This window comes from Roseateles sp. FW305-36 (genome assembly GCF_058787015.1).
In genome coordinates this window covers 1-55,643 of the sequence record NZ_JBYSZK010000002.1, presented here as the reverse complement: position 1 = coordinate 55,643, position 55,643 = coordinate 1, and the positions used below count along the sequence as shown (strand labels likewise).

Genomic DNA, 55,643 nt, shown 5'->3' with positions numbered 1-55,643 from the left:
CGCCGCGGCGAGCTGGACGAGCGCAGCGTGCTCGAAGTGATTGCCGCCGAGCCCGCATGAAAGATAGCGTCCTGACCATGCCCACGCCTCGTGCGCCCGCCGCGCCCCTCTGGCGCCACCCGCTCGCGCGGCCCCTCGCCGCGCTGGCGCTGCTGCTCGCCGTCGCAGCCGTCTTCGTGCCCGGCTTCCTGCACCTCGAGATCAAGGACGGCCATCTCTACGGCAGCCTCGTCGACATCCTGCACCGCGCTGCGCCGCTGATGCTGGCGGCACTGGGCATGACCCTGGTCATCGCTACGCGCGGCATCGACGTGTCGGTCGGCGCCGTCGTCGCCATCGCCGGCACCGTGGCCTGCGTGCTCGTCAGCTCCCACGGCCTGGTCATCGCCTTTGCGGCGGCCCTCGGCGCCGCGCTGCTCTGCGGCCTGTGGAATGGCCTGCTGGTGTCGGCCCTGGGCCTGCAGCCCATCATCGCCACGCTGATCCTGATGGTCGCCGGCCGCGGCCTCGCCCAGCTGCTGACTGACGGCCAGATCATCACCGTCTACGAGCCGGCCAGCTTCTTCTGGCTCGGTGCCGGTCATCTGCTCGGCCTGCCGGTGTCCCTCTTCGTCGTCGCCCTCGTCGCCGGACTCACGGCCCTGCTGATGAGCCGCACGGCCCTGGGCCTCTTCATCCAGTCCGTCGGCATCAACCCGGTCGCGGCGCGGCTGGCCGGGGTGCGCACGGCGGCCATCGTCTTCTTCGTCTACGTCTACTGCAGCCTCGGCGCCGGCCTGGCCGGGCTGATGATCTCGTCCAACATCAAGAGCGCAGACGCCAACAACGCCGGCCTGCTGCTGGAGCTGGACGCCATCCTGGCCGTGACCCTCGGCGGCGGCCAATTGAGCGGCGGCAAGTTCAGCCTGGCCGGCAGCCTGATCGGCGCGCTGATCATCCAGACGCTGACGTCCACCATCTACGCCCTGGGCGTGCCGCCGCAGGTGACCATGGTCGTCAAGGCCGTCGTCGTCTTCGCGGTCTGCATTTCGCAGTCGTCGTTCTGGTCGCGGAGGTCGGCATGAAGCGTCTCCTCGGCGCGCCCTCGTTCACGGCCTGGGTCAGCGTCGCGCTGATGGTGCTGCTGTTCGTCGCCGGCGCCAGCAGTTACACCGGCTTCGGCTCCACGCAGGTCGTGCTCAACCTGCTTGTCGACAACGCCTTCTTGCTCGTCATCGCCGTCGGCATGAGCTTCGTCATCCTGTCCGGTGGCATCGACCTGTCGGTGGGCTCGGTGCTGGCGCTGACGACCATGGTGGCCGCGTGGCTGCTGCAGGTCGCGCAGTGGCCAGCCGAACTGGTCATCGCCGTCGTGCTGCTGGGCGGCGCGGTGTTCGGCGCGCTGCAGGGCGTGGTCATCCACGTCTTCAGGTTGCAGCCCTTCATCGTGACCCTTGCCGGCATGTTCCTGGCGCGCGGCCTTTGCTTCCTGATCAGCGTGGACAGCATCACCATCGATGCGCCCCTCTTCGTCACGCTGTCGCAGACGCAGATCCCACTGTTCGCCGGCGCCTTCCTGTCGCCCGGCGCGCTGATCGCTCTCGCCGTGCTCGGTGCCGGCCTGTGGATCGCCCACTGCACCGCCTTCGGCCGCACCGTCTATGCGATCGGCGGCGGCGAGTCCTCGGCGTTGATGATGGGCCTGGCCGTCGGCCGCACCAAGATCGCCGTCTACGGCCTGAGCGGATTCTGCGCGTCCCTGGCCGGCCTGCTGTTCGCCTTCTACATGCTCAGCGGCTACGGTCAGCATGCCCAGGGCGTGGAGCTGGACGCCATCGCCGCCGTCGTCATCGGTGGCACCGTGCTGACGGGCGGTTATGGCTATGTAGCCGGCGCGCTGTCGGGCGTCCTCGTCCTCGGCCTCATCCAGACCCTGATCGCCTTTGACGGCACCCTGAGTTCCTGGTGGACCAAGATCGTCATCGGCGCCCTGCTCTTCGTCTTCTGCGCTGTGCAGCGGCTGCTGTCCCTCAAGAAGGCTGTCGCCTGATGGTTAACAAGATCCTCTCGACCGCCCTGCTGGCCATCGCTGGCGTCGCTCAGGCCGCCAACCCGCTCTTCCCCCAGCTCTACACGGCCGACCCCGCCGTCCTCGTTGACAGTGGCCGCGTCTACCTCTACACCGGCCGCGACGAAGCGCCGGTGGGCGGCAAGGATTTCGTCATGAACGAGTGGCGCGTCTTCTCCAGCTGCGACATGGTGCATTGGCGCGACGACGGTGCACCCGTCAACGTGAAGACCTTCGCCTGGGCCAAGGCCCGCGCCTGGGCATCGGACATCACCAAGCGCAACGGCAAATACTGGTTCTATTCGACGGTGGAGCACGCCACGGTGCCCGGCTTCTCCGTCGGCGTGGCCGTGTCCGATTCGCCGACGGGACCGTTCAAGGATGCGCGCGGCTCGGCCCTCGTCACCAACGACATGACGACGCAGACCGACATCGCCTGGGACGACATCGACCCGGCGGTGTTCGTCGACGACGACGGCCAGGCCTGGCTGTACTGGGGCAACACGGTGCTGAAGTACGCCAAGCTCAAGGCCAACATGACCGAGCTGGACGGGCCCATCCAGGTGCAGCCGGTGAAGGATTTCGTTGAGGCGCCCTATCTGCACAAGCACGGCGGCACCTACTACCTGAGCTACTCGGAGTTCTTCCCCGAGCAGACCGCCTACATGACCGGACCGTCGCCCACGGGCCCCTGGACGCCGCGCGGCGTCATCATGGCCAAGAACCTGAAGACGCCGACCATCCACCAGGCCATCTTCGACTTCAACGGCAAGAGCTACATCGTCTATCACAACGCCGAGCTGCCCGGCGGCGGCGAATACCGCCGCTCGGTGGCGATCGAGGAGCTGCACTACCGGCCCGACGGCACCATCGAAGCGCCCATCGCGCAGACGACCGCCGGCCCGGCTGCCAACCCGTCGCCAGGCTGCAAGCCCTGATCGTCATGCTGCGCCGCGCGCTGCTGCTCTGGCTGGTACTCAGCGGCGCAGCGATGGCCGACCCGGCTTCGCTGGGCGAGCGCGGCCGGCTGATCTTCAGCGACGACTTCACGGACGCCAGGAACTGGGTCGCCGAGATCGAAGCCAAGCCCGGCTCGACGGTCAGCGTGCGTGACGGCCGTCTGGTGCTGGACACGGCCGGCGGCGTCACCGTCTGGTTGAACCGGCGCTTGAGCGGCAACCTCCTCATCGAATACCGCCGCCGCATCGTCGTGCAGGGCGGCGCCAACGACAGGCTCAGCGATCTCAACCAGTTCTGGATGGCGACCGGTCCGGATGGCGCGTCGCCGCTGGGCCGCAACGGCGTGTTCGACTCCTACGACAGCTTGAGCCTCTACTACTTCGGCATCGGCGGCAACAGCAACACCAGCACGCGGTTGCGCAAATACGCTGGCGGTCAACGAGCGCTGCTGCAGGAGAGGCTGGACGCCGAGCATTTGCTCCAACCCAACCACGACTACCTGGTCCAGACCCTGGTCAAGGATGGCGGATCTTCTGTCTACGTCGACGGCCAGCTCTTCTTCGAGCACCGCGACGCCAGTCCGCTGCGCGAAGGCTGGTTCGGCCTGCGCAGCACCTGGTCACGCCAGGAAGTGAGCGCGCTGCGCATCTACGCGCTGGACTGATCTCGCGTCAGGCGCGGCGCTGCCGCGAAACTCGACTGACCCTCCATCCAGCCGGGCAGCGCCGCGAGCAGCGGCGTCAGCTGTCGCGCCACGGCCTCGACTAGCGGCTCGATCGCCGCCAAGTCGACGTCGCCGCTGCATGCTGTCTCCAGGGCGGCCGCCGCCTGCTGCAGGGCGGGCATTCCCAGCGTGCCGGCGACGCTCTTCAGGTCATGGGCGCGGCGCAGCGCGGCATCAGCGTCGCCGCGTGCGCAGGCGTCACGCACACTCGCCGCGAAGTTCACCTCGCGCTCACGGAACATGCTCAGCAACCGCCGATACAGCGCCTCGTTGCCATCGACCGCCTCCAGGCCGGCGTTGACATCCAGGCCCTGCGGCAGCGACGTGTCCGGGCTGGAGCGCTGCGCCGCTGCCGGACGCACCCAGCGCGCCAGCGTGGCGAACAGGTCTTCCACCCTGAAGGGCTTGGCCACGTGGTCGTTCATGCCCGCCGCCAGCACCTTGTCGCGATCGCCGGCCATCGCGTTGGCGGTCATCGCAATGATGGGCAGCTCCTTGAGTTCGGGGCGCAGCCGCAGCGCGCGAGTCGCCTCATAGCCGTCCATCACCGGCATCTGGCAGTCCATCAACACCGCGTCGAAACACTCCCCATCCACTGCGGCGAGTGCTTCGCGCCCGTTGACGGCGATGCTGACGGCAATGCCCGCCCTCTCAAGCAGCCCGCAGGCCAGCTCCTGGTTGATGGGGTTGTCCTCGACGAGCAGGATGCGGGCGCCAGCCAGGCGAGCCTGGTGCGCCTGCAGCTTCTCCTGTTGCTGTTCGCTGCGGCTCGGCAAGGCCACCTTGAGGCCGAGGGCGGTGACGCAGGCGTCAAGCAGCGCCGAGGGTGTGACGGGTTTGGGCAGCAGGGCCGCCACCTGCAGCCCGCGCGCCTGCAGCTGGTGTTCGGCCTGGTCCCGGCTGAAGGCGGTGACCATGAGCACCGTCGGTGCCTTGTGGCGGACCCCCAGACAGGACAGACGCGCCAGGCATTCGACGCCGTCCATGCCGGGCATGCGCCAATCCAGCAGCACCAGCCGGTATGGCCGGTCCGTCGCGTCGGCGCAGGCCACCGCGACCAGGGCGGCCTCGCCGTCGGCCGCGACCTCGGGCTGCAGGCCCAGCGATGCCACCAGGGAACGCAGCAGCTCGCGCGCCGCGGGATGGTCGTCGACGATGAGCAGCCGCGCGCCGCGCAGCTCGGGCGTCTGCGGTAGCGTCTGCACGCCCGGTTGCAGGCCGAAGGGCAGGCTGAATTGGAAGCGGCTGCCGCGCTGCAGCTCGCTGCTGACACCGATCTCGCCACCCATGCGTTCGACGAGATGACGGCAGATGGCCAGCCCCAGGCCGGTGCCGCCGAAGCGCCGGCTGGTCGACGCGTCGGCCTGCATGAAGGGCTGGAACAGGCGCTCGCAGGCGTCGGCGCTCAGGCCGATGCCCGTGTCGCGCACCTCGAAGCGCAGCGTCACGCGGTCCGCGCTGCGCTCGTCGAGCGACACGGCGACCGTCACCTCGCCGCGCTCGGTGAACTTGATGCCGTTGTTGACGAGGTTGAGCAGGATCTGGCCGAGCCGCGAGGGATCGCCCACCAGCGCGGTGGGCAGCTCGGGCGGCAGCACAAACAGCAGCTCGAGGCCCTTCTCCTCGGCGGGCATGCCCACCATATTGGCCAGCCGGTCGAACACGTCACCGAGCTGGAAGGGAATGGACTCGATCTCCAGCTTGCCGGCCTCGATCTTCGAGAAGTCGAGGATGTCGTTGATGATGCCCAGCAGCGACTCCGCCGAACGGTGCACCTTCTCGACGTAGTTGCGCTGCTTGGTATCCAGCCCGCTCTGCAGCGCCAGATAGGACATGCCGAGGATGGCATTCATCGGTGTGCGGATCTCGTGGCTCATGTTCGCCAGGAATTCGCTCTTGGCCTGGGTGGCGGACTCGGCGGCATGCTGGGCGCGTTCCAGCTGGTCGGTGCGCTCGAGCACGCGCTGCTCCAGCGTATCGGCCAGGCGGCGCACCTCGGCGCGCGAGCGGCGCAGCCGCAGCAGGAAGAACACGGCGCCGCTCAGCGCCAGCAGGCTTCCGGCCAACACCGTCCACAGCCAGCGCTGCTGCAGCCCGCGCGCATGCAGCTCGGCCGCCTGCTGCTGGCCCCGGCGCTGCAGCTCGATCAACTCCCGCCGCCGCGCCTCATCGCGGCGGTGCTGTGCCGCCTGCAGCAGGCGGTCGGCGCTGCGCTCGGTGGTGGCCTGGACTTGCAGGTCGGCCGATTCGACGGCCAGCCGGTAGGCGCGCTTCTCGTCCCCGGAGGCCGCCGCCAACTCCGCCAACCGGCGCTTCGCGAAGGCCTGGTGCAGCGGCTGCCCGAGCGCCTGCGCGCGCCGGTAGGCGTCCTCAGCCTCGGTCAAGGCTGCGGCCGGGTGGCCCAGCCGTTGCTCGATCTGGCTGCGTTGCAGGGCAGAGAAGAACTGGCCGGCGGGCAGCTGGGTGATCTTGAGGATCTCGCGCCCCCACACGTTGGCGGCCAGCGCGTCCTGCAGCCGGCCTTCCTTCAGCGCGTACTCCGCACGCGTGTTCACGGCGATGCCCAGCCCGGTCGGCGACCCGATGACCTTGAAGATGTCGATGGCTTCGTCGAGATAGGGGTAGGCCTCGGCGTGCTTGCCCTGCTGGTAGGTGGCTTCGAACAGCGCCACCAATGCGTAGGCGTTCTGCAGCTTCGAGCCCGCGGCCTTGGCCTGCCGCAGCATCTCCTCGAGCTGCGATATCGCTTCGGCCAGGCGCCCGCTCTGCATGTACGAGATCGCCAAACCATGCCGGGCATACGCCAGCACCAGCGGGTCTGCGGCGTGCTGTGCCGCGTCCAGCGACTGCAGCGCCATCGTCACCGCCTCTTCGAGCCGGCCGACGCGGCGGTACACCAGCGCGCCGCGGAACAAGGCCTCGGCCAGCAGGTCCGGACGGTCGACGCCTTCTAGCGCCGCCATCGTCTGCGAGGTCACTTCCACCAGGCGGCCGACGTCGTTCCTGTTCACCGCCGCCAACCCGATGTTCATGTTGGACTCGGCCTGGGCCGCCTGGTCACCGGCGGCGCTCGCCTCGCGCAGCGCCTGCTCCGCATGGGCCATGGCCTCGGTCGTGCGGGCCAGGTGGACCTCGATGCGCGCCAGCAGGTTGAGCGCGCGAATGTGGTCGGCGGCCGGCGCATCGGCCGGCAGCTCGTCCTGCAGGCGCTGGGCCTGTGCGTAGGCCGCGTTGGCGTCGTTGTCGGCCAGCTTGCGCACGGCAGCGGCCCGCTGCCGCCAGTCGTCGATGGGGGCGGCCACTGCGGCGCCCAGCAGGAGCAGACCCGCCGCAAGCGCCGCCCGGCATCTAGAACCGGTTGCGGTCATATCTTCAAGCTCAGGCTGGTCCCGACCTGGCGGTCGTTGACCCATGCATTCTGCGGGCGCGTCTCGACGCCGAAGTCGGTGCGGCGCAAGGTGCCCAGCAGGTTGCCACCGTCCAGCGACCAGGTCAGTCTCTCGGAGAAGCGCCAGCGCAGCGACGCGTCCAGCCAGCCATAGGCCTTCGTGGTGGTCTGCTGGGCGCCGAGGCCGACCACGTCGACCGCGCCGCTCGGGAAGCCGCTGCGCCAGTTCCATGCCAGCCGGGCAGACCAACTGCCGTGCTCGTAGAGGCCGACGAGGTTGGCGCTGCGGCGCGACAGGTTCTGCATCGGCACATTGGCGCGCAGCGTGCGGTCGTAGGTGCTGCTGTCGACGAAGGTGGCATTGGCCTGCAGGCCCAGGCCGCGCCACGCACTCGGCAGTGAGTCGAAGAAGCGCTGGTAGGACAGCTCCGCGCCGCGGATGTGGCCGGCATCGGCGTTGTAGGGGCGGCGCACCTGGTAGACCTGGCCGTCGTGCGTCTCGGCCTGGCTGAGCGTGGCGACGAAGCCGTCCACGCGCTTCCAGAACAGCGTCAGCGCGGCGACGTGGCCAGCGCCGAAGTGGCCTTCCGCGGCCAGGTCGGCATTGGTGGCGCGCAGCGGCCGCAGCGTCGGGTTGCCAGCCGTGCCCTGGTTGAGCTGAGGGTTGATGCTGTTGGGCGTCAGCGTGATGGACGGCGAGAGCAGGTTGAAGTCCGGCCGTGTGAGGGTGCGCGCGGCCGCGGCGCGCAACTGCCAGGGCCCACCGACGCGCCAGCGCAGGCTGGCATTGGGCAGCCAGTCTGTCGTCGTCGTGTCTATGTCCAGCGGCGCGATGCTGCCGCCGGAAGGCACGCTCTGGTTGCCGGACAGTGTGGAGCGCGTGTGCACCAGGCGCAGGCCGGCCTGGCCATCGAGCGCCAATGCCGGCAGCTTCCAGCCCGCTTCGGCATAGGCCGCGTCCGTGGTCTCGCGTATGCGCCACACGCCCAGTGCGCCGCCTGCGGTCGGCAGCGGTGTTGTGATGCCAAAGGCCAGGCGCGACGCGACCGGGTCGCGCGCGTCGGCCAGGGTATCCGTGAGATAGCCGTCGATGCTGGGCGCTCGTGCATCGAGGAAGGGTGCGTAGGCATAGACGGCCGTGCGGCCCGGCTGGGTCGTGGCCGGCACGCCGGGCACCGGGACGTCGCCAAAGATCAGGTTCGGCGCGTTGTCGGCGTCGCGGCGCGAATGCCGCCAGCCGACGGCCACGCGCTCCAGCACGCCGCTTTCCCATTGCCACTCGGCGTCGGCCCGGCCGGCGAGCAGGCTGCCGCGGAGGGGCCTGACCCGGTAGGCCAGGGATACATAGCGCAGGTTTGCCGGGTCGGCGAGGTCCGTGCCCGTGATCGCCGTGGTCGGCACCGCGCCGCCGAGGTCCTGGGTGAAACGCGCCGCCGTGCCGGCTAGCGTGGGGCCGGAGAAGAACAGGCGGTTGAAGCTGCGCGTGTGGCTGAGGTCGGCGCTCAGCCGCAGCTCGCCCGCCGACCAGGCGCCGCCGGCGGCGAACTGGCGCGTGCGGTCGATGGTGTCGCGTGCAAAGCCCAGGATGGAGACTGGCGCTTGGGTCCAGGTGATGCGCTGCACGTCGTGGCTGCCGGCAAAGAGGGCGACGCTGGCGGGATCAAAACCGCTGCCCGCTGCGAAGTTGGGGCCGACATTGATCTGCTGCGTGTCCTGCCGGGTGCTCAGCTCGGCGAAATGGGCTTCGGCGTAGAGATCCAGGGCTGCCTGCGGCCGCCAGCCCAGCATCACCGTGGCCGCGCTGCGGCGACGGCGGCCGAAGCTGGTGCTTTCGCTGCTGCCGCCGGGGACGACGGTGTCCTCGCCCGGCACCAGGTCGAGGCGGCAGCCCGCGGACGCCCGCGCGCTGCAGAGCAATGGCGTGCTGCTGCCCTTCAGGTCTTCGCGAAACGCGCGGTCCTGCAGAACCAGGTTCAGCAGCATGGCCGCCTCGCCCGCGGCGATGCTGCCGCCGCCACCATAGAGCAGCGAGAACTGGCCGGCGCCCCGGTCGACGAGGTCGCCGTGCAGGTAGCGAGCCGACAGCGCCAGCGTGGGCGTGCGGAAGTCGAACGGATGGCGGGTGCGCAGGTCCACCGTGCCGCCGAGGCCGCCCTCGACGCGCGAGGCCGCCGCGGTCTTGTAGACGTCGATGCCCGCCAGCATGTCGCTGGGCAGGTCGGCGTAATCCAGAGCGCGGCCGAACCCGGCGGTGAACAACTCCCGGCCATTCAGTGTGGTCTCGATCTGCACCAGGCCGCGCACCGAAACGACCGAGGCCTCACCGCGGTCGCGGGTCATCTGCACGCCGGTGATGCGCTGCACCGCGTCCGCCACGCTGAGGTCGGGGAGGCGGTTGATGTCATCGGCCAGGATGACATCGACGATGTCATCGCTGCGGCGTTTGCGGTCCGCCGAGGATTCGACGCTGGCGCGAACACCCGTGACGAGCACGGGTTCCAGCCTCTGCGCCGACACGGTTGCAGGCAGCAGCAAAGCGCCGCTGGCAGCCGAAATGACCCAGCCGAGCTGCTTCATGAGACCTCCGCCATTCGATGGGCTCGCGCGAATTGCGAGGCTCGGCCCGAGCAATAGTCCTGGCGGGACGAGCTCGAGGATGACCGAAGGAACGCTTGAGTCGCCTTTTATCCCGAATTCACGCAACTTGACAGTGCCTGGCCGGCCGTTTCGCAGGCATGCCCGCAGGGAGATCGTTTGCAGGCGTGACACTTGCGCCGTGCGACACCTCAGCTTCGATATCACCGACGGCTCCGACGGCATCCTCACGCTGGAAGCCATGGCCTCGACGCGCGCCGCCGAACACGCAGCCGTGATGGCCGAGGTGGAGGAGGTGCTGGCCTGGGCGCAGGCCGGGTTCGGTGGCCGGCAGGGGCCGGTGGAGGATGGCCATGCCTGGGATCAGGAGCTGCTGGTGCAGCATGAGACCGGCGGCTGGGTGACGGTGACGCTGAGCTTCAGCGCCTCGCAGGAGTTCGCCGAGGCCTTCCTGGCGGTGTACGGCGAAGTCGAGGGCTGACGGCCCTCAGCCTTTGAGCGTCTGCTCCAGCACGTGGAGCTGCTGGTTCAGCTCGGTGTTCTTCTGGCGCTCGCCGCCTATCTTGCGCACCGCGTGCAGCACGGTCGTGTGGTCGCGGCCGCCGAAGAGTTCGCCGATCTCGGGCAGGCTCTTCTGGGTCAGCTCCTTGGCCAGGTACATAGCGATCTGGCGCGGCCGGGCGATGCTGGCCGGGCGCTTCTTGGAGTACATGTCGGCGACCTTGATCTTGTAGAAGTCGGCCACCGTCTTCTGGATGTTCTCCACGCCGATCTGGCGGTTCTGGATGGACAGCAGGTCCTTCAGCGCCTCACGGGCCAGCGTGATGCTGATTTCCTTGTGCGAGAACTTGGCGTAGGCCAGCACCTTGCGCAGGGCGCCTTCCAGCTCGCGCACATTGGCGCGCACGTTCTTGGCGACGAAGAATGCCACGTCCTCGGGCATGGGCTGGCCCTCGGCCTCCGCCTTCTTGATCAGGATGGCGACGCGCATCTCCAGCTCGGGCGGCTCGATGGCCACCGTCAGGCCGGCGTCGAAGCGGCTGGTCAGGCGCTCGTCGATGTCCACCAGCCCCTTGGGGTAGGTGTCCGACGTCATGATGATGTGGGCCTTCTTGGCCAGAAGGGCCTCGAAGGCGTTGAAGAACTCTTCCTGGGTGCGGTCCTTGCCAGCGAAGAACTGCACATCGTCGATGAGCAGCAGGTCCAGCGAGTGGTACTTGGCCTTCAGCTCGTCGAAGGTCTTGCGCTGGTAGTTTTTGACGACGTCGGAGATGAACTGCTCGGCGTGAAGGTAGAGCACGCGGGCGTCCGGGCGGTCCTTCAGCAGCGCGTTGCCGACAGCATGGATGAGGTGGGTCTTGCCCAGACCGACGCCGCCGTAGATGAACAGCGGGTTGTAGGTGATGCCGGGCGCGCCGGCGACATGCAGGGCGGCCGTGCGGGCCATCTGGTTGGCGCGGCCGGGCACCAGCGTGTCGAAGGTCAGCTGGGGGTTGATGCGGTGCTTGCTGGCGGCCGGGGCCTGCGAGGGCAGCATCACGGTGGTAGCGGGCGCCGGGGCGACGGGCCGCAGGGCGGCGCTGGCTTCCATCGCCTGGGCGGCCGGTTGCTGGGGAGCTGGGCCGGCCGGCACGGCGATGGCGGCGGCCGACGGCTCGCGGGCGACCAGGGCCAGCTCCAGCCGCGTCGGGCGGCCGGCCAGTTCGGTCAGGATGGCTTCGATGCGGGCGGCGTACTGGCGGCGAATCCAGTCGCGCTTGAAATGGTTGGGGACTTTCAGCGTGGCGACCAGGGCCGCGTCTTCACCGGCTACCGTGGCTGGCGGCAAGGGCCGGATCCAGGTGTTGAACTGCTGCTCGGGCAGCTCGGTGGCCAGGCGCTCACAGCCGCGCCGCCACAGGTCCGATGCCCAATCCGCCGAATTCATGCCCGCTGTCACCTGCACCCCGTCCGCCCCGTTCTGTTCTTCTAGGCTCATTGTGGAAAACTTGTTCTCGAGCGGCCGGATTGTACGGATCCAGGGCCGGCCGAAACGTGGGTTATCCACAGAATTTCGGAAGGGGTCAATCCCTGGCAAACCCGGCTTGAGAGGGGCGACTTATTGACCGCGCCGGCCGCTTCTGCTGTAATCACGGGTTTTCGCGCATTGCGACCTGTTCGCCATGCGCTTTTTTAGCCGGGGTCCCTAGGGGAAACCGGCAAGCCTAGCCGGGTGCCAACCGCTGCGCCCAGCCTGAACAAACCCTCAAAAGAGGTCTCCCATGAAGCGTACTTACCAAGCCTCCAAGACCCGCCGCGCCCGTACCCACGGCTTCCTCGTGCGCATGAAGACGCGTGGCGGCCGTGCCGTCATCGCCGCTCGCCGCGCCAAGGGCCGCAAGCGCCTGGCCGTCTAAGCCGCGCCGTTGATCGAGGACGGCGCCTTTTCGCGTCGTCAGCCCCCGGGCACCCGATGATCATCGGCAAGCTGCAACGCCCGGTCGACTTCGAGCGTGTGCTCGGCCGCCAGAGCCGGGCTCGCAGCGCGCATTTCGCGTTGCACCACCTTTCGGCCAATCCGGCGCCCAGCGCCTGGCACGCCGCCAGGTTACGCACAGCCCCAGCCGAGTTATCAACAGGCGAATCACAGCCTGTTCACAACCCTGTGGAACATGACCCGCCCGCTGCGCCGCAAGGCTGCTGGGTGGGCATCGTCGTTCCCAAGCGGCATGCCAAGCGTTCGGTGACGCGCCAGCTCTTGAAGCGCCAGATCCGCGCCGCATTTGCGGAGGCGATCGGCATGCCGCCGGGTTTGTGGGTCGTCCGCTTGCGCTCACCGTTTGATCGCCAGAAGTTCCCCAGTGCCGCGTCCGACGCCCTGCGCCAGGCGGCCCGGGCCGAGTTGGCTCAGTTGCTGGACAAAGCCATGGCACCCAAGCGGGACGGCAAGGCATGAAGCCCAGCTGGCCTGCCCGCCTGCTGATGGCTGTCGTGCGCGGCTATCGCCTGATGCTCAGCCCCTGGCTGGGCAATGCCTGCCGCTTCGAGCCGACCTGCTCGCGCTATTCGCTGGCGGCCCTGGAAAAGCATGGGGCCCTGGCCGGCAGCTATCTGACCGTGCACCGCCTTCTGCGCTGCCATCCGTTCTGCGATGGCGGCCACGATCCGGTACCTGACAATGCGCCGCGGCTTTTTTCCCGCCTGATCTCCCCGCCCGTCGCGCGTTGCGCGGCGTCCTCCTCGTCCGAGACTCTCCATGACTGATATTCGCCGCACCGTGCTGTGGGTGGTGTTCACCATGTCCCTCGTCCTGCTTTGGGACGGCTGGCAAAAGCACAACGGGCATCCCTCGATGTTCAGCCCGACGCCCAAGACCGTGTCGTCGGCACCGGGCGCGCCCGCCTCGAGCGGCGTGCCCGCGGCGACCGGCGCGGCGGCTCAGGCACCGGCCACGACGACCGCTGCCCCGGTGGCGGCCGCCCCGTCCGAGAAGATCACCATCCGCACCGACGTGCTGACGGTCACCGTGGACACGCTCGGCGGCGACATCGTCCGTGCCGAGCTGCCCAAATACCTGACGTCCTACGACCCGACGGTGACCGACCAGCTGCTGCAGATGGTGCACCTGCAGAAGAAGCCCGAGTTCACGCCTCAGCCGGTGGTGCTGTTCAACGAAGGCCAGCACTACCGCGCCCAGACCGGCCTGGTCAGCGCCAATGGCCCGCTGCCCGCCCACACCACGCCGATGACGGCCGTGGCCGGTGACCGCGAGCTCAAGGCCGGTCAGGACGAGGTCAAGCTGCGCCTGGAGTCGGCCGAGGTCGGTGGCGTCAAGCTCATCAAGACCTTCACCTTCAAGCGTGGCGTCTACACGGTCGGCGTCACGCATGAAGTCGTCAACCACGGCGCCGCCCCGGTCACACCCCAGGTCTATCTGCAACTGGTGCGCGACGGCAGTACCGTCACCGGCGGCGCGGCCTTTACGCCCAGCTTCACCGGTCCGGCGGTCTACAACGACAAGACCAAGTTCAAGACCCTGAAGTTCGAGGACATCGACAAGGGCAAGGTCGACATCGAGAAGCAGGCCAACGACGGCTGGGTCTCGATGGTGCAGCACTATTTCGCCAGCGCCTGGCTCGTCAACGAAGCGGGCAACCGCGAGTTCTTCGTGCGCAAGCTGCCCGGCCAGGCCGGCGTGCGCGGCGATGCCTACGCGACCGGCATGGTCTTCACGCTGCCCACGCTGGCCCCCGACACCAGCGTGACCCAGCAGGCCACCCTCTTCGCCGGCCCCCAGGAAGAGAACAACCTCTCCAAGCTGGCGCCGGGCCTTGAGCGGGTCAAGGACTACGGCATGCTGACCATCCTGGCCGAGCCGCTGTTCTGGCTGCTGGACAAGCTGCATGGCTTCATCGGCAACTGGGGCTGGACCATCGTCACCCTGGTGCTGCTGCTGAAGATCGCCCTCTACAGCCTGAACGCCAGCGCCTACAAGTCCATGGCCCGCATGAAGGCCGTCGCTCCGCGCATCAACGAGATGAAGGAGCGCCTGAAGGACAAGCCGCAGGAAATGCAGCAGGAGATGATGAAGATCTACCGCGAGGAGAAGATCAACCCCATCGGCGGCTGCCTGCCCATCTTCCTGCAGATGCCCATCTTCATGGCCCTGTACTGGGTGCTGCTGTCCACCGTCGAGATGCGCCAGGCGCCCTGGATGCTGTGGATCACCGACCTGTCGGTGCGCGACCCCTTCTTCATCCTGCCCCTGCTGATGATGGCCTCCAGCCTGTTCCAGGTCTGGCTCAACCCGCCGGCGGCCGATCCCATGCAGCAGAAGATGATGTGGATCATGCCCGTGGCCTTCGGCGTCATGTTCTTCGTCTTCCCGTCCGGCCTGGTGCTGTACTGGCTGACGAACAACATCCTGTCCATCGCCCAGCAGTGGCTCATCAACAAAAGGTTGGGCGTGAACTGATTCACACCCCCTGAATGAGCCCCCGCACGCGGGGGCTTTTTTCTTGGCGCCGCCCGCAGTTCAATAGCTCCGCGGGGCAGAGAACACCGGCCCGGACGGGTCTCACGAGAGCACTCGAACCGAGCCTCCCCCGCGCCAATTCCGGAAACAGCCGCTCATCGAGCGGCTGTTTTCCATTGGGCCGGACAATCGCTGCATGCTTTCCCGCCACGCCGACCCCATCGCCGCCATCGCCACCGCCCCGGGGCGGGGCGCCGTCGGCATCGTGCGCGTGTCGTCGCCGCAAGACCTGTCACCGCTGATCGAGACCGTCTGCGGCCGGGCACTGAAGGCGCGCGAGGCGACCTATCTGCCCTTCCGTGATGCGAGCGGGTCGGCCATCGACCAGGGCCTGGCCCTGCACTTTCCCGCGCCGCACTCCTACACCGGCGAGCATGTGCTGGAGCTGCAGGCCCATGGCGGCGCCGTCGTCATGCAGCTGCTGCTGGCGCGCGTCATCGAAGCCGGTGCCAATGTCCGCCTTGCCGAACCCGGCGAGTTCACCCAGCGCGCCTTCCTGAACGGCAAGCTCGACCTGGCGCAAGCCGAGGCTGTGGCCGACCTCATCGACGCCAGCACCGAGGCTGCCGCGCGCAGCGCCAGCCGGGCGCTGGGGGGTGCGCTGTCACACGAGGTGGGGGTGCTGCGCGACCAGCTCATCCAACTGCGCATGCTGGTCGAGGCGACGCTGGACTTCCCCGAGGAAGAGATCGACTTCCTCGAGAAGGCCGATGCCTTCGGTCGCCTGGATCGCCTGACCGCGCAACTGCAGGCCGTGCAGGCCCGCACCCGCCAGGGCGCGCTGCTGCGCGACGGCCTCAAGGTAGTGCTGGCCGGTCAGCCCAATGTCGGCAAGAGTTCGCTGTTGAACGCGCTGGCCGGCGCCGAGCTGGCCATCGTCACGCCCATCCCCGGCACGACGCGCGACAAGGTCAGCCAGACCATCCAGATCGAAGGCGTACCCCTGCACATCACCGACACGGCCGGCCTGCGCGACGCGACGGCCGACGAGGTCGAGCGCATCGGCGTGTCGCGCAGCTGGGATGCCATCGCCGATGCCGACGTCGTGCTCTTCCTGCACGACCTGGGCCGCGTCGGCCAGGCCGACTACGAGGCCGAGGACGAGCGCATCCGCGCGCGGCTCGCGGGCGTCGACGCCAGCCGCATCGTGCAGGTCTTCAACAAGGCAGACCTCGCTGCCGCGCCTGCAGGAGAGATCGCGCTGAGCCTGAAGACCGGCGAAGGCCTGGAAGCCTTGCGTCAACGTCTGCTGAAGACTGCGGGCTGGCAGGCCGTGCCCGAGGGCCTCTTCATCGCCCGTGAGCGCCATGTGCAGGCCCTGGCCCGCACGGCCGAGCACCTGGAGCAGGCCCGCGTCATCGCCGGACAGCGCGATGCGGCCCTGGACCTGTTGGCCGAAGAGCTGCGCCTGGCCCATGACGCCCTGGGAGAAATTACCGGTGCCTTCTCCGCTGATGAGCTGCTGGGCGTCATCTTCAGCAGTTTTTGCATCGGCAAGTAGTCCGCCGCGCATCCTTATGCGTTCTTGACGCGCCACTGCTTACGGTGGTGCTGTCTCGATGCAAGAGGAGGTCGCATGCGACGCCTTCAACACTTCAGCTTCACGGCCACCGCCACGGAGCCCCGCCAGCCGGCATCACAGAGCCGGCCCGCCGTGCCCGCCAGCGCGCGGCCCAGCGACGAAATGTGGCGCTCGCGCCGCGTGCTGTCCGGCTCGGACTGGATGGACGCCTGGGTGCTGAAGCCTACGCGTCGTTGAACAGCGCATCGGGCAGGTACAGGCCCGGCTCGATAGACATGCCGAACAGGCTGCCCGACAGCGGGCGGGCCATCAAGTCGGCGGTACTCAGGCCCTCGCGGGCCGTCGTGACGAGGATCTGGTCGCCGTTCGGACCACCCATGGCCGGGCAGGTCACATTGCTGACCGGCACGCTAGAGCGTCCCAGCAGGCGACCGTCCGGTGCGTAGCGGGCCACCGCTGCATTGCCCCACTCGGCATTCCACAGACAACCCTTGGCGTCGATGATGGAGCCGTCGGGCCAGCAGTTGTCGTCGAACTCCTTGGTCACGAAGACGCGCGGCTCGCTGACGTGGGCGCTGTCGGCGTCGTAGTCGCAGACCATGATTCGGGTCGTCGTCGTGTCGGCGTAGTACATGCGCCGGCCATCGGGGCTGAAGCAGATGCTGTTGGAGATGCCGACACCATCCAGCGCCAGGCGGCGCAGGCCGCGGGCCAGGGAGTATTGGTAGAAGCTGCCGATGCGCTGGCGCGGGTTGGCTTCATCCAGCGTGCCGAAGACGAAGTTGCCGCTGCGGTCGCAGCGCCCGTCGTTGGCGCGCGTGGTGGGCAAGTTGGCTTCCAGCGGCAGGATTTCTTCGGGTTGGCCGTCGATGCTGCCGGTGGCTTGCAGATCGGGCAGCGTCAGGCGCGCGAGGCGCTTGGCCATGGCCAGGATGATGGAACCCGACTTGCCATGCACGAAGCAGCCGACGCGCTCGGGCAGGCGCACCTGCAAGGTGGTGGCGGCGCCGGGTGTCCAGGCGTAGATGCAGGCGCCTTCGATGTCGGTCCACCACCAGCGGCCGGAAGGGGCGTGCCACTGCACGCCTTCGCCGAGCTTGTTCGCCTGGGCGAGAGAGAGGGCGAAGGGATATTCAGGATTGCTCATCGGGTCGGGCTTCAAGGGCCGCGCGGGCCTGCTTGCGGGCGACGGCCGCGGCGTGGCGGCGGCGCTCGTCGGGAGTGAAGGGACGCAGCGGCGCCACGGGCACGGGCTTGTTGTCGTCGCCCACGGCCACCATCGTGAAGTAGCAGCTATTGACGTGCCGCGTCTCCTGGGTGCGGATGTTCTCGGCCACGACCTTGATGCCGACCTCCATCGACGAGGTGCCCGTCATGTTGATGCTGGCCAGGAAGGTGACCAGCTCGCCGACGTGGATGGCCTGGCGAAAGATCACCCGGTCCACCGACAGCGTGACAACGTAGCGGCCGGCATAGCGGCTGGCGCAGGCATAGGCGACCTGGTCGAGCAGCTTGAGGATGTTGCCGCCGTGGACGTTGCCGGAGAAGTTGGCGGTGTCCGGCGTCATCAGCACCGTCATCGTCAGTTGGTGGGCGGGCAGGTCCATGGCGTCCTCGGCGGCAATCAGCTGAAGCGATGGATTGTGGTGCTGCGCCACACCTCGCCGGGCCTCAGCACCGTGGAAGGCCAGTCGGCGCTGGCTTCGTGATGCGGTGAGTCGGGGTTGTGCTGGGTCTCCAGGCAAAGGCCGTCGCCCTGGCGGTAGATGCGGCCGTTCGGTCCCGCCAGGCTGCCGTCGAGGAAGTTGCCGGAATAGAACTGGAGTGCCGGCTCACTCGTGAGGATGTCCATGCGACGACCGGAGTGCGGGTCCTCCAGCGTGGCGGCGGGACGCAGGCCGTCGGCGTCCGGCTCACCGTCGAGCAGCCAGTTGTGGTCATAGCCCTTGGCCAGCAGCAGCTGCGGATGGGCTTTGCGGATGCGGGCGACGATGGAGCTCGGCTGGCGGAAGTCGAAGGGCGTGCCTTCCACCGAAGCGTGGCGCTGCGGGATCAGGTGTTCGTCCACCTCGCTGTAGCGCGACGCGGGGATGGTCAGCCGATGGCGCAGCGCGCTGCCATCGCCGGCGAGGTTGAAGTAGTCGTGGTGGGTCAGGTTGACGACGGTGGCGCGGTCGGTCGTCGCTTCGTAGTCGATGCGCCAGCTGTTGTCGGTGGCGCTCAGCGAATAGCGGACGTAGGCCCTCAGCTCGCCCGGGAAGCCCTGCTCACCATGCGGGCTGGTGTAGCTGAGGCGCAGAGCCGCAGCTTCACCTGCGCGCGGCTCGGCGGGCGCCGCCTGCCAGAGGCGATGGCCGAAGCCCTCGGTGCCGCCATGCAGGCAGTTCAGGCCGTCGTTGCAGCCCAGCAGATGCAGCTCGCCATCCAGCTCGAAACGGGCGCCGGCGATGCGATTGCCGTAGCGGCCGACGATGATGCCGAAGGACGGATTGCGATGGACGTAATCGTCGAGGTTGTCGAAACCCAGCACGACATTGCCGCTCTGGCCCTTGGCATCGGGCGCCCACAGGCCGGTGACGATGCCGCCCAGCGTGATGGCGGTCAGCTTCAGGCCGAGGCCGTTCTCCAGCGTGTACTCATGCACCACCCGGCCATCCGGCAGGCGGCCGTATTCGCGGCATTCCATGCTCACACCCAACCGCCGTCGACGATGAAATCCTGGGCCGTGCACATGGCGCTGTCGTCGGCGGCCAGGAACAACGCCATGCGGGCGATGTGATCCGGCATCAACGGCTGGTTGATGCACTGGCCCTTGGCGATCTCCTGCTTGGTTTCTTCGGTGACCCAGAGCTTCAACTGCTTCTCGGTCATCACCCAGCCCGGCACCAGGGTGTTGACGCGGATCTTGTGCGGTCCGAAGTCGCGCGCCAGGCAACGCGTCAGCCCTTGCGCTGCGGCCTTGCTGGCGGTGTAGGCCGGCATGCCACCCTGCTTGAGCATCCAGCTGATGGAGCCGAAATTGATGATGCTGCCGCCGCCGGCCGCCTTCATGTCGTCCAGCACGGCCTGGGCGGTGAAGAACTGGTGCTTGATGTTGACGGCCACGCTTGCGTCCCAGAACTCGGGCGTCGTCTCCTCGACGGCGTGGCGCTTGTCGTTGGCGGCGTTGTTGAGCAGCACGGTGAACGGCCCGATGCGCTCGCGCAGGGCCACGATGGCCTCGCGCAGCGTGTCGACCTTGCTCAAATCCGCCGTCATGAACTGAGGCGCGTGGCGCGAAGTCGCAGCCAGCCGGGCCGCCAAAGCTTCACCTTCGGTTGCGGCCAGGTCGATGAAGGCCACCTTGGCGCCCTGTTCGGCGAAGGCCTCCACCAGCGTCTCGCCGATGCCGGTGGCCCCGCCGGTGATCAGGACGCCCCGGTCCTGCAGGCTGGGATAGCGGGCGTAGGAACTCATGCGGCGGTCTCCGTTTTCAAATGCTGGCCGGCTTCTTTGGCCGGGCGATGGTTGGATTATTAGTCATACTTTTTTGTTTGCAAAGTCGACAATTTCCGGGTTAACCCCAATGATCTTGCTTAAATAGTCATACTTTAATGATGACCATGCCGGCGGCAACAGCTGGCCGTGCCCAACTTCCCACCGAGACAAGGGACCGCATCATGAGCGCCTCCACGACCCGCCCTACTCGTCCGTACCGCGGCGTCTTCCCCGTTGTGCCGACCATCTTCCACGCCGACGGCACGCTGGACCTCCCCGGCCAGCTGCGCTGCGTCGACTTCATGATCGACGCCGGCTCCACCGGCTTGTGCATCCTCGCCAACTTCTCCGAGCAGTTCGTGCTGTCTGACGCCGAGCGCGAGACCCTGACGCGGGCCATCCTCGAGCACGTGGCCAGCCGCGTGCCCGTCATCGTCACGACGACGCATTACTCGACGCAGATCTGCATCGAGCGCAGCCAACTGGCTCAATCGCTCGGCGCGGCCATGGTCATGGTCATGCCGCCCTATCACGGCGCCACCTTCCGCGTGTCCGAAGGCCAGATCGAGAGCTTCTACCAGCGCCTGTCCGACGCGATCTCCATTCCCATCATGATCCAGGACGCCCCGGTGGCCGGCACGCCGCTGTCGGTGCCCTTTCTGGCGCGCATGGCTTCAACAATAGCCAACGTGAAGTACTTCAAGCTGGAGATGCCTCAAGCCGCCAGCAAGATGCGCGAGCTGATCCGTGTCGGCGGCGCCGCCATCGAAGGCCCCTGGGACGGCGAGGAAGCCATCACGCTGCTGGCTGACCTGGACGCTGGCGCCACCGGCGCGATGACGGGCGGCGGCTTCCCCGACGGCATCCGCAAGATCTTCGACGCCTTCCACGCCGGTGACCGCGAAGAGGCCGTGGTGCAGTACGGCCGCTGGCTGCCGCTGATCAACTACGAAAACCGCCAGGGCGGCATCCTGACCGCCAAGGCGCTGATGAAGGAAGGCGGCGTCATCAAGAGCGATGCGCCCCGCCACCCCTTCCCCGAGATGAGCCCCGAGACGCGTGCCGGTTTGCTGGACGCGGCCCGCCGCCTCGACCCCCTGGTCCTGCGCTGGGGCAAGTGATGCGCTGGCTGGCGGCGCTGCTGGCGCTGTGCCTGAGCTGCGCTCCCGCGCTCGCCCTGGAAGTGCAGGGCGACACGGGCGCCCACGACCCGACGCTGCTGATCCAGCCCGACCGCTGGTTCGTCTTCACGACCGGCAAGGGCCTGCAGCGCCTGGAGTCCGCAGACGCCGGCAAGACCTGGCGCCGCCTCGCCCCCGTGTTCAGCGAGCCGCCCGCCTGGTGGGCCGAGGCCGTGCCCGAGCACAAGGGCCTGGACGTCTGGGCGCCCAAGCTCTTCGTGCACCGCGGCCGCACTTGGGCGCTGTACTCGATCTCGACCTTTGGCAAGAACCACTCGGCCATCGGCCTGGCCAGCAGCGACCGGCCCGACGGCGACTGGCGCGACGAAGGCCTGGTGGTGCAGAGCGTCGCCAGCGACAACTTCAACGCCATCGATCCCGACCTCTTCGCCGACACCGATGGCAGGCTGTGGCTCAGCTATGGCTCCTTCTGGGGCGGCCTGCGCCTGACTGAGCTGGACGCGAAAACGCTGCACCCCATCGGCGAAACCCGCTTCATCGCCAGGCGCAAGGCGGGCCTGGAGGCGCCGACGATCGTTCGTCGCGGCGACTGGGTCTATCTGTTCGCCTCCTTTGATCTCTGCTGCCGCGGTGCGGCCAGTACCTACAACATCAATGTCGGCCGCGCCCGCAGCGTCGAGGGCCCCTACCTCGACCGCGACGGGAAGGCGCTGATGGAAGGCGGCGGCACCCCGCTGCTGGTGGGCGGCACCCGCTGGAAGGGCCCTGGCCACCAGGACGTCGTCGGCGACTGGCTGGTGCACCACGCCTACGACAGCGAGCGCGGCGGCAAGCCGCATCTGCGCATCAAGCGCCTGGACTGGTCGGCCGACGGCTGGCCCGTGGTCGCACCACAAGAAGAATGAATCGGAGACACCCACCGTGGCTGGCCTGAAACTGGAGAACGTCTGCAAGCGCTACGGCGCGGTGCAGGTCATCGAGAACCTGTCGCTGGACGTCGCCCAGGGCGAGTTTGTCGTCTTCCTCGGCCCCTCGGGCTGCGGCAAGACCAGCCTGCTGCGCATGGTGGCGGGCCTGGAGGAAGTGACCGGCGGCCGCATCCTCATCGGCGACCGTGACGTGACCCACGCCGCCCCGGGACTGCGCAACCTGGCGATGGTGTTCCAGCACTACGCGCTGTATCCGCACATGACGGTGCGCGACAACCTCGCCTTCGGCCTGAAGAACATCGGCATCCCGGCGGACGAGATCGCCAAGCGCATCACCGAGTCGGCCCGCATGCTGGAGCTGGACACCCTGCTGGACCGCAAGCCCGGCCAGCTCTCCGGTGGCCAGCGCCAGCGCGTGGCCATCGGCCGCGCCGTGGTCAAGGAGCCGGGCATCTTCCTGTTCGACGAACCGCTGTCGAATCTCGATGCGGCTCTGCGTGGACGCACACGGCTGGAACTGGCGCAACTGCACCAGCGCCTGGGCGCCACCATGGTCTTCGTCACCCACGACCAGATCGAGGCCATGACCCTGGCCACGCGCATCGTCGTCATGAAGGGCGGCGCCATCGAGCAGGTGGCCACGCCCGCCGAGCTGTATCGCCGGCCGGCGACGCGCTTTGTCGCCAGCTTCATCGGCACGCCGGGCATGGGCTTCGTGCCGGTTCAGCGCGCGCCCGACGACCGCGGCCGCGCCGTCGTTACGGTGCCGGGCGGCCAATGGGTGACAACGCGCGTCGCCACCGAAGGCCTGTCCTCGCAAGGTCTGGTGCTGGGCGTGCGGCCCGAGAACCTGCGTGTGGCCGAGCAAGGCCCGCTGCGCGGCCGCGTCGAGCTGGTCGAGTTCCTCGGCGAGCGCACATTGGCGCATCTGAAGCTCGAAGGCGGCAGCCCGCTGATCGTCACGGTGCCGGCCGGTACCTCGCCCAAGCTGGGCAGCTATGTCGCCGTCAGCGTGGACGTGGCCGAGGCCCATCTCTTCGACGAAAGCGGTCGCGCCCACCATGCGCAGGAGTCGCTTGCATGAGCGCGCCCACCGTCGGGCTGCGCGCCTCGCGCCCGGCCTACGCCCTCTTCGTGCTGCCCTTTGTGGCGCTTTATGTGCTGCTGCTGCTGTGGCCATTGGCCAAGGGCGTGTGGATCAGCTTCCACGACCACGACCTGCTGTCCGACGACAGCCTGTGGGTGGGGCTCGCGAACTACCAGGAGCTGTGGGGCGACGAGGTCTTCCACCAGGTCGTCTGGAACACGATTCGCTTCGTGCTGATCAGCACGCCCATCTTCGTCGTGCTGTCGCTGACGCTGGCGCTAGCGCTCAATCGCCAAGGCAAGCTCGCCACCTTTTTGCGCGCCACCTTCTTCTGCGCCTCGGTGTTCTCGGTCACGCTGATCACGCTGGTGTGGAAGCTGGCCCTGATGCCCGAGCGCGGCCTCATCGCGCAGTTCTTCGCGGCCCTGGGACTGCCCGAACTGCCGCTGCTGACCAGCGACAACCTCGCGCTGCTGACCGTGGCCCTCGTCACCGTGTGGTGGATCATCGGCCTGCCGATGATCATGTTCCTGTCGGCGCTGCAGCAGATCCCGTCGGACATCTATGAGGCCGCCGCGCTCGACAATACGCCGCGCTGGCGCGTGCTGACCCACATCACACTGCCCAGCCTCAAGCGCGCCATCGTCCTCGTCGCGCTGATCGAGGTGATCCGCCAGTTCCAGGTCTTCCCGCAGATCATGCTGATGACCAACGGCGGGCCCAACAACACGACGCGCTCCGTCGTGCAGTTCATCTACGAGCAAGCCTTCATGCAGCTCTCGCTGGGCTACGCCACCGCCGCCTCGCAAGTGCTGCTGGCCATCATGCTGGTGGGCGTCTCCACGCAGCTCTGGCTTGAAAGAGACAAGGGAGGCCAGCGATGAACCCGTTGCTAAGACGCGGTTGGTTCGACCGTTTCGTCATGGTGGCGCTGACCCTGCTGGCCCTGGCCTGGATGGCGCCACTGCTGTGGGTGCTGGCTCTGTCCTTCAAGCCCAACGAATTCCTGCTGACGCGCACTGACGTCTTCCTGGCGCCGCCCTACACGCTGGCCAACTACCTCGACATCCTGCAGACCTCGCAGGTGTTCCGTTGGCTCGGCAACAGCGCCCTCGTCGCCCTGCTGCAGACGGTCGGTGTCCTGGTGCTGTCGTCGCTGGCCGGCTACGGCTTCGCGCGCTGTGAGTTCCCGGGACGCAAATGGCTGTTCGCCCTCGTCATGTTCGGCTTGGCCGTGCCGGCGCAGTCGGTCTTCATCCCGCTGCACCGCCTGTTCTCGGACTGGAATCTGCAGAACACGATTGCCGGCCTCACGCTGCCGGGCCTGGCCGCGCCCTTTGGCGTCTATCTGATGACGCAGTACTTCAAGGCCATCCCGACCGAACTGGAAGAGGCCGCGCTGCTGGACAACGCCTCGCGCTTCAAGACCTTCGTGCGCATCATCCTGCCGCTGAGCCTGCCCGCGCAGGCCACGCTGGGCATCTTCACCTTCCTGGGCTGCTGGAACGACTATCTCTGGCCGTTGGTCATCGCGACCCAGCCGGACATGTACACGCTGACCCGCGGCCTGGCGTCCACGCAGACCAACTTCGCACAGTCCGAGGGCCTGGGCTTCCTGATGGCCCAGGCCGTATTCGCTGGCATGCCGGCCCTGATGCTGTATCTCTTCTTCCAACGCCACCTCGTCACCGCGGTTGCAGGGACGGGCAAGTCATGAAGCGGCTGGCTGCCCTCTTCTGCACGCTCCTGCTCGCCGCCTGCGGCGCCAGCAAGGACAACGCAGGCAAGACCGAGATCACGCTGATGCGCTTCTTCGGCAGCTGCGAGGCGCAATACGGCCAGGTCGTGAAGGCGTCCGAAGGCGTCGGCGAATGCGGCATCGTCACGGCCCTGGTCAACGAGTTCAACGCGACCCATCCCGACATCGTCGTGAAGACGCAGATCGGCGAGTGGGGTCCCTACTACGACCAGCTCACCGCGCGGCTGGTGGCCAAGGACATCCCGACCGTCGCCGTCATGCACGAGTCCGCCCTGGGCGACTATGTGCGCCGCAAGTTGATCCTGCCGCTCGACGAGGACTTCCAGCGCATCGGCATCCCGGTGGACGACTTCACCGAACACGCCCGCCGCGGCACCAGTTTCAACGGCCAGACCTATGCGCTGCCCTTCGACACCTGGGCCTGGCTCTGGCATATCAACACCGGCCTGATGAAGAAAGCCGGGCTCGGCGAGCTGCCGCGCTCGCCCGAGGAACTGCTGGCGCAGGCGCGCCAGTTCAAGCAGCGCACCGGCAAGCCCTATTTCGCCTGGGCCGTGGCCAACGAGACGGCGGCTAACGACCGCACCTTCCTGACCCTGGTCGCGCAGCAGAACGCCAAGCTGTTCTCCGACGACGGCAAGACCATCAACATGCATCAGCCCGCCGTCGTCAACGCGCTGACGCTGATGCAGACGCTGTACCGCGAAGGCCATGTGCGCCCCAACCTCGACTACGCCGCCGCCAACCAGGCCTTCCTGAATGGCGAGGCGGGCGTCGTCGTGGTCGGCACCTGGACCATCGACCAGTTCCTGCGCGAGTCGCAAAAGCCCGAGTCCAAGCTGCAGGGGGCGTACGTGGTGAAGCCCTTCCCGCAGCTCTACGAGAAGCCCGCCGTGTTCGCCGACGGCCATTCCTGGGCGCTGTTCAAGGGCGGCGCCAAGGATGCCAAGGCGCATGAGGCCAGCGTCAAGTTCCTGAAGTTCGTCTGGGACCACTCGGCCGAGTGGTCGCGCACCGGCCATCTGCCCGTCAGCAAGACCGTGGCCGAGAGCGCCGCCTTCCGCGCCCTGCCCATGCGTGAGGCCCTGACCGAGATCACGCAGACCGGCGTCGGCATGCCCGGCAATGTGCCGACCCAGCGCGCCATCGAGCTGCTGATCGGCGAGGACGTGGCAAACGTGATGATCTCCGGCAAGCCCGTGGACGAGGTGCAGGCCAGCGTCGAGAAACGCGTCAACAAAGCTCTGAAGAAAGCCCGCCGATGACTTTCGAAGCCTCGCTCACCGTCGACCGCGACTTCCCCCTTGCGCCACTGGACCGCCGCCTCTTCGGCGTCTTCGTCGAGCACCTGGGCCGCTGCGTCTACAACGGCATTCACGAGCCAACGCACCCCACCGCCGACGAGCGCGGCTTTCGTGGTGACGTGGCCGAGCTGACGAAGGAGCTGGGCGCCACCATCGTTCGCTACCCCGGCGGCAACTTCATGTCGGGCTACAACTGGGAAGACGGCGTCGGCCCCAAGGACCAGCGCCCCCGGCGCCTGGACCTGGCCTGGTTCTCGACCGAGACCAACCAGGTCGGCACTCACGAGTTCATGCACTGGTGCAAGAAGGTGGGCATCGAACCCATGTTCGGCGTCAACCTTGGCACCCGCGGGCCGGACGAGGCCCGCCACTACCTCGAATACTGCAACCACCCCAGCGGCACGGCGCTGTCGGACCTGCGCCGCTCGCACGGCGCCGAGGAGCCGCTGGACATCAAGTTCTGGTGCCTGGGCAACGAGATGGACGGCCCCTGGCAGATCTGCCAGAAGACGCCCGACGAGTACGGCCGCATCGCCAAGGAGACCGCCAAGCTGATGCGCTGGGTGGACCCGAGCATCGAGCTGGCCGCCTGCGGCTCGTCGGCCTACGACATGCCGACCTACGGTGTCTGGGAAGACCGTGTGCTTGAGCACTGCTTCGAGTTCGTCGACTACCTGTCCCTGCACAGCTACTTCGTCAAGCCGCCTATCGGTCAAGGTTCAGACACCAGCACCGAGAGTTTCCTTGCGCAGATCGAGACCAATGCGCGCTACATCGAAGACACGGTGGCGATTGCCGATGCGGTTGCCACGCGCAAGCGTTCGACGAAGCGATTGAAGCTGTCTTTTGATGAATGGAACGTCTGGTACCGCGCACGCCATGGCGAGCATCTGAAGCAAGCAGGGTGGCCTGAGGCGCCGCGGCTGCTTGAAGAGGTCTACACGGCCGAGGACGCGCTGCTCATCGGCGGCATGCTGACCATGATGATGAACCACGCCGACCGCTTGAAGGTCGCGTGCATGGCCCAGCTTTGCAATGTCATTGCCCCCATCATGACCGAGCCCGGCGGCGCGGCCTGGCGGCAGACGATCTTTCATCCCTTCGCGCAGGCAGCGCGCTGGGCCCATGGCGAGGTGCTGCGCCCCGTCGTCGAGTCGCCCGGCTATGCGAACGCCAGACATGGCGAATTGCCCTATCTGTGCGCCAGCGTCGTCGATGACGCGGACACGGGCCAGACGGCGGTCTTTGTGCTGAACCGCAGCCTGACCGACGAGATGGATCTGTCCATCACGTTGCGCGGCCTGGGTGCGGATCGCGAGCTGGTGAAAGCCGAGCAACTGCACTCGGCCGACCTCAACGCCAGCAACACCGCCGATGCGCCCGACCGCGTCGCGCCCCAAGCCTTGGAAGGCGTCTGCATCGACGGCGAGCAACTGCGCGTCAAGTTGAAGCCGGCCTCCTGGAACGTCATCGTCACGAAAGCGCAGCGCGCATGAACAGCTGGACCAATCCCATCGTCGAGCAGCGCGCCGACCCGCATCTGAGCCTTGTCGACGGCCGCTACTGGTTCACCGCCTCGGTGCCCAGCTACGACGCCATCGAGATCCGCAGCGCCGACAGCATTGCCGGCCTCGCCACTGCGTCGACGAAAGTAGTCTGGCGCAAGCACGACAGCGGCCCCATGAGCTTTCACGTCTGGGCACCGGAGCTGCACCGCATCGACGGTCGCTGGTACGTCTACTTCGCGGCCTCGGAGCGTGACGACATCTGGAGGCTGCGCATGTATGTCCTCGAATGCGAAGGCGACGACCCGCTGCGCGACGCCTGGGTGGAGCGCGGACAGATCGTGACGCCCGAGGAAGGCTTCTCGCTGGACGCCACACCCTTCGAGCACCAGGGCAAGCGCTATCTTTGCTGGGCGCAGAAGAGTCCGCCGACGCAGAGCAATCTCTACATCGCCGAGATGGCGAACCCGTGGACGCTGAAGACCGAGCCCGTCGTCATCACGCGCCCCGACCTGGCCTGGGAGCGCATCGGCTTCTGCGTCAACGAGGGTCCGGCCCTGCTGAAGCGCAACGGCCGCGTTTTCATCGCCTACTCGGCCGCCGCAACCGACGCCAACTACTGCATGGGCCTGCTGTGGGCCGACGAGAACGCCGACCTGCTCGACCCGAAGAGCTGGCAGAAGTCGCGCAAGCCGGTGTTCAAGACGGACGAGGCCGTCGGCCAGTTCGGTCCCGGCCACAACAGCTTCACGACGACGCCTGACGGCAAGACCGATCTGCTGGTCTATCACGCCCGCAACTACCGCGACATCGTTGGCGATCCGCTCAACGACCCCAACCGCCATGCGCGCGTGCAGACCTTCGGCTGGCGCGCAGATGGTTTCCCCGACTTCGGCATGCCGGTCGCTGACGGCCCCTACTCGATCTGACGCCATGAAACTCATCGCCTCGCTCCTGCTCGCCATCCCCGCTCTCGCTCAAGCGCTGAGCAGCCCCGACGGCCAGCTCCAGGTCGACGTGTCGGTCAACGATCGGCAGCAGCTCGTTTACAGCGTGCAGCGCACCGGTCAGCCCGTGCTGCTGGCCTCGCGCCTGGGCCTGGTGCTGGAGCAGGGCGACTACGCCAACGGCCTCAAGCTCGTCGCCGCGTCCAAGATCACGCCCCACCGCGAGCAGTACGCGCTGGTCGCCGGCAAGAAGAGCAAGGTGGACTACCGAGCCAACGAGCAGCGCTTCACCGTCGCCAATGCCGCTGGCCAGCAGCTCGTGCTGACCCTGCGCGCCTCCAACGACGGCCTGGCCCTGCGCTACACGGTCGACGGCGCGGGCCGGAAGACCTTCAAGGATGAGCTGACCAGCTTCGCCTTTCCCACCGACGCGCGCGCTTGGCTGCAGCCCATGTCCGTCGCCAAGACGGGCTGGAAGCGCACCAATCCGTCCTACGAAGAGCATTACCAGACCAACATCCCCGTCGGCACCGCGGCGCCATCGCATGCCGGTTGGGTCTTCCCCGCACTGTTCCGCTTGGGCGCCAACTGGGTGGCGCTGACCGAGGCCGGCATGGATGGGCGCTTCCACGCGTCGCGACTGGCCAGCGATTCGACGGGCGGCGTCTATCGCATCGGCCTGCCAGAGGCGAGCGAGGTCTTCACCGGCGGGCATCTGCTGGCCGATGTCGACGGCATGCTCACGACACCGTGGCGCGTGCTCGCCATTGGCCCGCTGAGGACGGTCATGGAGTCGACTCTGGGCACCGACCTCGCGGCACCCGCTGCTGTCCTCGACAAGGCCAATCTGCAGCCAGGACCGGCCTCCTGGAGCTGGGCCATCCTGAAGGACGAGGGCACGGTCTACGACGTGCAGAAGCGCTTCATTGACTACGCCGCAGACATGCACTGGCCCTACACGCTGGTCGACGCCGATTGGGACCGAAAGATCGGCGACGCCAGGATGAAGGAGCTGGCCGACTATGCGAAGACCAAGAATGTCGGCCTGCTCGCTTGGTACAACTCCTCGGGCGCCTGGAACGACACCGAGTACAGCCCCAAGAGCGCGCTGCTGACCAAGGAAGCGCGCGCCAAGGAATTCGCCCGCGTGAAGGCCATTGGCATCAAAGGCCTCAAGGTGGACTTCTTCGGTGGCGACGGCGCTTCCATGCAGGCCTATTACGTCGACCTGCTGAAGGAGACGGCGGCCGCCGGCCTGCTGCTGAACTTCCACGGCGCGACGCTGCCGCGCGGCTGGAGCCGCACCTATCCCAACCTGATGACGACCGAGGCCGTGAAGGGCTTCGAGTTCGCCACCTTCACCCAGGAAGACCAGGACAAGGTCGTGCGCCACGCGGCCACGCTGCCCTTCGCGCGCAACCTCTTCGACCCCATGGACTTCACGCCCATGGTGTTCGCCGACATCCCCAACATCAAGCGCGCCACGCGCAACGGCTTCGAGCTGGCCGAGGGCGTCGTCTTCCTGTCCGGCATCCAGCACTACGCCGAGACACCCGAAGGCATGGCCACGGTGCCGGCTTATGTGAAAACGCTGCTGCGCGAGCTGCCGCGGCACTGGGACGAGGTGCGCTTCCTGGACGGCGAGCCCGGGCGATTCGTCGTGCTGGCCCGCCGCGCCGGCAAGCAATGGTTCGTCGCCGGCCTGAATGCAGACGACACGCCGCGTGAAGTGAAGCTCGACCTCGCCTGGCTGGGCAAGCGCCAGGGCCAGCTCATCACCGATGGCGTCGGCGAGCGCGAATTCGCTGAAAGCCAGCTCGCCGCACCGACCGCCGCTGTGACCTTGGCGCCTCACGGCGGCTTTGTCGCGCGCTTTCGATGAAAGCTTTTGGTAGCCTGCCGCCCATGCGAACCCGAGCGGACCATTCCACCTACAGCGCCCAACCCGAGGGCAAGAGCCAGCACGGCCGCATCGTCAGCGAGCTGGGCCTGGCCATCGTCGGCGGCGAGCTGCAACCGGGCGACAAGCTGCCGCCCGAGGCCCAGCTGCTGGAGCGCTACGAGATCAGCCGGCCCGTGCTGCGCGAAGCCGTGCGCGTGCTCGTCGCCAAGGGCCTGGTGGTGTCGCGCCAGCGCGCCGGTGCCATCGTGAGGCCGCGCAACGAGTGGCATCTGCTGGACCCCGACGTGCTGTACTGGTTGATCCAGTCCCGCCCCCAGCGCGACTTCGTGCAGACGCTGCTGGAAGTGCGCCGCATCTTCGAACCCGCCGCCGCCGCCCTGGCCGCCCGTGCCGCGACAGACGAGCAGCTGGTGTCCATTGCCGCCGCCTACGAGGGCATGGCCGCAGCCAAGACGACGGCCGAGCTGCTGGAGCCCGACCTGGCCTTCCACCGCCGCATTGCCGAGGCGACTGGCAACGACCTGCTGGCCTATATCGGCAACATGCTGTCGCTGGCCCTGCGCGAATCCATCATCCTGTCCAGTCAGCTGCCCAACACGCACGATCTCTCGCTGCCGCGCCACAAGGCCATCCTGACGGCCCTGCAGGCCCGCGACGCCGTCAGTGCCCGCCAGGCCACGCTGGTGCAGCTGGAAGAAACCGGCGACGACATCAACACCGTGCTGGCCGCCGACGGCCGCGTGAATCTGGCTTGATATGGCACGCGACGACGACGACACCAACGGCACGTCGCTGACCGACGCCAGCCCCAACCCCAACTGGTTTTTGCGCGCGCGCCTGAAGACGCGCCAGCTGCTGCTGCTGATCGCGCTGGACGACGAGCGCAACATCCACCGCGCTGCCGAAGTCCTCTGTATGACCCAGCCGGCCGCCTCCAAGCAGCTCAAGGACCTGGAGGACATGCTGGATGTGAAGCTCTTCGAACGCCACCCGCGCGGCATGGAGCCCACGCTGTATGGCGAGACCATGATCCGCCACGCCCGCATGGCGCTGACGTCGCTGTCCGCGGCCCACGACGACATCGTGTCGCTGAAGAACGGCCTGGCCGGCCAGGTCGAGGTCGGCGTCATCATGACCCCGGCCATGGGCCTGCTGCCGCGCGCCATCTCGCGCATCAAGCTGCAGGCGCCCAAGCTGCGCATCGGCGTGCACATGGAGAGCAGCAAGCAGTTGCTGGACATGCTGCAACGGGGCAAGCTCGACTTCATGATCGGCCGCATCGTCGAAGAGGAGAACGCCGCTGGCCTGCACTACGAGGAACTGACCGTCGAGCCCGCCTGCGCCGTCGCGCGCGTCGGCCATCCGCTGCTCAAGGAAGACAACCTCAAGCTCGCCGACCTGGCCGACCAGCCCTGGATCCTGCCGCCTACTGGCAGCGTGCTACGCCACCGCTGGGAGCTGATGTTCCGCCGCGCCGCGCTGGAGCCGCCGTCCAACAACGTCGACACCACGGCGCTGCTGCTCATCACCGCGCTGCTGCAGCAGACGGATTCACTGCACGTGATGCCGGTGGAAGTGGCGCGCTACTACGCGTCGCTGAACGTGCTGGCCATCCTGCCCATCGATCTGCCCTGCCATATGGACGCCTTCGGCATCATCACCCGCGAGGGGCATCTGATGTCACCGGGCGCGCGGCAGTTGCTGCATGAGGTGAGGTCGGCGGCGCGGGATCTGTACTGAAGGCGATCAGGTACTCACGGCGTTGGTGAACGTCAGCCGGTTGCCGAAGGGATCGGTCACCGACACATCGCGCGAACCCCAGGGCGTGTCCGTGATACCGGGACGTGCATGGCCGTAGTTCCTGGCGCTGAGTTCGGCGTGGAAGGCGTCGATGTCGCTGACCCGGATGCGCATGCCGGCGCCAGGGCAGCAGTCGCCATGGTGTTCGGTCAGGTGCAGCACGCAGCCGTTGCGTGACACCTGCATGTACAGCGGCAGGCCCGGCGCGAAGCGATGCTCCCAGTCGATGGTGAAGCCGAGGAAGCCCACATAGAACTCGCGCGCCTTGGCGGCGTCGAAGCTGCGCAGGATGGGGGTGATCTGGTCAAAGAGCATGAGGGGCAGTGTGGTGGTTCGGCCGGTGCGCGCGCAAGGCCTCAGGATGGGGATGCTCCGCTAGAACCGCCGCAACGCCTTACAGCCACTCACCTCGCTGCGGCGCCAGCGAACCCAGGGCTCGTTGCGGTCCAGCGTGGCATAGAAGGAGCGCACGAGCGACCCCGCCTGTCCGCCGAAGGAGAACTGGCCCTGCTGATTCATATACGGGCCCAGCCTGTCGACATCGGCAAGCTTCCACTCGCCTTTTTCGAGGCGAAGACGGAGGCGGTCGCGCCAGCTGAAGTTTTCGGCAGCCGTGAAATTCACAAGGACCGTGGCCGTCGTCTCATGCACGCGGAGAACCTCGATCTCGATCTTCTCGGGAGGCTCGTACACCGAGCTGAGATACAGATTGCCCTCGGTGTAGGGCGGCTTCTCGTCCGGGAATTTCGTTCTGTAGACGTTGTAATAGCGGGCCGTGGCTTTCAGCAGGCAGAGCAGCTCGTCGCTGACCAGGCTGGCCAGCTGCGCCTGCTCCTTCTCCAGCGGTGCGCCACTGGGGTGGGTCTGGGCGATCCAGTCCAGAAAAGCCGAGGCGGCACCGTGGGGGAGTCCGCCGCCGTGGCCGTCGACTGGAGGCCGACGGTCAGGGCGGCAAGGAGGAGCAGGCGCCTCACTTCTTGTCCACCACCGTGATCTCCCCTTCCGCCTTGCCGATGCCCCTCACCTCCGGTCGGTACATGTCCTCGGCAAACGTCGCCGGCACCACATAGCGCCCCGGCGTCACCGCCCGCACCAGGTAGAACAGCTCCAGCGGCTGACCGAGCGACGCGGCGACCACGTAGCGGTCGTCGCGGTACTCGGCGTGCACGATGCGCTCGTTGGCATTGGCCTGGGCGATGTTGACGCCGTCCACCGTGAACTCGCCGGCCTTGGGGCCCTGGCTGAGATTGAGGTTCTCGATCTCGAAGCCGGCCGGGATGCGGTCCACCACGAGACCGTCCTTGATGTTTTGGCTTGCCTTGACGCGCAGGCGCACGATGAACATCTCGCCGGTCGTGAACTGTCGGGCCGTCACCGGTTTGCCCTCGGTGGTGAACATAGCGCGTTCCACCGCGATGCGGTCGGTGGCGGCGGGCAGGGGCTTGATCGGGTAGCCCTGGGCCGACACGTCGAGGTAGACCGGCGCGCCGCCCTCGTTCTTCAGCGTGATGCCGGACTTGAGCCGCGCCGGCTCGAAGCTCTGCTGGCCCGTGCCGCTGCCGGTCCAGGCGTCGGCCTTGCCGGCAATGCTCAGTGTGGTCTTCCAGGCGTCGTCCTTGGCGGCGCCGTTGGTGGCGGCCTGCACGGCCAGGAACAACGCCAGGCGCTCCTGCGTCGAGTAGTAGTTGCGGCGGCTGAAGTCGTCGGACAGGTCGAACAGCAGGTTCTCGCGCTTGTCGTGGGCGACCTTGTGGCGCAGCAGCAGCGCATAGGCCAGGGCGCGGTCACGCACGCGCGAGCCGTAGTCGCCGAGCCAGTGACCCCACCAGTAGTTGTTGGGGTCTTCGGGCTGGAAGCCATAGCCGCGCAGCATGGCGTCGTTCAGCGCCACCTTGGCGCGGGCCTCGTCGCCCATCAGCTTCAGGGCCAGGCTCAGGTGCACCAGGGGCAGCGGCGACAGCGCATGGCTGCGGTACTCGTCGTGCAGGGTCTTGAGCGTGGCCAGCGGCGCCTTCTGCTCGCGGGCCAGGATGTAGCCGGCATGGGCGGCCTCGGCGAAGCGCTGATGGCTCAGTCGCAGCATCTCGCCTTCGCGCCAGTCGACCACGCGGCCCTTGTCGTCGCGGCGGATGTCCTTGGGCGCTGTGACCTGCTGGCCGGGGCTGCGCTGGAACTGCTCGAGCAGGTTGTCCAGCGAGCGCTTCAGCATGGCGTCGGGCACGTTGAAGCCGGCGTCGCGGGCGTCCTGCAGGAAGCCGGTCACATAGGACGACAGCCAGGCCTCGTAGGGGCTGTTGGCCTCCCACAAGCCATAGCCACCCTTGGGCTGCTGCATGCCGGCCAGGCGGGCGAAGGCGCCTTCCAGCCGCTTGGCGCGTTCCTCACGCGGCACGGGCGTCATGCCCCAGCGCTTGGCGGCCTCGTCGTCGATGAACACCAGCGGGTAGGCGCTGGACGTCGTCTGCTCCAGGCAGCCATAGGGGTACATCAGCAGGCCCTTGACCTGGTCCTTGATGTCGATGGGCGGCGAGTTGGACACGCTCAGCGAGACGCTGGACGAGCCGGCCCAGTAGGCATCGAGCAGGGCTTTGTCCAGCACTTGCGTGGCACCGGGCTCGAGGCGGATGCGGCGGCTGTCGCGCGTCAGCGGCGTGACGGGCTGCACCTGCAGCGCCGCCTCGCGCGTCAGGCTGAGGCCCGCGCCCTGGCCCGCCGTCACCTTGACCTGGATGGGTGCCAGGCCCCAGGCGTCCAGGGCCTCGGCCTGGAATTTCAGGATCTGGCGCTGCTTGTCGTTGAGCTTGATGGGCTCGACATTGCCAGTGATCTTCAGCGGACCGCTGGCCGTCACGGTGACCTTGACCTGCTGCGGCGAGCCGCTGAGGTTGGTCACGTCCAGCGCAATGGTGGCCTTGTCGCCGGGCGACACGAAGCGCGGCATGTTGAGCTCGGCCACCAGCGGCGCGGCGACGATGGTCTCGGCCTGGGCCGAGGCATAGCTGTCGGCACTCGACACCACGGCCATCACGCGCAGCGTGCCGTTGAAGTCGGGCAACTGCAGCGGCACCGTGGCCTCGCCCTTGGCGTCCAGCTGCACGGGGCCGCTGAACAGGTCCACCAGCAGCACCTTGCGCGGCATGCTCTGCGTGTCGCGCTTGCTGGCGTCGCCGCCGAAGCGCTGCTTGGCCGCATTGCCCTCCATCTTCTCGATGATGCGGCCGTAGAGGTCCAGCATGTCGGCGCCGTAGCGGTGCTTGCCGAAGAAGTAGTCCTGCGGGTCGGGCGTCTTGAAGCCGGTGATGTTGAGGATGCCGACGTCGACGGCCGACACGGTCACGATGGCCGCCTTGCCGGCCAGCTGCGGCACCTTGACGTTGACGGGCAGGGTGGTGGACGGCTGCATCTTGGCCGGCACGCTCAGGGCCAGCTTGGGCTTGCGGTCCTCGCGGTTCAGCGGCAGGTGCACCAGGCCCAGGGCACGCGCCGGCGTCACCTTGTCGCCCAGGTTGCCGGGGCGGAAGGCGGCCACGGTCACATAGAGATCGTGGCGAGCCCAGTTGGCATCGGCCGAGATCGGGATCTCCACGTCGGTGCCGCTGGCCTTCACGCTGACGCGCTTGGTCCACAGCACGCGATCGCCTTCGACGGTGACGATGGCCTCCCCGTCATGCGGCGACTTGATGGCCAGCTTGGCCACGTCGCCCGGCTTGAAGGGCGCGCCCTGCAGCTTGAGCTGCACGCGGTCGGGGCGGTTGCCGATGTCGTCGGCGTCCTGGGCGCCGTAGCCGGCATAGAAGGCATAGCGCAGCGTCTGCTGGGTCTCGGGGTCTTCGATCTCCAGGCGGTAGCGGCCCCAGCGCACCGGCAGGTTGAGGGTGGTCTTGGCGGCCAGCTTCAGGGTGCGGGCCTCGACGAGTTCGTCGCTGCTGTTGAAGCCGGAATGCCAGCCGCGGCCGTCGTCGTAGCGCCAGTACCAGCGGCGCTCCTCGTAGGTCAGCGTCACCTTCAAGTCCTTGGCGGGCTTGAAATTGCCGGCCGCGTCCACGCGCACCACGTCGAAGCCGGCCAGGCCGCCCTCGGCTGCCACATTGCGGTCGAACAGCGGCCGCACGCCGACCAGGGCCGGCGCGGGCCACCAGGTGCGTTCCAGGCTGCGCACCACCGGGCGGCCGCCGGACTCCAGCAGGCTGAAGGAGCCGCGCACCCGCATCGGCGAACTGCGCGCCGCCAGATTGGCTGTCAGCGCGACCTCTGCCTTGCCTTCGGCATCCAGCTCCACGTCGGCGACGTCCTGGCGCGAACGCTCCTTGTCGTCGTCGAAGTCGCCGAAGATGAAGCCGGGCAGCTTCTGGCCCAGCGGGTTGGTCAGCCTCTCGGTCGCGACCGTGGCCTGCAGGCGGTTGCCGGCGGCCGGTGCGCCATAAAGATAGTCGCCCTGCACCTGCACGGGCAGGTTGACCTCGCCCAGCAGGGTGTCCTCGGCCGCCGTCAGCTTGAGCTTCATGCGCTCGGGCAGGAACTCCTCGACCTTGAAGCTCCATTGCGCGTCGGGGTTCTTGGCCGCGGGGTCGATGCGGGCCTGCACCGTCCAGCCGCCGGTGGGCGCGTCGGCCGGCAGGCTGACGGCCTGCTGGTAATAGCCGGTACCGATCTTGCCCGGCTGCACCAGCTGCTCGGCCAGCTTGCTGCCGTCGGGCTTCTTGATGGTCAGCGTGACGGGCAGGGGTTTGGGCAGCGGCTTGCCATCGGCATCGCGGGCCAGCACCGAGACCTGGAAGTTCTCGCCCGGCCGATACAGGTCGCGGCCGGCGTAGACGAAGAGCTTGTTGCTGCGCGAGGGATGGCCGGTGGCGTCGAACTCGCTCAGGTCCAGGGCCGCGTCGCGCAGCGACAGCACCGACATCTCCTTGCCGCCGCCGCGGCGCGCCAGCACCGCGCGGGCCTTCTCGTTGTTGCCGGTGAAGACGGCATGGCCCTCGCCGTCGGTCTGCACCTGGGCCAGGGCCTTGCCGGCCTCATCGACGAGGCTGAGCTCCACGCCCGACAGCGCCGTGCCGCTCTTCAGCGAGGTCGCGAACACGTCCAGCTGGGCCGCGTGGCGGCGCAGATGCAGGCCGATGTCGGTGACGTAGTAGTGCGTGACCTGGTAGTCCCAGCCGAAGCGGCCGGGCTGGTTCATGATGGCCACGTAGATGCCGGGCTCCTGCAGCTCCTTGATGCCTTCCACCGGCAGATAGCTGACGTTGCGGCGGTTGGGTCGCGCGTCGGTGGTGAAGCGGCTGACGTAGACGCTGTCGCTCATGGCGCGCAGCTGGTCCAGCACCCAGCCGCCCACGGTGCCCTTGAGGCGGCGCTGGTTGTCGCCATAGCCGTCGTAGTAGTAGCCGCCTTCCTCGTCCTCGTAGTTGGGCGTGCTGCTGCGCTCGCGCCGGCCGCCCACCTGCTCCAGGAAGGCCGACAGCGAGGCCGGTTTGATGCGCAGGAACTGCACATCCACCTCGGGCGTGTTGACCGTGACGATGGGCAGGCCGCCGTTCTGGCCGGCCGGCAGCACCAGGCCCTTGCTGGCGAAGTAATAGGCGTCGGGCATGGCCTCGCTGGCCTCGAAGCAGTTATGCGGCACGGCCAGCTTGGCCCCGGATTGCGCCGCCAGCTCCGCCTTCATTGCGATCCGGTAGCTGCGGTCCGGCTTGACGTAGGGCAGGTAGAGCACCCGGGGGTTGTCGCCCAGCACCCAGCGCGCATCGACGGGCTTGAGCGAGTCCTCGCGCGGGAAGGTCTTGGTGTCGCCCTTGACCGTGGGTGGGTTGCCCTCCTGGGCCGTCAGCAGCTTGTCGAAGTCCTGCTTGCGGTCCAGGGCCTGGGTGAACATGACGGCGATGGCCGGCGAGCCGTCGAAGAGCCGCGCCTTGCAGTCGCTGAAGGCAAAAGCCGCTTCCTCGGCGCCGATCTCAGCGCTGCTGGGCAGGCTGGGCCCGAACAGAGACGACGAGGGCGACGACGATGACCCGGGTTGCTGCTTTTGCGAAACCCACCAGCCGCCACCGACGACGGCAGCCGCACCCACCAAGGCCAGGGCGGCCTTCTTCCACGTGACCATGCAGATCCTCCCTGCGATTTGCCAGGGAGTTTAGGCAGGGTTCAGCGCATGTCCACGGAAGGTTTCTTCTCGCCGCGGGCGCTGATCGAACCCATGCCCGACACCGAGCGCTGCACCGAGGGGTTGCCGAAATAGTCCACCGAGCCGATGCCGGAGATGTGGGCCGCCAGGTCGTCGGTCACCCACAGCACGACATTGCCGATGCCGCTGACGTTGACGCGGGCGCGCTGCGACTGCAGGCGCTCGGCGATGACCTTGCCCTTGCCGGAGATCTGCAGGGCCAGGTCGTCGACCCGGCCGCCGAGCTGGCCGTCGCCGGCGCCCGAGATGGTGAAGACGAGCTGCTTGGCCTGCAGCTGGTCCAGCCTCACATTGCCGGCGCCGCTGATGCTGAGCTTGAGCTGGTCGGCGTGCAGCGGACCGGGCGCCTGTACATCGCTGGCGCCGGAAACCGAGAGCTGGCGCAGTTCGCGCATCTCCACCTGCACAAAGATCTTGCTGCTGCGCCAGATCTTCCAGCCGCCGGTCGAGCGGATGACGAGCTGGCGGTCGGCCAGCTCGACCTCGACGCCCTTTTGCACGTCGTCGTCGCCGGCGATGAAGGCCTGGTCGCGGTCGCCCTGCACGACGATGACGCGGGCGGCGCCGGCCAGCTCCAGCTTGTCGAAGGCGCCGGGGGCGTAGACGCGGCCCGGTTCGGGCGGCAGCGGCGGCACCGGGCGGACCATGGGCGCCGGATGCGGCATGGGCCGGGGCATGGCCTGGGGCGTCGGGGCCGGGGGGGCCGGTGGTGCGGGTTGGGCCGGCGGCGGCGTCTGGGCGCCGGCCACGCCGGCGGCCAGCAGCAGTGCCACGGTCAGGAGGCGGAACTTGGTTTTCACAGCGACTGCTCCCTCAACATCTTGGAGACCTCGCGGTTGGCCGTGATGCGCGTGCCGTCACGCAACTGCACGACGAGCTGGGAGTTCTCGTCCGGGGTCATGCTCTCGACGAAATCCAGGTTCACGATGCAGCCGCGCTGCACGCGCAGGAAGCGGGCCGGATCCAGCCGCGTCTCGAAGTCGGCGATGGGCAGGCGCACCAGGAAGCTGCGGCCCTTGCTGGTGATGGCGGTGTATTTGTTGTCGGAGCGCAGGCACTCGATGGCGTCCACCTGCAGCGGGAAGATCTTGCCCTGGTCGCGCACCAAGAGGCGTGTCAGCGGCGCGTCGGCCGGCGCGCCCAAAGCCTGGGCCACGTCGGCCGGGCTGGGCGAGCCGTCGCGCAGCACATGGTTGATGGCCTCGTCGAAGCGCTCGCGCGAGAAGGGCTTGAGCAGATAGTCCACCGCATGCAGCTCGAAGGCCGTCAGCGCATGCTGGTCATAGGCCGTCGTGAAGATGATGCGCGGCTGGTGGGCCTCACCCTGCAGGGCCTGCACCACCTGCAGGCCGGTCAGGCCGGGCATCTGGATGTCGGTCAGCACCAGGGCGGGCTTCAAGGCGCGGATCTGGGCCAGCGCGTCGTCGCCGTCTTCGCAGACCGCCACCAGCTGCAGGCCCGGCGTGGCCTTGACCCAGTCGGCCAAGGCTTCGGCGGCCAGGTGTTCGTCTTCGGCGATGAGAACGGTGGTCATGTTCATACCTGGGGAATGAAGAGGTCGACGCGGAAGCCGGCGCCGGGCGCGGTGTGGATGCGCAGGCGGGCCTTGCCGTCGTAGTCCAGGGCGAAGCGCTTCTTCAGCGCCGCCAGGCCCACGCCGCGGCGCTGGCCGGGCTTGGGTTCCAGAGCCTCGGGCTCGCAGCCTGGGCCGTCGTCGGCCACGGCCAGGTCCAGGCCGTGGTTGAGCGCATTGCGGCGGGCGGTGATGGTCACCTTGCCGCCGCCCTTGCGGTTGGCTACGGCATGCAGGATGGAGTTCTCGACGAGGGGCTGCAGGGTCAGCGGCGGCAGCTCGTCGGCCATCACGCGCTCCTCCAGCTCCCAGTCCACGCGCAGGCGCGGGCCCAGGCGCAGGGCCTCCAGGGCCAGGTAGTCGCGCAGGAAGTCGATCTCGTCGGACAGCATGACGCGGTCCTCGGCGCCGCGCTTGGTGTCCAGCACATAGCGCAGCATGGAAGCGAATTTCAGCAGGGCGGCTTCAGCCCCGGCCGGGTCCTTGCGGGTCAGGGCGATCAGCGAGTTCAGCGTGTTGAACAGGAAATGCGGGTTCAGCTTGCCGCTGATGGCCGACAGCTCGGCCTTGGCCAGGGCGCTCTCGGCCTGGGCGGCGTGCACGGCCGCCGAGCGCGCCGCGCGCGACTGCAGCACGGCCGTGAAGGCGGTGGCGATGGCCGCGTAGACCACCAGGCCCCACACCGAGCGCCACAGGATGCCGGCCAGCAGCACGGCGCCGGCATGGTCGGTGCCGAACAGGGCGGCGTTGACGGCGAACTCGCCGGCCTGCCACAGCGCCGAAAAGGACAGGGCGGCCATCGCATGAGCCAGGCTGGTCGCGGCCGGGCCGGCTTCGTTGGCGTGCAAGCGGCGGGCCACCGGCCAGACGGCGATGCCCAGCAGCATGGGCGCCCACAGCATGGTGGTGGCCTGGTAGACGGCCAGCCAGAACGGGTCCAGGCCGCGGTCGAACTCGCTGCCGGCCAGCACGAACAGGCACCAAGCCAGGGCGCAGGCACCGGCATACGCCAGCCACAACCGCGCATTCGGGCGGCGGTTGCTGGGGCGGCGGACTGAGGCTTGCATGGCTTCATCTTAGGGAGGCCCGCGGGGCCCCGTCCGGTTGGGGAGACGAAGTGCGGGCCCCGGGGTGCGGGATGCGGTCTCCGGGGTGTTGCTGACAGGGCCGGGAGCCCCCGCCGGCATAATTCGCACCCTTCCCCATCGAATTCAGGCGAGCGTCATGGCCAGCGTCAACAAAGTCATCATCATCGGCAACGTCGGCAAAGACCCCGAAGTTCGCTACAACCCGAGCGGCGGCGCCTGGGTCACCCTCAGCCTGGCCACCACCCGCAACTGGAAGAACCGCGAGACCGGCGAGCGCCAGGAAGAGACCGAATGGCATCGTGTCGTCTTCAACGACCGTTTGGCCGAGATCGTCGGCGAATACGTCAAGAAGGGCCGCCCCCTCTATGTCGAAGGCCGCCTGAAGACCCGCAAGTGGCAGGACAAGGAAGGCCGCGACACCTACACGACCGAAATCATCGCCAGCGAAATGCAGCTGCTGGGCGGCCGTGAAGGCGGCGGCGGCGACGAAGGTGGCGGTGGCGGCTACAGCCGTGGTGCTGGCGGCGGCGGCGCTTATGGCCGCGGTGGCGACGACATGGAAGGCGGCGGCGCCCGTCCGGCGGCCCGTCCGGCCGCAGCCCAGCGCCCGCCCGCACCGCGCGCACCGGCCGCGGCGCCCAAGGCGTCGACGGGGTTTGACGATATGGATGACGACATCCCGTTCTAGGATCGACCTCCACTAAGTTTGTAAACATCTGGCCCGCAGCCTTTTGGCTGTGGGCCTTTTTGTTTGTTTACGGTGTTCGGAAGACGAACGCCAGATGCTGGCTATCGTCCATCTTTGAAATGCGTAAACAAGCAAATCCGTTTCAGGTTCGGTAGGTCGTCTTAGCGTCGGGCGAACGGCTCCCCTTGCTCAAAGACCGTGGGACTGGCGAGCCTTTTTATGAGCCGACGCTGTACGCCTTGACGCAGCTCCGCGCCCAAAATCTAGCGACCATTAAATTTCTCTGCGCTGAAGAAAGTTTGATTGAGGAGGGCGTCACGATCAGCGCAGATCCTGCGCCAGTCTTTCGGCCACCGAGCTCTTGCCGGCAGTCGCCAACTGGTCGCAGACCCAGGAGAGCACTTGTTCGCGGCCTTTCGCGGCATACCCCAATCGAGGGTCCGGATCGAAGGCCGTCTCCAGGAGTTCCACGTCGGCTCCTAGCGATGCCTGATGCACACCATCTCGGATGCGAAGGATCAGCCGATCTTGCTCACAACGTCACCCCCACGCCAGAGGGCCGTGAGACCACGCATACTTCTTGCTCAACCCCGTTACAGATCATCGCCCAGGCACAGACACTGGCTGTCCAACTTCTGGGGTCAGTTCAGAACGACTCGACCCGCGCGATGGTCAGGACGTCCAGCCGCCACACGCACCGAATTCAGTGCAGTAGTCGCACGTCTCTGCCCGCAGGAACGCACTCGGTCGCCGGGTATTCCGATGTGTAGAACCACCCCGGCAACGCCTCCGCAATGACCTTCGCCCTTAGAGGATCAGCTTCAACAAACAACTTGTCGCTCATTGCGGTCACGATCTTTCCACCATGAGCAGCCACCCTGGCGGTGATGGCCTGAATGTCTTCAGACTCGGCCGATCTCAACGAAAAGAAGACGTAGCGCTCCATCGCGTTCGCTCCTGCTTGCGATCTATCTCGGTACGACCCTGCCCCACACGACCGTGGTGATTTGTCGTTGGCGCTCTCAGAGCCGCAGCATTTTTGCCAGCCGCACAGCGGTTTCAAGGGGTACACCGCCTCGCCCCCTAAGATTTGGGGTGGCTAGATGGTGTCGTGAGATACGGTCACAAGACTCAGGATAGCCCCGCCGGTGAAGTAGAAGCTCGTCAACGTCGCAGGCCCGCGGCGTCGCTGGCGCCGGCTGGCCTCTTCACCGCGGTAGCCTGGGCGTTTTTGGGGCAAGTCGGCAAGGCGGCAACCGAGCTGCAGAGAAGCTCTTGAAAAGCTTTTGGCGGTTCCTACTTCAGCCCTGACCGATCGCATGGCCGCGGCCGGGGAACACCACTGAACTTAGATCAAGCCATGTTCTGTTCACTGCTGAACCATGCGACCGGTTCGTTCGCGTGCCAGGTCGAGCCGTGCGAGCGCAGGACGATTCGCGGCACGGCTTGCCGAGGGCTCCAGACCGCTTGAAATCCGGAGCGGTCTTCGCAAAAATTTTGCTGTTCGCTATCGCACCCTTGTCAGCCATGATCTTGGAAGTCATTCGAGAGCAGGTTGAGACCTTGCGCAGGCCCCTGGCGGCCGTGTCCCTGACAACGCTTCCGCGGAAGTCTTCTCCGCTGCTCTTGCTTCTGCATTGGCACGGCTTCTTGCCCCAGGGACGGGCGCGGGACACGTCCAGTCCGCCGAGCCATCGGCAGGCACCGCTGCCGAGTTCCGCCGTGCAGTTGACCCAGCCTTGGAACGGCTTGCACCAGGTCGACTCGCAGATGCTTGCCGTCGCCTGGCGCATGGGTGCCTGGGACATGACGCGAGAGCACAGGCGCGGATGCAGCGTAGTTGGTGCGTCCATGCGCGAAGAGGTCGAGTGTCGGCAGGCGTTCGGCGACAACCCGCTCGCCCCTGACGATGAAACCCATCTCGTCGCTGAGGCGCCGGACCGCATCGAGATGCGAGACCTCGCGTCGAGACTGGGATACATACGATGGCTCTTCCGCCCGGTCGCCGAAGGGCTGTGGCGCGGCGCGGGTGAAGATGACAGCCTATTGCCTGACGGCAGTCGCGAACTACCCTGCCCGATCGAGCCCCACCGGGGCAGCATCGGCACCGACTCACGCCATCGGTATCAGCTCGGGCGCGTCGACCACATCTTGCTGCTTTAGCGGCTCTGGATGAAATGGGATCGCGGGCCTCTTGAAAGCTGGGCACGCGTTCCTATTTCGCTGTCGGCCAGGGCAGGTACCCATCCTGATCGGGTTCCTTGCACTGACCACCTTTTGTCAATCTTTCTGTCATCCATAGGAGACCTACGATGCAAATCCGTCCCCTGTACGACCGGATCATTGTCAAGCGGATCGATCCGCTGCGCCAAACGGCATCCGGAATCGTCATCCCCGACACCGCCTCAGAGAAGCCCGAGCAGGGCGAGGTCCTGGCAGTGGGCAATGGGCGCCTGCTTCAGGACGGTTCGGTACGGCCGCTGCAATTGCAGCCAGGCCAACGAGTTCTGTTCGGCAAGTACGCCGGCCAGACCGTCAAGCTCGACGGGCAGGAACTGCTCGTGCTTCGCGAAGAGGACGTGCTTGGCGTCATCGAAGAAGCCGCCCCTGCGGCGACCCTCAAGGTTGCCTGACGGCGTTCATCCCAACATCAACAAGGAGTAGTGAGAAGGAGTTCAGCCATGGCTGCGAAAGAAGTTCATTTCCGTGACGAAGCTCGTGCCCGGATCGTCAAGGGCGTCAACATCCTGGCCGAGGCCGTCAAGGTCACCCTCGGTCCGAAAGGCCGCAACGTGGTTCTCGAGCGCAGCTTCGGTGCGCCGGTGATTACCAAGGACGGCGTGTCCGTCGCCAAGGAGATCGAGCTGCGCGACAAGCTCGAGAACATGGGTGCACAGATGATCAAGCAGGTCGCCTCCAAGACGGGCGATGTGGCCGGCGACGGCACCACGACGGCAACGGTGCTCGCGCAGGCGATCGTTCAGGACGGCATGAAGCATGTGGCTGCCGGCATGAATCCCATGGATCTCAAGCGCGGCATCGACAAGGCCTGCGAAGCCGTCGTCGCCGAGCTGAAGACGTTGTCCAAGCCATGCACCACCAGCATGGAGATCGCGCAGGTGGGCGCGCTGTCGGCAAACTCCGACCAGGCTGTCGGGGATCTCATCGCCGAAGCGATGGCCAAGGTTGGCCAGCACGGCGTGATCACGGTCGAGGACGGCAAGTCGCTCCACAGCGAGCTCGACGTGGTCGAAGGCATGCAGTTCGACCGCGGCTATCTGTCGCCGTACTTCATCAACAACCCCGAGAAGCAAACCGCGGTGCTGGACGACGCGGCCATCCTTCTGTGCGACAAGAAGATCTCCAACATCCGTGAGCTGCTGCCGGTGCTGGAGGACGTCGCCAAGGCGGGCCGGCCGCTCCTGATCGTCGCGGAGGAAGTCGAGGGCGAGGCGCTTGCCACGCTGGTGGTCAACAGCATGCGCGGCGTGCTCAAGGTGGCAGCAGTCAAGGCACCTGGCTTCGGTGACCGTCGCAAGGCCATGCTGCAAGACATCGCCGTGCTGACCGGTGGCACCGTGATTTCGGAAGAGACAGGCAAGCAGCTCGAGAAGGCCACCCTGGCTGACCTGGGCCGCGCTCGCCGTGTCGACATCCACAAGGACGTCACCACCATCATCGACGGCGCAGGGCAGGCCGAGCTCATCGAAGCTCGTCGCAAGACGATCAGCGCTGAAATCGACAACGCCACGTCGGACTATGACCGCGAGAAGCTTCAGGAGCGCCTCGCCAAGCTCTCCGGCGGCGTCGCCGTGATCCGCGTCGGCGCGGCGACCGAAGTCGAGATGAAGGAGAAGAAGGACCGCGTAGACGACGCGCTCCACGCAACGCGTGCGGCCGTGGAAGAAGGCATCGTGCCTGGCGGTGGCGTGGCGCTGCTGCGTGCCCGCCGCGCTCTCGATGGTCTTCGCGGTGCGAACTCGGACCAGGATGCCGGCATCGGCATCGTGCGCCGCGCATTGGAGGCTCCGCTGCGTGCGATCAGCAGCAACGCGGGCGACGAGCCCTCGGTCGTCGTGGACAAGGTCGTGAAGGGCAAAGGCAGCTACGGCTACAACGCCGCGACGAGCACGTACGGCGACTTGCTGGCCGTGGGCGTCATCGACCCGACCAAGGTCACGCGCACCGCGCTGCAGAACGCCGTGTCCGTCGCGGGCCTGATCCTGACCACGGACGCCACCGTTGCCGAATTGCCCAAGGAGACGCGGGCGCCCAGCCCGGCGGACGCCGAGTTCTGACAGGGAAGCCCCCTCTCACTCGCGGGCAGCCCACCCGCGTCTGCAGCGGGGGCCGCTGGAGCCCGCCCCGGCATGGGGCCCGCCAAGTTCTCGGGGCGGGCTCCGGCCTATGGGCAAAACACCCCGGTGCGCCGCGAGGAACTCGCAGCCCTCATGCCGATGGCCTTGCTGCAGCATTAACGCAGGCGGTGCCGTTCTTGACCGGGGGATGACCGATTCGCTGGCGGCGCGCCCGCTGCGCCATGCCAGGCAGTCCGTGCGTTCTGCAGGCCTGCGAGCGCGGTGTCTTGCCAAGCTGTTAGAACACCGCGGTCCTTACCTATATCCCCCATGTCATCCCACAAGACCACCGTATCCCTCGTCCTCGGCAGCGGCGGTGCACGCGGGCTGGCCCACATCGGCGTCATCCAATGGCTGACCGAAAACGGCTACGAGATCCGATCCATATCAGGCACGTCCATGGGTGCCCTGGTCGGCGGGATCTACGCCACCAGCAAGCTCGAGGTGTACGCGGAATGGGTGCTCGCGCTCGAACGCTTGCACGTCCTGCGTTTGCTGGACCCCACCGTCGGTCGCCCCGGCATCTTCAAGGGCGAGCGCATCATCAGCGTGCTGCGAGACCTCATCGGTGACCACGATATCGAGGCTCTGCCGATCTCGTTCACCGCCGTGGCGACGGACCTCGATTCCGGTCAGGAGGTCTGGTTGCGCAGCGGAAAATTGTTCGATGCGATCCGCGCCTCCATGGCCACGCCGATGGTCTTCACGCCCGTCCAACATGGCAACCGGACCTTGATCGATGGTGCGGTGGTCAACCCCGTACCCGTCGCGCCGACCGTGGACGACGCCACCGATCTGACGATCGCGGTGGACCTGAGCGGGCCGGCTGAGCTGCGCTCGATGCCAACAGCCAGTCCCTCGCTGATCGGTGACAACAGCTATCGCAGGCGAATCCTGAAATTCGTCGAATCAGTGCGGCCAGCACGCGGGTCCGGGCAACCCTCCCGTGGGCTGCTCGACGTTGCATTCACCGCCATGCAGGCGATGCAGGACACGATCGCAGACCTCAAGCTGTCGGCGTATTCACCGGATGTGATCGTTGAAGTTCCAAGAAACGCCTGCGGCTTCTTCGAGTTCTGGCGCGCAGAGGAACTGATCGCCCTCGGACGGGAGCGCGTAGAACAGGCGTTCTTCACGGCCGGCCGTTATTAGGCAACGGGTACCTCATCTTCATGCTGTGAGCTGTCTTTCTCTCCAAGCTGGTTGGTGCTGCTCCGATGGCGGCGCGGCATGCTTGCCGCCAGACTCGAGCTCGACTTGGGCCACGGCAGACTGCGGTTTGCCACCGTGAGGAGAGGCGAAGATGAAACCAGTCAGCCGATCTCTGCGTCTTGAGCGCAGCAGCGTGAGACTTGGCGCTGTCGCGGTCGTTGGCTTGGTTGCGGGGGTCGTCGCAATTGCGCAGTCAAACTATGCAGACCGTTGGTGGCGGCCGGAGTTGGACGCGACCGCGGCGGCGCCCCAGCATCACAAGGTTCTTTTTGAGAACGACGAGGTGCGGGTACTGGAAGTGACGGTGGCGCCGGGCGAGCGGGAGCCGCTGCACGTGCACCGCTACCCGGCCGTGATGATCATCGACACTTCGCCGCCCGTGGTGGAGCACCTTCAGGACGGCAGCACTCGAGACCTTGGGGTGCGCCCACCAGGCACGCGGTGGTTTCCCGTCACGCAGGGACATGCAATGGAAGACGTGGGTAACGTGCCGCTGCATGCCATCCACGTGGAGCTGAAGAAGGCTCAGGGCGGCTGAACGTGCTTTCCACCTCTGTTGTCTGTGGCTATGGCTTGAGTTTTCTCTATCGCTGCAGAGCGGCTGTCGGCTTCAGGCTGAGACTGTGTGAGGACGCGTCAACGAGGCGCTGACGAGCGTGTGCCTCGCTGGTTGAACCCGCTCCGACCGCAGGTGATCGCATCGTCCCGAGCGGCGGGCAGCCGGGCGAGATCGAAATGTTCCTGCAGATGCGCCAGTTCAACGGCGAGGCCGACAGCCCGCGGAGCATGCGCTTTGCGTGGCCGCAGTGAGCCGGGGCGACCCGTTTGCTTCACGCAGGAGTCACCACATGCCCAACTCGCGACGCCCCAGCTCATCCCTGACCACAGGCGCCGCCTGTTCGGGCTGGCTGCAAGCCTGGCCCCGGTGCCGGCGCGTGCCGGCCTCGTGCCCTCACGCTCACATTGCACGCCGACACGATCCGCCCCGACCTGCCAGTCTTGGCGTACAGCCACTTGCCCAGCACGCCCTTCATCGGCAGCTCACCGTCGATGAAACCGGTCTGACGGCCAATAGCTATGTCAGCGTCCAGGTCACCGACCTGGACCTGCACATCGGCACTCAGCAGTTCAACGCCTTCAGCTTCATCGATGTGCACTTCACGACCGACGGGTCTGGCGCAATCGACCTCAGTGCGCCCTTGCTGCTGGAGCAGCAACTGTCGCTCGACACCAGCCCGCCGGGCGGCGGTGATCGCACGTTGCTGCTGAGCCAGGGCACCTCGCTGGCCATCGGCTGGATGGCCACCTAGAACAACTGCGGCATCGACACCGGCCCGCCCTACAGCGGCATCCAGGGCGGCCACTGCCCCGGTGGCAGGCCGGGCACCGTGACGCTGGCGCGCACCTAAGCCCAGCAGCTCTCGGAGCCCAGCTCGCTGCCCCTGGCCGCACTTGCCCTCCGCCCCTTCCCGCGCGGCCAGCCTGGCTCATCCGGGTAACGCACCGCCGCTGCACGACCACCGCGCCGAGCCCAGTGCTCGGCGTGCGCCTTTCTGAACTCAGCAAATCGTTAGCAAGAGCGCCTTTCCCTGCGCTCAACAAATGAAACGCAAAAGCCCGCACTTGAAGTCATCCGGAAGCACCAGCGGCCGACCATGCCTGCATGGCAAGCCCGGGTGTACGGCCTGCCACCGGGCACCCGCCCTCCCTCTTCACGAAATGACAGGACTTCTCATGAAACTCACCCTCCCCCGCGCGCTGCTGCTGTGCAGCGCCCTAGCTGGCGCTGCGGCCCAGGCGCAGACCACCATCGATCAGAACAAGGCGCTGGCTGGTGGCATCACGCCCGGCGATGCGCCGGGCTTTCCCATCACCCTCAGTGTGCCGGGCAGCTACAAGTTGATGAGCAACTTGATCGTGCCGGCCGGCCAGGGCCAGGGCGGCATCGTCATCACGGTCAGCGGCGTTTCGCTGGATCTGAACGGCTTTGGCATCTACGGCCAAACCAATGCGGGCAATTGCAGCGGTGCCGGCAGCACCCTGAAGTGCAAGGTCACGGGCGGTACGGATCACGGCATAGAGGCCACTGCCGGTGTCACGGACACGAGGGTGCAAAACGGCATCGTGTCGGGATTTGGCGGCTCGGGAATCAAGCTCAATGAGCGCGCGATGCTCACGCGCGTGCGCACCCATAGCGTCGGTGGCAACGGCATCAGCGTGGGAGATGACAGCCTGCTCGCCGAGGTCTCGGCCTACCGCTCAATGGGGACCGGCATCAGCAGCCTCGCCGGCGCGTTGATCGTCGACTCGCAGGCCGATGGCAATGCCAAGAACGGCATCACGTTGGGCCTGGGAACCTCTGGCGGCCTCGTCGTCAGCTCGCGCGCTGGCGGCAATGGCACGGGCGGCATGCGGAGCTTTAGCCTCTTCACCAACTTCGCGGACAACATCGCCGACGGCGCTGGCGCTGGCGCCACCATCGCCGGTGGTGTCCATACCACGGGCAACTACTGCAACAGCAGCCCCTGCTGAATAAACGGTCCCCCCATCTTCTGGAGCCTCGATCATGAAATTCCCTCGCCTCTTCACGTTGTCTGTCGCCGCACTGCTCGGCACCGTCGCGCCACTAGCGATGGCAGCCGACGTCATCCTCATCGACCAAAACCGCGCCCTGAGCGGCGGCGTCAGTGCGCAAGACACGCCCGGCTTCCCTGTCACATTGCTGGCTGGCAACTACAAGCTCATGAGTAACCTCGTCGTGCCTCCCGGCGTCGAGGGCGTGGTGATGTACGACAACGTCACCCTCGACCTCAACGGTTTCTCAATCATTGGCCCGGTCACGTGCTACGGCAACGGCGCCGGCCGGAAATGCCCAGGTGCGGGGGCGTCCATCGGTGTCCAAATTGGTGGCTGGGGATCAGCCGTTCGCAACGGCACGGTACGCGGCTTTGCGGGACATGGCATCTACGCCGGAGGAACGTTTGGCAACACGATCGAATCGGTGACCGTGAGGGACAACGGCGGCGCGGGCATTTTTGTGTGGGGTGCCGATGCAACCCTCACCCGCAATATCGTTTCAGGCAATGGGGCACAGGGCGTCAGCCTGCTCCGGGCCCCGGCGCTGCTGGCGGACATGATGGTGATCAACAACCACGACGCGGGCATCCAGACTTCCTACGGTGCCAGCGCGGACGATCCGATCGGTGGGGGTCAATTCCGCCGCGTCCTGCTGGCACGCAATGGCAGTTGGGGGTTTTTGAGTGGACCGGCGCTCGAGACGTCCGCTGTATCGATGAGCAACTCGCTCGGCAATACCCACGACACCTTCCTCTCGAACGGCACGACGCAAGTGCGCGGCAACCTCTGCGGCGGCGGGGCTTGCTAAGCCTCAGTAGCCTCATCGCGTGGGGCCTTCTGATCGTGCCCCGGGGATGGACCACCGCCGCGTGGCTGTGGCTGCTGGGCTTAGCTGTAGTCGCCCAGCAGCCTCACCCTAAGCGCCAGAGCGGGCACATAGCCAATCCGTTCTGGGTGCGGTCCGTCTTGGCGTGCAGATCACGCCGATCGACTTGCAACGGCGCAGCCTGCTGACCGCACTACGCCACCACCTCTGGAGATACCGCATGAAACGCTTACTCGCCCCCTTGCTGCTCTGCGTCGCCGCTTCGGCCCAGGCGGGCCTCATCAGCTATCACTTCAAGGGTCACATGACTTCTCAGACTGGATCGCCGGTGCTGTTTGAAGGCGACGTCACCTACAGCAGTGCCATGACGGACACCGAACCCCGCACCGACTGGGGCAGATACGACGGCACCGGCGACTTCGCACAGGGCATGTCCGTCAGCCTCACGGATGGCAGCGCCTATTCGTTCTTTGGCACGAATTGGGTGAACGTGGGAGACAACTATTTGGGCAGCAACTACGACGACTTCTTCTTCAACACGGCAACGCCCGGGCTGGGCGGCAACCTCTCGCTGGAGCTGGACGGCCCAGGCTCCATGCTGTCCAACGATGCCCTGCCCGATGGCCACTGGACCGAGGCCGATTTCACGTCGACTGAGTTTCGGCTCATGCGGCCCGGCGTCTATTACGGTGACAACGTGCACGCCGAGACAGGCAAGGTGGACTACTTCCGCTGCACCGCCGGCTGCAGCAACGGTTCGCCAGGCGAGTTGCCCGAGCCGGCCAGCCTGGCGCTGGTGCTGGTGGGCGGCTCTGTCGCGGCCCTGGCTCGCAAGCGCCAGCACGGTGCCCGCATCCAAGTCACCCTGACAGACCGCACCCTGCTCCCATGAAGACTCCTCAAGTGCTTCTTCTCGCCTCCGCCGCCCCGCCTGGGTCCGTGCGCACACTGCCTCGGTGCGCCACCAACTGGCCGACACCCGGCGCGAACTTCTCGCACAGGACCGCGGGCGGCTGAGGCAACCCTGCCCCCGGGCGCGCCGCGCCGTGCTTGCGGCCCCTGTCACCACGATGACCGAAGTGACCATGGCCGGCACCTTCTCACGCACGCTGTGGTCTGCGCCACGTTGAAGCAAATGAATCCAACGTCGGCGGACTTGCGATGCCGCGGCAGACCGGCGTCGACACACTGATCGACGCGAAGAACCCCTCGGGAGATGAGCGATGAAGTGGCGATGCTGTTTGGGTGGCCTGGTGATGGCCTTGGCCGGATGCCATGCTCCGGAGCCGGCGGTGGCGGCTGATGCCTTGCAGGCCCGGCTGGTGGCCGAGCTCCAGGACGCACCGGGCGCCGGTGCCGAACTGCCGCTCGTCGCCACGTCGGCTGGGTTTCGTTTCGAAGGGCCCAGCTTCCTCGCGTCCCAGGACGTTATCGGCGTCGAAGCGAAATCCAGCCGGCAGTGGACACTGTTTCGCAGCAGCGTGACTGCTTGGGTGGTGTTGCGACTGCGGCCTGACGCCCGGGAACGGATGTCCAACTTGTCGGCGCGCCACAGCGGCCGACGTCTGGCCATCCTGCTGGGGGACGAGCTCGTGTGCATCCTGCTGATGGATGGCCGGCAGATTGAGCGCGATCTCGTGATCGAGGGCAGCTACACCCCCGACGAAGCGGCGGAACTCGCCGATCGGCTGCGCACCGCTGTGCACCGGGCGGCCGATGCACGCAACAACCAAAACCGACGGGGCGTGTCGTGAAGCACCGGCGACATGCTTGTTGCAGGGATGGTCACTCACGAACCCACCCACCTGCCCATCGCCGTCACCCATGCACACGTTTCGTCGCCACTCGCTGCCCGTCGCGGCTACCACCTGCTCGTCGCCTGCTGTCCGCGCAGGCCTGGCGGTCGCTGCGATCAGCAAGCTCCTGTCGACGCAGGGGCACACGGCCCGGCCCCAGGGTGCGGCAGGAGACTTCGCGGACACCGTCTGGGACGTCCGCCAGCGCGACGAGCCGGCGACGCTGCCGGCACCGCTGTGACGCGCCGTGGCGCGAGGCGACATCATGCTGAACCCTGGAGAGAGACTTCTCATGGACCGTCGCACAAGCCCTTGTGCTTATTGCCCATCCTCTGCTGGCCGGCGCGGCTGCTGCGTCGGCCGAGACGCCCCTACAGCTTCGCGGTGATCGCGTGTTTCTGCCTGCGCGCGTGCAGGGACATGAGGTCGAGGTGCTGCTGGATTCAGCGGCGGAAATGACGCTGATCGATACCGCTTGGGCTCGCGCCATCGGGCTTGCCGGTGGGCCCACCGTCACTGCCAAAGGATCGGGCGGCGAGCAGCCGGCGGCGTTTTCCAAGGGTGTGAGCCTGCAGGCTGCCGGCGTGACCCTGCGGGGCATGACCGTGGCATTGACGGACCTCCAGGAGGTGTCGCAACGCCTGCTGGGCACCTCGGTGCGCGTGATCCTCGGTCGGGAATGGTTCGACGCTGCGCGCTGGAACATCGACCTCCAGGGGCTGCGTGTTCGCAGGCTCGATCGTCTTCGATTGCCGGCTGGTGAGATGCTGGCTTTGCGCAGCGAGCGCGGCATTGAGGCGATCCCGGTGCAGGCTGAAGGCGCCAAGGCCTGGGCGGACCTGGACATCGGCAACGGCGGGAATGTGTTGATCGGTCGTCGCTTTGCACAATTGCGCGGCCTGCTCGCACCCGGCCGGATCGTCGCCCGCGAAACCGGTGGCGGCCTGGGGGGTGCTGTCGAGCGTGACGTGGTCGTGCTGCGCGATCTGGTGGTCGCCGGCCGTCGCTTCGAGAACGTGCGCGCCGCCATCGACGACCAGGACACCGCTGGCGAGCTGAACATCGGCACACGCCTGCTGAAGCACTTCGAGATGACCTGGGACTTCGCTCGGCACCGTGTCTGGATGCGATCGCACAGCGAATCGGACGATTGACGCGTCGCCGTTTGCCGCTAGAGGGCCCGCCGATTGGCAGACCCTTTTTTATGCCTGGCTCGGAGGCCTCATCAGCAGCCGATCAGGCGCAGCACGATGGCGACGATGGACGGGCCAGGGGGAAAGTAGCCCGGCACATTGACGCTGGCAAACGCAGAGGGCACGAGGCTGAGCAGGGCGACTGTGGAGCAGAGGATCTTGAATTTCATGGTCGATGGGTTCGCGAGTGGTTGAAGGATGGATGGGCGGACAGGATTGGCCTGAGCCGCGTCATCTCCATCGATCATGAAGATCGTCGGTTGCTGTTCAGCTTCAAGTGGAGGCCTTTTGGTCGCGTTTGTTGCCCCTGCAGTTGGGGTGTTGGCAGAAGGCGCCCGGCCAGCCCAGGCGGCTCAACAAACGAAACGTTCCTGCAGCCTCACGAAGCCCCCCTGAAACACAGGCTGATCACGATGCACCGCTGAGCTCCTACAGGTCAGCCTATGCTTCAAATATCACGCCCCAGCGCCCACAGATACGAGCAACCCATCGCGCTGCCAACGCACGTGGTTGCGCTCCATGAGTGCACCAGCGGGCCTGCGCAATGGCGGCCGATGTCCGCGTTGGCAGGCCGGGGGTGGGTTTGGCACACGCCCGATCTGGCAGGGTCGCACACCGACGCGACTGCGCCATCCCAGGGCGGGTTGTCGCTCACGGCGCTTCAGGTGCTGCGCGACCTGGACATGCCCGCCGACCAGGACTTCCACTTGATCGGCCACGGCTTCGGCGCTGCCGTTGCCATCCAGATGGCGCTGCAGCGCCCGAGGCGAGTGCGTTCTCTCGTGCTCTATGAGCCCATGGCATTCGGCGCTCTCGTTCCGGCGGGGCGGGACGATGCCTGGCAGACCGCTCGTCGCACCGCTGACGCCATGGCGGAGCTGATTCACCAGAAAGAGGCGGGCTCAGCCGCGCGCCTGCTGGCGTCCTTCCTCCATGGCGGCGATGCGTGGGCAGCTTGGCCGACCGAGCAACGCCATCGGTGGGCCACGCAGGCGCCGGCCATGGTCAATCAACTGGAGGCTGCCTTCTCGACCCTGTGGCGCGGCGAGCTGTTGGCGATGCTGCGCATGCCTGTGACGGTGTTCACCGGGGAGCCGACGTCGTCGGCGTTCTATGCGGTGGCCGAGACGCTCGCCGCGCGCTTCTCCAACGCGACGCTGCGACGGTGCCAAGGTGCCGACCACATGACGCCGATCACGCAGCCCGCACGTATATCGTGTGCACTTCTGGGCGCGCTGGACGCCACGCGTGCGCGGGTTCCCCTCCCGGAGAATTCTGCGGCGGAGGCGGCCAACGCAACGCGATTGATGGCCCATGGCTGAGTTCAGCCCAGGCTCTCGCAGCCGTGCTCCGATCCACTGGTTCGGCGTTGGGCGCCTGCTCTGCTGCGGCGCCTTTGCCGGTGTGCCGTTGGCGCGCGCCAGCGACGGTGACGCTGTGCCCGTCTTCAGCTGCGCGGCCCAGGGAAAGAAGTACATCGAGCTCTGCGCTCCGTCGCCGATCACAGCGAATGGGGGATTCCTCGAGTACTGGTTAGGAGCCCAAAACCCCGACGGCAAGGACGCCAGCGAAGAGCTTCGGTTCCCGACCCACCGCGAAGGCTCGATTCAGCGCTTCTGCGGGGCGACCTTCACGTCGAAGGGTACCTACACGCAGTCGGTTCGGTTCAAGTCGGGTCCTGCCACGTATACGGTCTTCACAGCGTCGCGTGGGAATGCCATGGTGCCGTGGCCGGTGCCGTTGTTGATGTTCTGACAAGCACTCCACATGAACAAATGGACTCCCTTGAACGCGATCGCACAAAGCTTTGTGGCGGTGGGGTGGCTGCTCGGGGTGCCAAGCGCGACGGGGCTGGTTTGGAGCATCTGGCGCTTGTGTGGGCGCGAGGCTCGGCCAGCCGCGGCGTCGTTTGCACCGGCACCTGATGCGCTGCTCCTGATGCTGCGTGGTATTGCAGCTGCGGTGACTGGGCTAGGTGTGAAGGTTCAATAGGTTGTTGCGGGTGTTCACCCGGCGAGGTTTTGAGAGACTGGAAATCGCCAAACCCC

54 protein-coding genes (1 of these 54 running past the window's edge) are annotated in these 55,643 nt (G+C 67.0%); 38 read left to right on the top strand and 16 right to left on the bottom strand.

All coding sequences use genetic code 11. The annotated features are described in order from the left end of the window. The 5 genes in view from AC3WOE_RS04510 to AC3WOE_RS04490 are tightly spaced (at most 5 nt apart) and all read left to right on the top strand, a layout consistent with a single transcriptional unit that may run on beyond the window. On the top strand, positions 1-60 hold the final stretch of the coding sequence (locus tag AC3WOE_RS04510; protein ID WP_492688569.1) for a sugar ABC transporter ATP-binding protein. 1,458 nt of this gene lie to the left of the window's left edge; 60 of the gene's 1,518 nt are visible here — the last part of the coding sequence; its start codon lies off the left edge, out of view; the stop codon is at positions 58-60. Next, positions 57-1,064: an ABC transporter permease gene (locus AC3WOE_RS04505; RefSeq protein WP_492688567.1), complete on the top strand. Its 1,008-nt coding sequence runs from the start codon at positions 57-59 to the stop codon at positions 1,062-1,064. The genes AC3WOE_RS04510 and AC3WOE_RS04505 overlap by 4 nt, the downstream gene beginning before the upstream one ends. Next, positions 1,061-2,029, top strand: coding sequence for a galactofuranose ABC transporter, permease protein YjfF (gene yjfF, locus AC3WOE_RS04500; RefSeq protein WP_492688565.1), 969 nt, complete (start codon positions 1,061-1,063; stop codon positions 2,027-2,029). The genes AC3WOE_RS04505 and yjfF overlap by 4 nt, the downstream gene beginning before the upstream one ends. Continuing rightward, positions 2,029-2,985 carry a glycoside hydrolase family 43 protein gene (locus AC3WOE_RS04495; protein ID WP_492688563.1) on the top strand — a complete coding sequence of 319 codons (957 nt, stop codon included), beginning with the start codon at positions 2,029-2,031 and terminating at the stop codon, positions 2,983-2,985. Before yjfF ends, AC3WOE_RS04495 begins: the two co-directional genes overlap by 1 nt. Before the next feature lie 5 nt (positions 2,986-2,990). Next, positions 2,991-3,671: a DUF6250 domain-containing protein gene (locus tag AC3WOE_RS04490; protein ID WP_492688562.1), complete on the top strand. Its 681-nt coding sequence runs from the start codon at positions 2,991-2,993 to the stop codon at positions 3,669-3,671. Here AC3WOE_RS04490 and AC3WOE_RS04485 read toward each other — a convergent pair. Both AC3WOE_RS04485 and AC3WOE_RS04480 read right to left on the bottom strand, forming a co-directional pair. Continuing rightward, a complete protein-coding gene (locus AC3WOE_RS04485; protein WP_492688560.1) occupies positions 3,656-7,033 on the bottom strand; it encodes a hybrid sensor histidine kinase/response regulator in 3,378 nt (1,125 codons plus the stop codon). The two genes, AC3WOE_RS04490 and AC3WOE_RS04485, sit on opposite strands and share 16 nt — an antisense overlap. Before the next feature lie 62 nt (positions 7,034-7,095). Then, positions 7,096-9,696, bottom strand: coding sequence for a TonB-dependent receptor (locus AC3WOE_RS04480; protein WP_492688558.1), 2,601 nt, complete (start codon positions 9,694-9,696; stop codon positions 7,096-7,098). A 199-nt stretch (positions 9,697-9,895) separates the two neighbouring features. Between AC3WOE_RS04480 and AC3WOE_RS04475 the strand changes: the two genes are divergently transcribed. Beyond that, positions 9,896-10,195 carry a hypothetical protein gene (locus AC3WOE_RS04475; RefSeq protein ID WP_492688556.1) on the top strand — a complete coding sequence of 100 codons (300 nt, stop codon included), beginning with the start codon at positions 9,896-9,898 and terminating at the stop codon, positions 10,193-10,195. A gap of 6 nt (positions 10,196-10,201) precedes the next feature. On the opposite strand, the gene dnaA is transcribed toward AC3WOE_RS04475, so the two are convergent. After that, the gene (gene dnaA / locus AC3WOE_RS04470; RefSeq protein ID WP_492688554.1) at positions 10,202-11,641 is read right to left on the bottom strand and encodes a chromosomal replication initiator protein DnaA; all 1,440 of its coding nucleotides are present in this window, start codon (positions 11,639-11,641) and stop codon (positions 10,202-10,204) included. Positions 11,642-11,975: 334 nt separating this feature from the next. Between dnaA and rpmH the strand changes: the two genes are divergently transcribed. The 6 genes from rpmH (at position 11,976) to AC3WOE_RS04440 (ending at position 16,487) form a co-directional block, all read left to right on the top strand. Continuing rightward, the gene (gene rpmH, locus AC3WOE_RS04465; RefSeq protein ID WP_054021782.1) at positions 11,976-12,110 is read left to right on the top strand and encodes a 50S ribosomal protein L34; all 135 of its coding nucleotides are present in this window, start codon (positions 11,976-11,978) and stop codon (positions 12,108-12,110) included. Positions 12,111-12,166: 56 nt separating this feature from the next. After that, positions 12,167-12,649, top strand: a complete 483-nt coding sequence (locus tag AC3WOE_RS04460) for a ribonuclease P protein component (protein WP_492688552.1) — start codon at positions 12,167-12,169, stop codon at positions 12,647-12,649. Beyond that, positions 12,646-12,957 carry a membrane protein insertion efficiency factor YidD gene (gene yidD / locus AC3WOE_RS04455; RefSeq protein WP_492688551.1) on the top strand — a complete coding sequence of 104 codons (312 nt, stop codon included), beginning with the start codon at positions 12,646-12,648 and terminating at the stop codon, positions 12,955-12,957. The genes AC3WOE_RS04460 and yidD overlap by 4 nt, the downstream gene beginning before the upstream one ends. Further along, on the top strand, positions 12,950-14,668 hold the full coding sequence (gene yidC, locus AC3WOE_RS04450) for a membrane protein insertase YidC (RefSeq protein WP_492688549.1): 1,719 nt from the start codon (positions 12,950-12,952) through the stop codon (positions 14,666-14,668). Before yidD ends, yidC begins: the two co-directional genes overlap by 8 nt. Before the next feature lie 196 nt (positions 14,669-14,864). Then, on the top strand, positions 14,865-16,229 hold the full coding sequence (gene mnmE / locus AC3WOE_RS04445; protein WP_492688547.1) for a tRNA uridine-5-carboxymethylaminomethyl(34) synthesis GTPase MnmE: 1,365 nt from the start codon (positions 14,865-14,867) through the stop codon (positions 16,227-16,229). A gap of 75 nt (positions 16,230-16,304) precedes the next feature. After that, positions 16,305-16,487, top strand: a complete 183-nt coding sequence (locus tag AC3WOE_RS04440) for a hypothetical protein (protein ID WP_492688546.1) — start codon at positions 16,305-16,307, stop codon at positions 16,485-16,487. Here the strand turns inward: AC3WOE_RS04440 and AC3WOE_RS04435 are convergent. Genes AC3WOE_RS04435 through AC3WOE_RS04420 form a run of 4 tightly spaced genes read right to left on the bottom strand, consistent with a single transcriptional unit; the run spans position 16,474 to position 19,706 of the window. Continuing rightward, on the bottom strand, positions 16,474-17,397 hold the full coding sequence (locus AC3WOE_RS04435) for an SMP-30/gluconolactonase/LRE family protein (RefSeq protein WP_492688545.1): 924 nt from the start codon (positions 17,395-17,397) through the stop codon (positions 16,474-16,476). The genes AC3WOE_RS04440 and AC3WOE_RS04435 overlap by 14 nt on opposite strands. After that, positions 17,384-17,857, bottom strand: a complete 474-nt coding sequence (locus AC3WOE_RS04430; protein ID WP_492688543.1) for an acyl-CoA thioesterase — start codon at positions 17,855-17,857, stop codon at positions 17,384-17,386. Before AC3WOE_RS04430 ends, AC3WOE_RS04435 begins: the two co-directional genes overlap by 14 nt. Before the next feature lie 17 nt (positions 17,858-17,874). Further along, positions 17,875-18,936, bottom strand: coding sequence for an aldose epimerase family protein (locus AC3WOE_RS04425; protein ID WP_492688542.1), 1,062 nt, complete (start codon positions 18,934-18,936; stop codon positions 17,875-17,877). A gap of 2 nt (positions 18,937-18,938) precedes the next feature. Next, positions 18,939-19,706 (bottom strand): SDR family NAD(P)-dependent oxidoreductase, encoded by a 768-nt coding sequence (locus AC3WOE_RS04420; protein ID WP_492688540.1) that lies wholly within the window; start codon positions 19,704-19,706, stop codon positions 18,939-18,941. Positions 19,707-19,909: 203 nt separating this feature from the next. On the opposite strand from AC3WOE_RS04420, the gene AC3WOE_RS04415 reads away from it, so the two are divergent. Genes AC3WOE_RS04415 through AC3WOE_RS04365 form a run of 11 tightly spaced genes read left to right on the top strand, consistent with a single transcriptional unit; the run spans position 19,910 to position 32,043 of the window. Further along, a complete protein-coding gene (locus AC3WOE_RS04415; RefSeq protein ID WP_492688538.1) occupies positions 19,910-20,848 on the top strand; it encodes a dihydrodipicolinate synthase family protein in 939 nt (312 codons plus the stop codon). Then, positions 20,848-21,774 (top strand): arabinan endo-1,5-alpha-L-arabinosidase, encoded by a 927-nt coding sequence (locus AC3WOE_RS04410; RefSeq protein ID WP_492688537.1) that lies wholly within the window; start codon positions 20,848-20,850, stop codon positions 21,772-21,774. Before AC3WOE_RS04415 ends, AC3WOE_RS04410 begins: the two co-directional genes overlap by 1 nt. Positions 21,775-21,790: 16 nt before the next feature. Further along, a complete protein-coding gene (locus tag AC3WOE_RS04405; protein ID WP_492688536.1) occupies positions 21,791-22,882 on the top strand; it encodes an ABC transporter ATP-binding protein in 1,092 nt (363 codons plus the stop codon). Then, positions 22,879-23,769, top strand: coding sequence for a carbohydrate ABC transporter permease (locus AC3WOE_RS04400; RefSeq protein ID WP_492688534.1), 891 nt, complete (start codon positions 22,879-22,881; stop codon positions 23,767-23,769). Before AC3WOE_RS04405 ends, AC3WOE_RS04400 begins: the two co-directional genes overlap by 4 nt. Further along, on the top strand, positions 23,766-24,602 hold the full coding sequence (locus tag AC3WOE_RS04395) for a carbohydrate ABC transporter permease (protein ID WP_492688533.1): 837 nt from the start codon (positions 23,766-23,768) through the stop codon (positions 24,600-24,602). Before AC3WOE_RS04400 ends, AC3WOE_RS04395 begins: the two co-directional genes overlap by 4 nt. Then, a complete protein-coding gene (locus AC3WOE_RS04390; protein ID WP_492688531.1) occupies positions 24,599-25,909 on the top strand; it encodes an extracellular solute-binding protein in 1,311 nt (436 codons plus the stop codon). Before AC3WOE_RS04395 ends, AC3WOE_RS04390 begins: the two co-directional genes overlap by 4 nt. Further along, the gene (arfA, locus tag AC3WOE_RS04385; protein ID WP_492688530.1) at positions 25,906-27,444 is read left to right on the top strand and encodes an arabinosylfuranosidase ArfA; all 1,539 of its coding nucleotides are present in this window, start codon (positions 25,906-25,908) and stop codon (positions 27,442-27,444) included. Before AC3WOE_RS04390 ends, arfA begins: the two co-directional genes overlap by 4 nt. Continuing rightward, entirely contained in the window at positions 27,441-28,382 is a 942-nt protein-coding gene (locus AC3WOE_RS04380) for a glycoside hydrolase family 43 protein (RefSeq protein WP_492688529.1), read from the top strand. Before arfA ends, AC3WOE_RS04380 begins: the two co-directional genes overlap by 4 nt. Before the next feature lie 4 nt (positions 28,383-28,386). Next, complete coding sequence (locus AC3WOE_RS04375; RefSeq protein ID WP_492688527.1) at positions 28,387-30,282, top strand: glycoside hydrolase family 97 protein; 1,896 nt, start codon at positions 28,387-28,389, stop codon at positions 30,280-30,282. 23 nt (positions 30,283-30,305) lie between these two features. After that, positions 30,306-31,058 carry a FadR/GntR family transcriptional regulator gene (locus AC3WOE_RS04370; protein ID WP_492688526.1) on the top strand — a complete coding sequence of 251 codons (753 nt, stop codon included), beginning with the start codon at positions 30,306-30,308 and terminating at the stop codon, positions 31,056-31,058. 1 nt (position 31,059) lies between these two features. After that, positions 31,060-32,043, top strand: coding sequence for a LysR family transcriptional regulator (locus tag AC3WOE_RS04365; protein ID WP_492688525.1), 984 nt, complete (start codon positions 31,060-31,062; stop codon positions 32,041-32,043). A gap of 6 nt (positions 32,044-32,049) precedes the next feature. Here AC3WOE_RS04365 and AC3WOE_RS04360 read toward each other — a convergent pair whose 3' ends face one another. The 6 genes from AC3WOE_RS04360 to AC3WOE_RS04335 form a co-directional block, all read right to left on the bottom strand. Continuing rightward, positions 32,050-32,427, bottom strand: coding sequence for a glyoxalase superfamily protein (locus tag AC3WOE_RS04360; RefSeq protein WP_492689211.1), 378 nt, complete (start codon positions 32,425-32,427; stop codon positions 32,050-32,052). Positions 32,428-32,478: 51 nt separating this feature from the next. After that, a complete protein-coding gene (locus AC3WOE_RS04355) occupies positions 32,479-32,796 on the bottom strand; it encodes a hypothetical protein (protein ID WP_492688524.1) in 318 nt (105 codons plus the stop codon). Between the two features lie 277 nt (positions 32,797-33,073). Beyond that, positions 33,074-38,203 (bottom strand): alpha-2-macroglobulin family protein, encoded by a 5,130-nt coding sequence (locus tag AC3WOE_RS04350; RefSeq protein ID WP_492688522.1) that lies wholly within the window; start codon positions 38,201-38,203, stop codon positions 33,074-33,076. Between the two features lie 41 nt (positions 38,204-38,244). Beyond that, on the bottom strand, positions 38,245-39,084 hold the full coding sequence (locus tag AC3WOE_RS04345) for a head GIN domain-containing protein (protein ID WP_492688520.1): 840 nt from the start codon (positions 39,082-39,084) through the stop codon (positions 38,245-38,247). Next, positions 39,081-39,818: a LytR/AlgR family response regulator transcription factor gene (locus AC3WOE_RS04340; RefSeq protein ID WP_492688518.1), complete on the bottom strand. Its 738-nt coding sequence runs from the start codon at positions 39,816-39,818 to the stop codon at positions 39,081-39,083. The genes AC3WOE_RS04345 and AC3WOE_RS04340 overlap by 4 nt, the downstream gene beginning before the upstream one ends. Positions 39,819-39,820: 2 nt before the next feature. Next, complete coding sequence (locus AC3WOE_RS04335; RefSeq protein ID WP_492688517.1) at positions 39,821-40,924, bottom strand: sensor histidine kinase; 1,104 nt, start codon at positions 40,922-40,924, stop codon at positions 39,821-39,823. A 157-nt stretch (positions 40,925-41,081) separates the two neighbouring features. Here AC3WOE_RS04335 and ssb point away from each other — a divergent pair, with 157 nt between their 5' ends. Next, on the top strand, positions 41,082-41,633 hold the full coding sequence (ssb, locus tag AC3WOE_RS04330; protein WP_492688515.1) for a single-stranded DNA-binding protein: 552 nt from the start codon (positions 41,082-41,084) through the stop codon (positions 41,631-41,633). Between the two features lie 321 nt (positions 41,634-41,954). Here the strand turns inward: ssb and AC3WOE_RS04325 are convergent, their stop codons facing one another. Further along, positions 41,955-42,104 (bottom strand): hypothetical protein, encoded by a 150-nt coding sequence (locus AC3WOE_RS04325; protein WP_492688514.1) that lies wholly within the window; start codon positions 42,102-42,104, stop codon positions 41,955-41,957. Positions 42,105-42,336: 232 nt separating this feature from the next. Beyond that, positions 42,337-42,579, bottom strand: coding sequence for a hypothetical protein (locus AC3WOE_RS04320; protein WP_492688513.1), 243 nt, complete (start codon positions 42,577-42,579; stop codon positions 42,337-42,339). A 905-nt stretch (positions 42,580-43,484) separates the two neighbouring features. On the opposite strand from AC3WOE_RS04320, the gene AC3WOE_RS04315 reads away from it, so the two are divergent. The 12 genes from AC3WOE_RS04315 (at position 43,485) to AC3WOE_RS04260 (ending at position 53,556) form a co-directional block, all read left to right on the top strand. Further along, positions 43,485-43,796: a hypothetical protein gene (locus AC3WOE_RS04315; RefSeq protein WP_492688511.1), complete on the top strand. Its 312-nt coding sequence runs from the start codon at positions 43,485-43,487 to the stop codon at positions 43,794-43,796. A 149-nt stretch (positions 43,797-43,945) separates the two neighbouring features. After that, entirely contained in the window at positions 43,946-44,266 is a 321-nt protein-coding gene (locus AC3WOE_RS04310; RefSeq protein WP_492688509.1) for a co-chaperone GroES, read from the top strand. A gap of 48 nt (positions 44,267-44,314) precedes the next feature. Then, positions 44,315-45,931 carry a chaperonin GroEL gene (gene groL / locus AC3WOE_RS04305; RefSeq protein WP_492688507.1) on the top strand — a complete coding sequence of 539 codons (1,617 nt, stop codon included), beginning with the start codon at positions 44,315-44,317 and terminating at the stop codon, positions 45,929-45,931. Positions 45,932-46,261: 330 nt separating this feature from the next. Further along, complete coding sequence (locus AC3WOE_RS04300; RefSeq protein ID WP_492688505.1) at positions 46,262-47,143, top strand: patatin-like phospholipase family protein; 882 nt, start codon at positions 46,262-46,264, stop codon at positions 47,141-47,143. Positions 47,144-47,294: 151 nt separating this feature from the next. Then, a complete protein-coding gene (locus AC3WOE_RS04295; protein ID WP_492688503.1) occupies positions 47,295-47,741 on the top strand; it encodes a hypothetical protein in 447 nt (148 codons plus the stop codon). Positions 47,742-48,051: 310 nt separating this feature from the next. Further along, a complete protein-coding gene (locus AC3WOE_RS04290) occupies positions 48,052-48,513 on the top strand; it encodes a hypothetical protein (protein ID WP_492688501.1) in 462 nt (153 codons plus the stop codon). A gap of 424 nt (positions 48,514-48,937) precedes the next feature. Continuing rightward, positions 48,938-49,735, top strand: a complete 798-nt coding sequence (locus AC3WOE_RS04285) for a hypothetical protein (protein WP_492688499.1) — start codon at positions 48,938-48,940, stop codon at positions 49,733-49,735. A gap of 34 nt (positions 49,736-49,769) precedes the next feature. After that, complete coding sequence (locus AC3WOE_RS04280; protein WP_492688498.1) at positions 49,770-50,588, top strand: right-handed parallel beta-helix repeat-containing protein; 819 nt, start codon at positions 49,770-49,772, stop codon at positions 50,586-50,588. Positions 50,589-50,826: 238 nt separating this feature from the next. Further along, a complete protein-coding gene (locus AC3WOE_RS04275; RefSeq protein WP_492688496.1) occupies positions 50,827-51,498 on the top strand; it encodes a PEP-CTERM sorting domain-containing protein in 672 nt (223 codons plus the stop codon). Positions 51,499-51,829: 331 nt separating this feature from the next. After that, positions 51,830-52,360 carry a SecDF P1 head subdomain-containing protein gene (locus tag AC3WOE_RS04270; protein WP_492688495.1) on the top strand — a complete coding sequence of 177 codons (531 nt, stop codon included), beginning with the start codon at positions 51,830-51,832 and terminating at the stop codon, positions 52,358-52,360. Between the two features lie 70 nt (positions 52,361-52,430). Continuing rightward, entirely contained in the window at positions 52,431-52,643 is a 213-nt protein-coding gene (locus tag AC3WOE_RS04265) for a hypothetical protein (RefSeq protein WP_492688493.1), read from the top strand. 151 nt (positions 52,644-52,794) lie between these two features. Next, positions 52,795-53,556, top strand: coding sequence for a retropepsin-like aspartic protease (locus AC3WOE_RS04260; RefSeq protein WP_492688491.1), 762 nt, complete (start codon positions 52,795-52,797; stop codon positions 53,554-53,556). Positions 53,557-53,627: 71 nt separating this feature from the next. Here AC3WOE_RS04260 and AC3WOE_RS04255 read toward each other — a convergent pair whose 3' ends face one another. Continuing rightward, a complete protein-coding gene (locus tag AC3WOE_RS04255) occupies positions 53,628-53,765 on the bottom strand; it encodes a hypothetical protein (RefSeq protein ID WP_492688489.1) in 138 nt (45 codons plus the stop codon). Between the two features lie 273 nt (positions 53,766-54,038). On the opposite strand from AC3WOE_RS04255, the gene AC3WOE_RS04250 reads away from it, so the two are divergent. Continuing rightward, positions 54,039-54,917 (top strand): alpha/beta fold hydrolase, encoded by an 879-nt coding sequence (locus AC3WOE_RS04250; RefSeq protein ID WP_492688487.1) that lies wholly within the window; start codon positions 54,039-54,041, stop codon positions 54,915-54,917. Beyond that, positions 54,910-55,350, top strand: a complete 441-nt coding sequence (locus tag AC3WOE_RS04245; protein ID WP_492688486.1) for a hypothetical protein — start codon at positions 54,910-54,912, stop codon at positions 55,348-55,350. Before AC3WOE_RS04250 ends, AC3WOE_RS04245 begins: the two co-directional genes overlap by 8 nt. The last annotated feature ends 293 nt before the right edge of the window (positions 55,351-55,643 follow it).

Bases quoted from the DNA above. Each gene is read 5' to 3' on its own strand.
- AC3WOE_RS04310 (WP_492688509.1), top strand. From the start codon at position 43,946: ATGCAAATCCGTCCCCTGTACGACCGGATCATTGTCAAGCGGATCGAT.
- AC3WOE_RS04245 (WP_492688486.1), top strand. From the start codon at position 54,910: ATGGCTGAGTTCAGCCCAGGCTCTCGCAGCCGTGCTCCGATCCACTGG.
- AC3WOE_RS04320 (WP_492688513.1), bottom strand. From the start codon at position 42,579: ATGGAGCGCTACGTCTTCTTTTCGTTGAGATCGGCCGAGTCTGAAGAC.
- yidD (WP_492688551.1), top strand. From the start codon at position 12,646: ATGAAGCCCAGCTGGCCTGCCCGCCTGCTGATGGCTGTCGTGCGCGGC.
- AC3WOE_RS04375 (WP_492688527.1), top strand. From the start codon at position 28,387: ATGAAACTCATCGCCTCGCTCCTGCTCGCCATCCCCGCTCTCGCTCAA.
- AC3WOE_RS04350 (WP_492688522.1), bottom strand. From the start codon at position 38,203: ATGGTCACGTGGAAGAAGGCCGCCCTGGCCTTGGTGGGTGCGGCTGCC.
- AC3WOE_RS04505 (WP_492688567.1), top strand. From the start codon at position 57: ATGAAAGATAGCGTCCTGACCATGCCCACGCCTCGTGCGCCCGCCGCG.
- AC3WOE_RS04270 (WP_492688495.1), top strand. From the start codon at position 51,830: ATGAAGTGGCGATGCTGTTTGGGTGGCCTGGTGATGGCCTTGGCCGGA.
- AC3WOE_RS04490 (WP_492688562.1), top strand. From the start codon at position 2,991: ATGCTGCGCCGCGCGCTGCTGCTCTGGCTGGTACTCAGCGGCGCAGCG.
- AC3WOE_RS04420 (WP_492688540.1), bottom strand. From the start codon at position 19,706: ATGAGTTCCTACGCCCGCTATCCCAGCCTGCAGGACCGGGGCGTCCTG.
- AC3WOE_RS04295 (WP_492688503.1), top strand. From the start codon at position 47,295: ATGAAACCAGTCAGCCGATCTCTGCGTCTTGAGCGCAGCAGCGTGAGA.
- AC3WOE_RS04280 (WP_492688498.1), top strand. From the start codon at position 49,770: ATGAAATTCCCTCGCCTCTTCACGTTGTCTGTCGCCGCACTGCTCGGC.
- AC3WOE_RS04390 (WP_492688531.1), top strand. From the start codon at position 24,599: ATGAAGCGGCTGGCTGCCCTCTTCTGCACGCTCCTGCTCGCCGCCTGC.
- AC3WOE_RS04365 (WP_492688525.1), top strand. From the start codon at position 31,060: ATGGCACGCGACGACGACGACACCAACGGCACGTCGCTGACCGACGCC.
- groL (WP_492688507.1), top strand. From the start codon at position 44,315: ATGGCTGCGAAAGAAGTTCATTTCCGTGACGAAGCTCGTGCCCGGATC.
- AC3WOE_RS04255 (WP_492688489.1), bottom strand. From the start codon at position 53,765: ATGAAATTCAAGATCCTCTGCTCCACAGTCGCCCTGCTCAGCCTCGTG.
- AC3WOE_RS04400 (WP_492688534.1), top strand. From the start codon at position 22,879: ATGAGCGCGCCCACCGTCGGGCTGCGCGCCTCGCGCCCGGCCTACGCC.
- arfA (WP_492688530.1), top strand. From the start codon at position 25,906: ATGACTTTCGAAGCCTCGCTCACCGTCGACCGCGACTTCCCCCTTGCG.
- AC3WOE_RS04315 (WP_492688511.1), top strand. From the start codon at position 43,485: ATGCGCGAAGAGGTCGAGTGTCGGCAGGCGTTCGGCGACAACCCGCTC.
- yidC (WP_492688549.1), top strand. From the start codon at position 12,950: ATGACTGATATTCGCCGCACCGTGCTGTGGGTGGTGTTCACCATGTCC.
- AC3WOE_RS04495 (WP_492688563.1), top strand. From the start codon at position 2,029: ATGGTTAACAAGATCCTCTCGACCGCCCTGCTGGCCATCGCTGGCGTC.
- AC3WOE_RS04410 (WP_492688537.1), top strand. From the start codon at position 20,848: ATGCGCTGGCTGGCGGCGCTGCTGGCGCTGTGCCTGAGCTGCGCTCCC.
- AC3WOE_RS04415 (WP_492688538.1), top strand. From the start codon at position 19,910: ATGAGCGCCTCCACGACCCGCCCTACTCGTCCGTACCGCGGCGTCTTC.
- AC3WOE_RS04250 (WP_492688487.1), top strand. From the start codon at position 54,039: ATGCTTCAAATATCACGCCCCAGCGCCCACAGATACGAGCAACCCATC.
- AC3WOE_RS04395 (WP_492688533.1), top strand. From the start codon at position 23,766: ATGAACCCGTTGCTAAGACGCGGTTGGTTCGACCGTTTCGTCATGGTG.
- AC3WOE_RS04265 (WP_492688493.1), top strand. From the start codon at position 52,431: ATGCACACGTTTCGTCGCCACTCGCTGCCCGTCGCGGCTACCACCTGC.
- dnaA (WP_492688554.1), bottom strand. From the start codon at position 11,641: ATGAATTCGGCGGATTGGGCATCGGACCTGTGGCGGCGCGGCTGTGAG.
- AC3WOE_RS04425 (WP_492688542.1), bottom strand. From the start codon at position 18,936: ATGGAATGCCGCGAATACGGCCGCCTGCCGGATGGCCGGGTGGTGCAT.
- AC3WOE_RS04435 (WP_492688545.1), bottom strand. From the start codon at position 17,397: ATGAGCAATCCTGAATATCCCTTCGCCCTCTCTCTCGCCCAGGCGAAC.
- AC3WOE_RS04290 (WP_492688501.1), top strand. From the start codon at position 48,052: ATGCCCAACTCGCGACGCCCCAGCTCATCCCTGACCACAGGCGCCGCC.
- AC3WOE_RS04440 (WP_492688546.1), top strand. From the start codon at position 16,305: ATGCGACGCCTTCAACACTTCAGCTTCACGGCCACCGCCACGGAGCCC.
- ssb (WP_492688515.1), top strand. From the start codon at position 41,082: ATGGCCAGCGTCAACAAAGTCATCATCATCGGCAACGTCGGCAAAGAC.
- AC3WOE_RS04460 (WP_492688552.1), top strand. From the start codon at position 12,167: ATGATCATCGGCAAGCTGCAACGCCCGGTCGACTTCGAGCGTGTGCTC.
- mnmE (WP_492688547.1), top strand. From the start codon at position 14,865: ATGCTTTCCCGCCACGCCGACCCCATCGCCGCCATCGCCACCGCCCCG.
- AC3WOE_RS04285 (WP_492688499.1), top strand. From the start codon at position 48,938: ATGAAACTCACCCTCCCCCGCGCGCTGCTGCTGTGCAGCGCCCTAGCT.
- AC3WOE_RS04340 (WP_492688518.1), bottom strand. From the start codon at position 39,818: ATGACCACCGTTCTCATCGCCGAAGACGAACACCTGGCCGCCGAAGCC.
- AC3WOE_RS04430 (WP_492688543.1), bottom strand. From the start codon at position 17,857: ATGGACCTGCCCGCCCACCAACTGACGATGACGGTGCTGATGACGCCG.
- rpmH (WP_054021782.1), top strand. From the start codon at position 11,976: ATGAAGCGTACTTACCAAGCCTCCAAGACCCGCCGCGCCCGTACCCAC.
- AC3WOE_RS04335 (WP_492688517.1), bottom strand. From the start codon at position 40,924: ATGCAAGCCTCAGTCCGCCGCCCCAGCAACCGCCGCCCGAATGCGCGG.
- yjfF (WP_492688565.1), top strand. From the start codon at position 1,061: ATGAAGCGTCTCCTCGGCGCGCCCTCGTTCACGGCCTGGGTCAGCGTC.
- AC3WOE_RS04275 (WP_492688496.1), top strand. From the start codon at position 50,827: ATGAAACGCTTACTCGCCCCCTTGCTGCTCTGCGTCGCCGCTTCGGCC.
- AC3WOE_RS04370 (WP_492688526.1), top strand. From the start codon at position 30,306: ATGCGAACCCGAGCGGACCATTCCACCTACAGCGCCCAACCCGAGGGC.
- AC3WOE_RS04380 (WP_492688529.1), top strand. From the start codon at position 27,441: ATGAACAGCTGGACCAATCCCATCGTCGAGCAGCGCGCCGACCCGCAT.
- AC3WOE_RS04300 (WP_492688505.1), top strand. From the start codon at position 46,262: ATGTCATCCCACAAGACCACCGTATCCCTCGTCCTCGGCAGCGGCGGT.
- AC3WOE_RS04480 (WP_492688558.1), bottom strand. From the start codon at position 9,696: ATGAAGCAGCTCGGCTGGGTCATTTCGGCTGCCAGCGGCGCTTTGCTG.